Origin of the sequence: Rhodoferax potami (genome assembly GCF_032193765.1) — a bacterium.
GTDB lineage: Bacteria > Pseudomonadota > Gammaproteobacteria > Burkholderiales > Burkholderiaceae_C > Allorhodoferax > Allorhodoferax potami.
In genome coordinates this window covers 398,416-455,374 of sequence record NZ_JAVBIJ010000001.1, presented here as the reverse complement: position 1 = coordinate 455,374, position 56,959 = coordinate 398,416, and the positions used below count along the sequence as shown (strand labels likewise).

At 61.6% G+C, this 56,959-nt stretch carries 51 protein-coding genes, 5 tRNA genes and 1 pseudogene (2 of these 57 running past the window's edge); 21 read left to right on the top strand and 36 right to left on the bottom strand.

Features of this window, described 5'->3' with window-relative positions:
• The 3 genes in view from RAE21_RS02190 to RAE21_RS02180 are tightly spaced (at most 17 nt apart) and all read right to left on the bottom strand, a layout consistent with a single transcriptional unit that may run on beyond the window.
• On the bottom strand, positions 1-681 hold the start of the coding sequence (locus tag RAE21_RS02190; protein WP_428984053.1) for a 3-deoxy-D-manno-octulosonic acid transferase. Its footprint begins 702 nt before the window's first position; only the first 681 of its 1,383 coding nucleotides appear in the window; it begins with the start codon at positions 679-681; its stop codon lies off the left edge, out of view.
• A 17-nt stretch (positions 682-698) separates the two neighbouring features.
• Positions 699-1,754, bottom strand: a complete 1,056-nt coding sequence (gene waaC / locus RAE21_RS02185; protein WP_313879942.1) for a lipopolysaccharide heptosyltransferase I — start codon at positions 1,752-1,754, stop codon at positions 699-701.
• Positions 1,751-3,151: a phosphomannomutase/phosphoglucomutase gene (locus RAE21_RS02180; RefSeq protein WP_313879941.1), complete on the bottom strand. Its 1,401-nt coding sequence runs from the start codon at positions 3,149-3,151 to the stop codon at positions 1,751-1,753. Before RAE21_RS02180 ends, waaC begins: the two co-directional genes overlap by 4 nt.
• A 120-nt stretch (positions 3,152-3,271) precedes the next feature.
• Here RAE21_RS02180 and RAE21_RS02175 point away from each other — a divergent pair, with 120 nt between their 5' ends.
• The 3 genes from RAE21_RS02175 to RAE21_RS02165 are packed head-to-tail and all read left to right on the top strand — an operon-like array spanning position 3,272 to position 6,316.
• Positions 3,272-4,849 (top strand): Ada metal-binding domain-containing protein, encoded by a 1,578-nt coding sequence (locus RAE21_RS02175; protein WP_313879940.1) that lies wholly within the window; start codon positions 3,272-3,274, stop codon positions 4,847-4,849.
• A gap of 39 nt (positions 4,850-4,888) precedes the next feature.
• Positions 4,889-5,383, top strand: coding sequence for a methylated-DNA--[protein]-cysteine S-methyltransferase (locus tag RAE21_RS02170; protein ID WP_313879939.1), 495 nt, complete (start codon positions 4,889-4,891; stop codon positions 5,381-5,383).
• Positions 5,384-6,316, top strand: a complete 933-nt coding sequence (locus RAE21_RS02165) for a DMT family transporter (protein WP_313879938.1) — start codon at positions 5,384-5,386, stop codon at positions 6,314-6,316.
• Here RAE21_RS02165 and RAE21_RS02160 read toward each other — a convergent pair.
• The 12 genes from RAE21_RS02160 to folC all read right to left on the bottom strand — a co-directional run bounded on the left by RAE21_RS02160 (position 6,313) and on the right by folC (position 14,657).
• Entirely contained in the window at positions 6,313-6,972 is a 660-nt protein-coding gene (locus tag RAE21_RS02160; protein ID WP_313879937.1) for a DUF1345 domain-containing protein, read from the bottom strand. The two genes, RAE21_RS02165 and RAE21_RS02160, sit on opposite strands and share 4 nt — an antisense overlap.
• Before the next feature lie 81 nt (positions 6,973-7,053).
• A tRNA-Asp gene (locus RAE21_RS02155) sits at positions 7,054-7,130 on the bottom strand.
• A 102-nt stretch (positions 7,131-7,232) separates the two neighbouring features.
• Positions 7,233-7,308: transfer RNA gene (locus RAE21_RS02150), tRNA-Glu, on the bottom strand.
• A 60-nt stretch (positions 7,309-7,368) separates the two neighbouring features.
• Positions 7,369-7,445, bottom strand: a tRNA-Asp gene (locus RAE21_RS02145).
• 102 nt (positions 7,446-7,547) lie between these two features.
• Positions 7,548-7,623: transfer RNA gene (locus tag RAE21_RS02140), tRNA-Glu, on the bottom strand.
• A gap of 32 nt (positions 7,624-7,655) precedes the next feature.
• Positions 7,656-7,731, bottom strand: a tRNA-Ala gene (locus RAE21_RS02135).
• A gap of 75 nt (positions 7,732-7,806) precedes the next feature.
• Positions 7,807-9,207, bottom strand: coding sequence for a glutamate--tRNA ligase (gene gltX, locus RAE21_RS02130; protein WP_313879936.1), 1,401 nt, complete (start codon positions 9,205-9,207; stop codon positions 7,807-7,809).
• Between the two features lies 1 nt (position 9,208).
• Complete coding sequence (locus tag RAE21_RS02125) at positions 9,209-10,420, bottom strand: O-succinylhomoserine sulfhydrylase (protein ID WP_313879935.1); 1,212 nt, start codon at positions 10,418-10,420, stop codon at positions 9,209-9,211.
• Positions 10,421-10,424: 4 nt separating this feature from the next.
• On the bottom strand, positions 10,425-11,927 hold the full coding sequence (gene purF / locus RAE21_RS02120; protein WP_313879934.1) for an amidophosphoribosyltransferase: 1,503 nt from the start codon (positions 11,925-11,927) through the stop codon (positions 10,425-10,427).
• Between the two features lie 10 nt (positions 11,928-11,937).
• Entirely contained in the window at positions 11,938-12,426 is a 489-nt protein-coding gene (locus tag RAE21_RS02115) for a CvpA family protein (protein WP_313879933.1), read from the bottom strand.
• Between the two features lie 12 nt (positions 12,427-12,438).
• Positions 12,439-13,287, bottom strand: coding sequence for an SPOR domain-containing protein (locus tag RAE21_RS02110; protein ID WP_313879932.1), 849 nt, complete (start codon positions 13,285-13,287; stop codon positions 12,439-12,441).
• Between the two features lie 11 nt (positions 13,288-13,298).
• On the bottom strand, positions 13,299-14,657 hold the full coding sequence (gene folC / locus RAE21_RS02105) for a bifunctional tetrahydrofolate synthase/dihydrofolate synthase (protein WP_313879931.1): 1,359 nt from the start codon (positions 14,655-14,657) through the stop codon (positions 13,299-13,301).
• A 48-nt stretch (positions 14,658-14,705) separates the two neighbouring features.
• Here folC and RAE21_RS02100 point away from each other — a divergent pair, with 48 nt between their 5' ends.
• From RAE21_RS02100 to RAE21_RS02080, 5 genes are all read left to right on the top strand, one after another.
• Entirely contained in the window at positions 14,706-15,056 is a 351-nt protein-coding gene (locus tag RAE21_RS02100) for an ArsC family reductase (protein WP_313879930.1), read from the top strand.
• 74 nt (positions 15,057-15,130) lie between these two features.
• Positions 15,131-15,457: a pyrimidine/purine nucleoside phosphorylase gene (ppnP, locus tag RAE21_RS02095; RefSeq protein ID WP_087494712.1), complete on the top strand. Its 327-nt coding sequence runs from the start codon at positions 15,131-15,133 to the stop codon at positions 15,455-15,457.
• Between the two features lie 70 nt (positions 15,458-15,527).
• Positions 15,528-16,859 (top strand): argininosuccinate synthase, encoded by a 1,332-nt coding sequence (argG, locus tag RAE21_RS02090; RefSeq protein ID WP_313879929.1) that lies wholly within the window; start codon positions 15,528-15,530, stop codon positions 16,857-16,859.
• 199 nt (positions 16,860-17,058) lie between these two features.
• Positions 17,059-17,565 carry a putative pterin-binding protein gene (locus tag RAE21_RS02085; protein WP_313873796.1) on the top strand — a complete coding sequence of 169 codons (507 nt, stop codon included), beginning with the start codon at positions 17,059-17,061 and terminating at the stop codon, positions 17,563-17,565.
• A 9-nt stretch (positions 17,566-17,574) separates the two neighbouring features.
• A complete protein-coding gene (locus RAE21_RS02080) occupies positions 17,575-19,512 on the top strand; it encodes an ATP-binding protein (protein WP_313879928.1) in 1,938 nt (645 codons plus the stop codon).
• On the opposite strand, the gene RAE21_RS02075 is transcribed toward RAE21_RS02080, so the two are convergent.
• Positions 19,489-20,454, bottom strand: coding sequence for a complex I NDUFA9 subunit family protein (locus RAE21_RS02075; protein WP_313879927.1), 966 nt, complete (start codon positions 20,452-20,454; stop codon positions 19,489-19,491). The genes RAE21_RS02080 and RAE21_RS02075 overlap by 24 nt on opposite strands.
• A gap of 45 nt (positions 20,455-20,499) precedes the next feature.
• Positions 20,500-21,570 carry a UDP-N-acetylmuramate dehydrogenase gene (murB, locus tag RAE21_RS02070; protein ID WP_313879926.1) on the bottom strand — a complete coding sequence of 357 codons (1,071 nt, stop codon included), beginning with the start codon at positions 21,568-21,570 and terminating at the stop codon, positions 20,500-20,502.
• A 38-nt stretch (positions 21,571-21,608) separates the two neighbouring features.
• Between murB and RAE21_RS02065 the strand changes: the two genes are divergently transcribed.
• From RAE21_RS02065 to RAE21_RS02055, 3 genes are read left to right on the top strand one after another with little or no spacing between them, the layout of a single operon-like run.
• Positions 21,609-22,094 carry a YajQ family cyclic di-GMP-binding protein gene (locus tag RAE21_RS02065; protein WP_313879924.1) on the top strand — a complete coding sequence of 162 codons (486 nt, stop codon included), beginning with the start codon at positions 21,609-21,611 and terminating at the stop codon, positions 22,092-22,094.
• Positions 22,094-22,738 carry a retropepsin-like aspartic protease family protein gene (locus RAE21_RS02060; RefSeq protein ID WP_313879923.1) on the top strand — a complete coding sequence of 215 codons (645 nt, stop codon included), beginning with the start codon at positions 22,094-22,096 and terminating at the stop codon, positions 22,736-22,738. The genes RAE21_RS02065 and RAE21_RS02060 overlap by 1 nt, the downstream gene beginning before the upstream one ends.
• A 5-nt stretch (positions 22,739-22,743) precedes the next feature.
• The gene (locus tag RAE21_RS02055; RefSeq protein WP_313879922.1) at positions 22,744-23,706 is read left to right on the top strand and encodes an HD-GYP domain-containing protein; all 963 of its coding nucleotides are present in this window, start codon (positions 22,744-22,746) and stop codon (positions 23,704-23,706) included.
• 27 nt (positions 23,707-23,733) lie between these two features.
• On the opposite strand, the gene plsY is transcribed toward RAE21_RS02055, so the two are convergent.
• The 5 genes from plsY to RAE21_RS02030 all read right to left on the bottom strand — a co-directional run bounded on the left by plsY (position 23,734) and on the right by RAE21_RS02030 (position 29,459).
• Positions 23,734-24,375, bottom strand: a complete 642-nt coding sequence (plsY, locus tag RAE21_RS02050; RefSeq protein ID WP_313879921.1) for a glycerol-3-phosphate 1-O-acyltransferase PlsY — start codon at positions 24,373-24,375, stop codon at positions 23,734-23,736.
• 14 nt (positions 24,376-24,389) lie between these two features.
• Positions 24,390-24,881, bottom strand: coding sequence for an aminoacyl-tRNA deacylase (locus tag RAE21_RS02045; RefSeq protein ID WP_313879920.1), 492 nt, complete (start codon positions 24,879-24,881; stop codon positions 24,390-24,392).
• A gap of 840 nt (positions 24,882-25,721) precedes the next feature.
• The gene (locus RAE21_RS02040) at positions 25,722-26,789 is read right to left on the bottom strand and encodes an aldo/keto reductase (RefSeq protein ID WP_313879919.1); all 1,068 of its coding nucleotides are present in this window, start codon (positions 26,787-26,789) and stop codon (positions 25,722-25,724) included.
• Positions 26,790-26,854: 65 nt separating this feature from the next.
• Positions 26,855-27,637 carry a glycine-rich domain-containing protein gene (locus tag RAE21_RS02035; RefSeq protein WP_313879918.1) on the bottom strand — a complete coding sequence of 261 codons (783 nt, stop codon included), beginning with the start codon at positions 27,635-27,637 and terminating at the stop codon, positions 26,855-26,857.
• Between the two features lie 16 nt (positions 27,638-27,653).
• The gene (locus tag RAE21_RS02030) at positions 27,654-29,459 is read right to left on the bottom strand and encodes an acetate--CoA ligase (protein WP_313879917.1); all 1,806 of its coding nucleotides are present in this window, start codon (positions 29,457-29,459) and stop codon (positions 27,654-27,656) included.
• A 35-nt stretch (positions 29,460-29,494) separates the two neighbouring features.
• On the opposite strand from RAE21_RS02030, the gene RAE21_RS02025 reads away from it, so the two are divergent.
• Together RAE21_RS02025 and RAE21_RS02020 are read left to right on the top strand one after the other, a co-directional pair.
• Complete coding sequence (locus tag RAE21_RS02025; protein ID WP_313873808.1) at positions 29,495-30,397, top strand: alpha/beta fold hydrolase; 903 nt, start codon at positions 29,495-29,497, stop codon at positions 30,395-30,397.
• A gap of 73 nt (positions 30,398-30,470) precedes the next feature.
• Positions 30,471-31,523, top strand: a complete 1,053-nt coding sequence (locus RAE21_RS02020) for an extracellular solute-binding protein (RefSeq protein WP_428983954.1) — start codon at positions 30,471-30,473, stop codon at positions 31,521-31,523.
• Positions 31,524-31,565: 42 nt separating this feature from the next.
• Here the strand turns inward: RAE21_RS02020 and RAE21_RS02015 are convergent, their stop codons facing one another.
• A complete protein-coding gene (locus RAE21_RS02015; protein ID WP_313879916.1) occupies positions 31,566-33,218 on the bottom strand; it encodes an ABC transporter permease in 1,653 nt (550 codons plus the stop codon).
• Between the two features lie 79 nt (positions 33,219-33,297).
• Between RAE21_RS02015 and RAE21_RS02010 the strand changes: the two genes are divergently transcribed.
• The 5 genes and pseudogenes from RAE21_RS02010 (at position 33,298) to RAE21_RS01990 (ending at position 39,958) form a co-directional block, all read left to right on the top strand.
• Positions 33,298-34,383, top strand: a complete 1,086-nt coding sequence (locus RAE21_RS02010; RefSeq protein WP_313879915.1) for an ABC transporter ATP-binding protein — start codon at positions 33,298-33,300, stop codon at positions 34,381-34,383.
• A 52-nt stretch (positions 34,384-34,435) separates the two neighbouring features.
• Positions 34,436-35,540, top strand: a protein-coding gene (prfB, locus tag RAE21_RS02005; RefSeq protein ID WP_313873811.1) for a peptide chain release factor 2 whose coding sequence is annotated in 2 segments (ribosomal slippage) — positions 34,436-34,516 and positions 34,518-35,540 — 1,104 coding nt in all. Because the reading frame shifts where the segments join, the coding sequence is not laid out codon by codon here.
• Between the two features lie 3 nt (positions 35,541-35,543).
• Positions 35,544-36,218 (top strand): HAD family hydrolase, encoded by a 675-nt coding sequence (locus RAE21_RS02000; protein WP_313879914.1) that lies wholly within the window; start codon positions 35,544-35,546, stop codon positions 36,216-36,218.
• Positions 36,202-38,903, top strand: a pseudogene (gene pepN / locus RAE21_RS01995) (aminopeptidase N). The gene RAE21_RS02000 and the pseudogene pepN overlap by 17 nt, the downstream one beginning before the upstream one ends.
• Positions 38,904-38,926: 23 nt before the next feature.
• Positions 38,927-39,958 carry a class 1 fructose-bisphosphatase gene (locus RAE21_RS01990; RefSeq protein ID WP_313879913.1) on the top strand — a complete coding sequence of 344 codons (1,032 nt, stop codon included), beginning with the start codon at positions 38,927-38,929 and terminating at the stop codon, positions 39,956-39,958.
• Between the two features lie 21 nt (positions 39,959-39,979).
• On the opposite strand, the gene RAE21_RS01985 is transcribed toward RAE21_RS01990, so the two are convergent.
• The 3 genes from RAE21_RS01985 to RAE21_RS01975 are packed head-to-tail and all read right to left on the bottom strand — an operon-like array spanning position 39,980 to position 43,643.
• A complete protein-coding gene (locus RAE21_RS01985; protein WP_313879912.1) occupies positions 39,980-41,170 on the bottom strand; it encodes a hybrid sensor histidine kinase/response regulator in 1,191 nt (396 codons plus the stop codon).
• A gap of 13 nt (positions 41,171-41,183) precedes the next feature.
• On the bottom strand, positions 41,184-43,478 hold the full coding sequence (locus RAE21_RS01980; RefSeq protein WP_313879911.1) for a response regulator: 2,295 nt from the start codon (positions 43,476-43,478) through the stop codon (positions 41,184-41,186).
• A gap of 9 nt (positions 43,479-43,487) precedes the next feature.
• Positions 43,488-43,643: a hypothetical protein gene (locus RAE21_RS01975; RefSeq protein WP_313879910.1), complete on the bottom strand. Its 156-nt coding sequence runs from the start codon at positions 43,641-43,643 to the stop codon at positions 43,488-43,490.
• Positions 43,644-43,844: 201 nt separating this feature from the next.
• On the opposite strand from RAE21_RS01975, the gene RAE21_RS01970 reads away from it, so the two are divergent.
• From RAE21_RS01970 to RAE21_RS01960, 3 genes are read left to right on the top strand one after another with little or no spacing between them, the layout of a single operon-like run.
• Entirely contained in the window at positions 43,845-44,957 is a 1,113-nt protein-coding gene (locus tag RAE21_RS01970; RefSeq protein WP_313879909.1) for a sensor histidine kinase, read from the top strand.
• The gene (locus RAE21_RS01965) at positions 44,954-45,325 is read left to right on the top strand and encodes a response regulator transcription factor (RefSeq protein WP_313873817.1); all 372 of its coding nucleotides are present in this window, start codon (positions 44,954-44,956) and stop codon (positions 45,323-45,325) included. Before RAE21_RS01970 ends, RAE21_RS01965 begins: the two co-directional genes overlap by 4 nt.
• Before the next feature lie 18 nt (positions 45,326-45,343).
• A complete protein-coding gene (locus tag RAE21_RS01960; protein ID WP_313879908.1) occupies positions 45,344-47,902 on the top strand; it encodes a PAS domain S-box protein in 2,559 nt (852 codons plus the stop codon).
• 86 nt (positions 47,903-47,988) lie between these two features.
• Here the strand turns inward: RAE21_RS01960 and RAE21_RS01955 are convergent, their stop codons facing one another.
• From RAE21_RS01955 to RAE21_RS01910, 10 genes are all read right to left on the bottom strand, one after another.
• Positions 47,989-48,597 (bottom strand): response regulator, encoded by a 609-nt coding sequence (locus RAE21_RS01955; protein ID WP_313879907.1) that lies wholly within the window; start codon positions 48,595-48,597, stop codon positions 47,989-47,991.
• A 5-nt stretch (positions 48,598-48,602) separates the two neighbouring features.
• Entirely contained in the window at positions 48,603-49,733 is a 1,131-nt protein-coding gene (locus RAE21_RS01950) for a sensor histidine kinase (protein ID WP_313879906.1), read from the bottom strand.
• 54 nt (positions 49,734-49,787) lie between these two features.
• Positions 49,788-50,393 (bottom strand): response regulator, encoded by a 606-nt coding sequence (locus tag RAE21_RS01945; RefSeq protein WP_313879905.1) that lies wholly within the window; start codon positions 50,391-50,393, stop codon positions 49,788-49,790.
• A 150-nt stretch (positions 50,394-50,543) separates the two neighbouring features.
• Positions 50,544-51,314 carry a ParA family protein gene (locus RAE21_RS01940; RefSeq protein ID WP_313879904.1) on the bottom strand — a complete coding sequence of 257 codons (771 nt, stop codon included), beginning with the start codon at positions 51,312-51,314 and terminating at the stop codon, positions 50,544-50,546.
• Complete coding sequence (locus tag RAE21_RS01935; RefSeq protein WP_313879903.1) at positions 51,315-52,565, bottom strand: methyl-accepting chemotaxis protein; 1,251 nt, start codon at positions 52,563-52,565, stop codon at positions 51,315-51,317. It abuts the gene before it with no gap.
• 26 nt (positions 52,566-52,591) lie between these two features.
• Positions 52,592-52,966, bottom strand: coding sequence for a response regulator (locus RAE21_RS01930; RefSeq protein WP_313879902.1), 375 nt, complete (start codon positions 52,964-52,966; stop codon positions 52,592-52,594).
• 10 nt (positions 52,967-52,976) lie between these two features.
• Positions 52,977-53,219, bottom strand: a complete 243-nt coding sequence (locus RAE21_RS01925) for a hypothetical protein (protein ID WP_313879901.1) — start codon at positions 53,217-53,219, stop codon at positions 52,977-52,979.
• Positions 53,219-55,966, bottom strand: coding sequence for a chemotaxis protein CheA (locus RAE21_RS01920; protein WP_313879900.1), 2,748 nt, complete (start codon positions 55,964-55,966; stop codon positions 53,219-53,221). Before RAE21_RS01920 ends, RAE21_RS01925 begins: the two co-directional genes overlap by 1 nt.
• Positions 55,963-56,331, bottom strand: coding sequence for a response regulator (locus RAE21_RS01915; RefSeq protein WP_313873827.1), 369 nt, complete (start codon positions 56,329-56,331; stop codon positions 55,963-55,965). The genes RAE21_RS01920 and RAE21_RS01915 overlap by 4 nt, the downstream gene beginning before the upstream one ends.
• A gap of 5 nt (positions 56,332-56,336) precedes the next feature.
• Positions 56,337-56,959, bottom strand: partial view of a CheR family methyltransferase gene (locus RAE21_RS01910; protein ID WP_313879899.1) — the 3' portion only. It continues 214 nt past the right edge of the window; the window shows 623 of its 837 coding nt (coding positions 215-837); its start codon lies off the right edge, out of view — the gene reads right to left on this strand; the stop codon is at positions 56,337-56,339.

The following is a 56,959-nucleotide window of genomic DNA, read 5'->3' as shown; positions in this document are numbered from 1 at the left end:
CAGCGCGGCGTTGGGGGTGGCGTCGAATTTGAAATTGCCCAAGACAGCTTGCACTGGCGCACCCAAGGCGCGCAGGCGCTGGGCATCCGCTTCGCTCTGGGCCCACACCGCATGCAGGCCACGATAGGCCGGGCCGGCCAGCCAGCGCAGGCGCCGGGATTGCTGGTAGGTCTTGTCGCTCATGCGGGCGTTGACCAGGCACAGGGGCACGCCGCGCTGTGCGCAGCCGGCCACCAGGTTGGGCCAGACCTCAGTCTCCATAAGCAGGCCCACGTCAGGCCGGAAGTGCGCCAAAAAGCGGCCCACCGCTGAGGGCGTGTCCCACGGCTGCCAGACCTGCACATCGCCCGGCTGCAGCAAAGCCTTGCCAGCCTCACGGCCTGTGGCGGTGCCGTGGGTCAGCACCAGGCGCATGCCAGGCAGGCTCTCGCGCAAGCGCGCCAGCAAAGCGACAGCGGCACGGGTTTCACCCAGTGACACTGCGTGCAACCAGACCACCGGTGCACCACCCGCTGCGGCGGCAGGCCGTGGGGCGAAGTGAACCGCATCGTCGTAATGGCCGAAACGCTGCTCCACCCATTCGCCATACAGCGGCTCTACTTGGGCGCGGCGGGCCAGTTTGCGGCGCACCCAAGGCTGGGCGGCATAGGTCAACAAGGAATAGAGGGCACGCATCATCATGGTGGGTGGGCGCAGATTCAGCGGCTCAGCACGGGGGTCGCCAGCGACTCCCACGCGGACCACACGGATTCCACATCCGGGTACGGCTCTTCGAAAACGCTGCATTGCCGCGCGGGCTTACCCCGCGCATCCAGCGCTGCCGGGCCGGTGCGCCAGGCGGTGTCGAAGTTGTAGATCTGCACATGCGGCAGGTCGAGTGCGACCGCAATATGGCTCACGCCGCTGTCTACCCCGACCACGCCTGCGCAATGGGCCAAGGTGTCAGTCAGCACATCCAGCCCCACGGCGGGCAATACCCACGCAGACTCCAGCCCGGCGGCGATCGCCCGGCTGGTCTCCAGCTCGCGGGCGCCGGCATGGGGCAAGGCCACACAAAAGCCAGCGTTGTTCAACCGGCGGCCCAAGGCCACCCAGTGGTCCAGTGGCCATTCTTTGTCGGCCCGCGAGGTGCCGTGCACCAGCGCCACCAGCGGCTTGCGGGGCACAAAGGGGTTTTCAGCATGGCCCAGGTGTTTGGGCAGCGGCGCACTCAAGGCGCAATCCTTGCCCACCAGCCCGAAGCGCAGCGCCTCTGCATGGGTGTAGCCCAGTGCCTGGGCACACAGCAAGCGACCGCGCTGCACCGCATGCACATGGGGCTCCAGCGTGACGGCCGTGTCGGCCACCCAGCGGGTGGGCGCCTCGTAGCCCGAGCCTTTGGTCTGGTTGGCCATAGCGTAGCGGCGCCCTTCCGGCGTGGTGCGGGCAAGCCAAGCCACCAGTGCGGACTTGCTCAGGCCTTGCAGGTCAATCACTGCGTCATAGGCGTCTTGCTGCAGGTCCTCCTTGAAGCTGCGCCAAGCGGCACGGGTCACAGCGGCAAATGGCTTTTTGCTCCAGGCGCGGATGTCACACGGAATCACACGCGCCACGCCTTCGCAGCGCGCCACCAGCGGCGCAAAGCCGCGCTCCACCACCCAGTCAATGCGGGCCCGGGGAAATGCGGCGCGCAGGTCTTGCACTGCCGGCATCGCATGCACCACATCTCCCAAAGACGAGAGTTTGACGATCAAAATCTTTTGAGGCGCTTTCAATGGGAAGCCTCCACGAGCATGGCATCGGGTCGGATGCGGCGCACCCACTCCATCAGCAAGGCCTGAATGCGGGCCAGCGCTTCGGGCGTGCGGCCTTCGCAGCGCATCACTAGCACCGGGGTGGTGTTGGAGGCTCGCAGCAGGCCGAAGCCATCGGGCCAGTCCACGCGCAGACCGTCTACGGTGTTGAGGCGGGCATATGCACCCGGTGTGAGTGTGGCGAGTAGCTGATCCACCAAGGCATGGGCTTCGCCCTCTTGGCAGGCAATGTGCAGTTCAGGAGTAATGTAGCTATCGGGTAGCGCGTGCAGCACGGCGTTGGCGTCCGCACTGCGGCTCAGCACTTCCAGCAGGCGACAGGCGGCATAGGTGCCGTCGTCAAAGCCGAACCAGCGGTCGCCGAAAAACAAGTGGCCGCTGACCTCGCCGCCCAAAGGGGCATTTAACTCGCGCATCTTGGCTTTGATCAGCGAGTGGCCGGTGCGGTCCATCACCGGCATGCCGCCGGCGGCCTCGATCACCGGGGCCAATCCTTGGCTGCATTTGGCATCGAACACGATCGCTGCGCCGGGGTGGCGCGTCAGCACATCGGGGGCCAGCAACATCAGCTGTCGGTCGGTATGGATGGTTGCCCCATCGCGGGTGACCACCGCCACGCGGTCGCCATCGCCATCGAAGGCCAAGCCCACTTCGGCATCGCCATCGCGCAAGGCGCGCACCAGGTCCGCCAAGTTTTCAGGGCGGCTGGGGTCGGGGTGATGGTTTGGAAAGTTGCCATCCACCACGCTGTGCAGTTCCTGCACCTCGCAGCCGATAGCGCGCAACAAATCAGGCGCGCTGGCACCGGCTACGCCATTACCGCTGTCCACCACCACCTTCATGCGGCGGGCCAGCTGAATGTCTTGGACGATGCGCGCGCGGTAGGCGGGCAGCACATCAGCCATTTGCACAGGCGTGGCAGGCAAGGGCGCCACGTCAGCGACCGGGCTCGCCAGCAGCGCCTCCATGCGCTGGCGCAGGTCCTGCACCGCGTCGCCATACAAGGCCTGGCGGTGCAACACCATCTTGAAGCCGTTGTCGTTTTTGGGGTTGTGGCTGCCGGTCACCTGAATGCCGTGCTGGCACAGGGTGTGGGTTGCGAAGTACAGCTGCGGCGTAGTGCTCTGGCCGATGTCGATCACCTGCACGCCCGCATGTGACAGGCCAAGTATCAGCGCCTCTACCAACGCAGGGCTGCTCAGCCGGCCATCGCGGCCCACCGCCACCACACCGCCGCCCTGCTCGCGCACCAGCGCGCCAAAGGCACGGCCCAGCAGGTGTGCCACCTCGGGCGACAGCGTGGAGGGTACGGTACCGCGGATGTCGTAGGCTTTGAAAATTCGGGGGGACAGGAGCATGCAGCGCAAGGGTTCAGATAGGGCCAAAACCGCCTTCTGGCGGGTGGGCTGGATTGTAGGCGGCAGGCACATGTCCGGAAACGGCTACACCGGCGGGCGGCGCTGCGTATCATCAGCCGCATGCCCTCCACCCAGCCCCTTGCCAACCCTGCCCCAGAGTCGCCAGCCGACGACGCTGGCCGCTACCTGGCGCTGCAGGCGCGGGATGCCCGGTTTGACGGACGCTTTTTCACCGGGGTAACCAGCACCGGCATTTACTGCCGGCCGGTCTGTCGGGTGCGCACTCCCAAAGCAGAAAACTGCCGCTTTTTTGAGCGCGCGGCCCAAGCAGAAGCTGCAGGCTTTCGCCCCTGCCTGCGCTGCCGCCCGGAGCTGGCACCCGCGCAGAACGCGGCACTGCACTGGAGCACCCAAGACGCCAGCGCCATGCTCGCATTGCAAGCCGCAGACCTGATGGAACACCCCGCACAAGCCGATGACGCCCCGGGCATCGCATCCATCGCGGCCCGGCTGGGTATCAGCGACCGGCACTTGCGCCGCATCTTCGAGGCACATTGGGGCATTACGCCACTGCGCTACTTGCAAACCCGCCGCTTGCTGACTGCCAAGCAGCTCCTCACCGACACGAGGCTGCCCGTGGCGGACGTAGCCGTGCTCAGCGGATTTGCCAGTGTGCGCCGCTTCAACGCCGTCTTTGTTCAGCATTACCGGCTACAACCTACGGCGCTGCGCAAGTCGATACGGCCCCCCTCACACTTGTCGCCAACTTCACTGGCAAGGGTCGGCGATCCAGTGCGCGATCTGGCGTCTGAGGCCGCAGCTTTCCGTTTTCAAGCCGCTTACCGCCCGCCCTACAACGTCCAGCACCTACTGGATTTCTTTGCCAACCGCGCCATTGCCGGTGTCGAATCGGTGGACGCAGCGAAGGGATTGATCCGGCGCTCTATCAGCTTGCCCCACAAAGGCACCATGCTGCGCGGGTGGGTCGAGGCGCAGTGGGTCACGGACCAACACCGGGTTCATTTACGTATTAGTGAGTCATTGGCCAGTGCCCTGCCAGTAGTGCTGACCCGCATACGCGCCTGGCTGGACCTGGATGCGGACCCGGCTGCGATGGACCCGATGTTGTGCGCCGACTTTGCGGGGAGTGAAGGCATGCGGGTGCCCGGCACCCTGGACGGGCTGGAGCTGGCTGTGCGCGCCATCTTGGGCCAACAAATCACCGTGAAGGCCGCCCGCACCCTGACCGCACGGCTGGTGGACCATTGCGGCATTCCACTAGCCCAAGCGCCTGAAGGTTTGGCGCGTTGCTTTCCGGACGCCGCCACGCTCGCTGCGCTGTCGCCTGATGCATTAGGCCGCCTGGGCCTCGTCAAGCAACGGCAACAAGCGATTCTGTCGCTCGCCCACGCGGTGCAATCCGGCGCACTGCACCTGCAACCCGGCGGTGATGTAGCTGCCACTATGGCGCAACTGCAGTCCTTACCCGGCATAGGCGCATGGACCGCGCACTACATCGCCTTGCGGGCGCTGCGCTGGCCGGATGCGTTTCCTTCGGGCGATGTCGCGTTGCAGTCCGCACTCGGCGTGCGTGAGGCCAGCAACCCCGCTACGGCAGCTGAGGCTCTGTCACAACGCTGGCGGCCCTGGCGGGGCTATGCCACCGTACGCGCTTGGCAGTCACTATCAAAAACATAGCTATTTGCGCATATTCCATGAGCGCTAGAGGCCTATTTCATGAAAATTCCCACCACCGCACGCCTATCCCGCTGGACCAGCCCCTTGGGCTCCATGCTGCTCGCCGGCCATGATGCCGGCCTGCTCGGGGTCTGGTTTGAACAGCAAAAACACTATCCCGACTTCACTGGGCTGCCGTTCAGCGATCACCCTACGATCACCGAGGCACAAGCGCAACTGGCCGCCTACTTTGCCGGTGAGAGCAGCCAGTTTTCGCTGCCGCTTGACTTGAGCAACGGCACCGCCTTTCAGCAATCAGTCTGGCGAGCGCTCTTGGAGATTCCTTGCGGCGTTACCATCAGCTACTCGACCTTGAGCCAGCAGATCGGAAGGCCCTCCGCAGTGCGGGCAGTTGCGGCTGCCGTCGGGCGCAACCCCTTGAGCATCGTGGTGCCTTGCCACCGCGTGCTCGGCAGCAACGGCAGCCTGACCGGGTACGCCGGTGGCGTGGACCGCAAAGCCGCATTACTGAACCTCGAACAACGAAAGCCCTGAGTGAGCGCCACCACTACCCCCCCACCCTCGCCCGCAGCACCAGCGTGGGTCTTTGACTTCGTGTTGTTAGCCGCGATCTGGGGGGCCTCGTTTTTGTTCATGCGCACCAGCGGCAAGGCGTTTGGTGCGCTGCCCACCGCGGGTTTGCGCGTCTGCATTGCCAGCCTGTTTTTGCTGCCTTTGCTCGCTTTGCGTGGTCAGTTGCCTGCCCTGCGCCAGCACTGGAAGTTGTGCTTTACCGTGGGCGTTCTGAATTCTGCGATTCCATTTGCCTGCCTGTCTTGGGCGTTGTTGTCGATTTCCACTGGCCTGTCAGCCTTACTCAACGCCACCGTGCCACTCTTCGGCGCGGCTATTGCCTGGTGGTGGTTGGGCGACAAATTGCAGGGTTCACGCGTCCTCGGGCTGGTGGTTGGATTTTTGGGCGTGGCCATGTTGGCACTGAACCGTGACGCAGCTGGCGCTCCGGGGGCAGGCTCCAGCACGCTGGCCGTGATCGCTTGCTTAACAGCTTGCCTGTTCTATGGCATTTCAGCCAGCTTCACTCGCCGTTTTTTGCCGGGCGTACCGTCTTTGGTGCTCGCCACCGGCAGCCAATTGGGCGCCTCTTTAGCCCTGTTGCCGCTTGCCATCTGGACGTGGCCCGCCGAACCCGCGCCTTTGCAGGCCTGGGGAGCAGTGATTGCTCTCGGTGTGGTGTGTACTGGCTTAGCCTATGTGATTTTCTTCCGCCTGATCGAGCGCACAGGCCCGTCGCGCGCCTTGTCCGTCACCTACGCTATTCCGGTGTTCGCCATTTTGTATGGCGTGGTGCTGCTCGGGGAGTCGGTCACGCTGTGGATGGGCTTGTGCGGCGCAGTCATCATGCTGGGCACCTCGCTCTCCACGGGCTTGCTATCCTGGGGCAAGGCGCCTTTGCCACCGGGTGACTAAAGCAACCCAGCCATCACATTCACACTCAAGGCCAACACCATCATGTTGAAGGCAAAGGCCGCGAGACTGTGCAGCAGCGTCAGGTGGCGCATGGATCGGGACGTCACCACCACATCCGACACCTGGGATGTCATGCCCACCACATGGGCGTAGTACAAAAAGTCGAAATAGTCGGGCGGCAGAACGCCCGGAAACTGCAAGCCCCCACCCGCGGGGTGGCCTTTGAGCTCGGTCTGGTAGTACAGATGCGCGTAGCGAAAGGCAAAAATGCATTGCATCAGCAGCCACGAGCTCATCAGCGCCAATAGCGACACCAAAACATGGCCCACTCGGGTCATCAATGCCATGTCGCGGCTATTGGACAAGAGCATCGCAATGGCCGCCACACTCGCGAATACTGACAAAAGCAAAAGGCTGAACCAGATCACACTCGGCTGATCCTGCGATTGCGCGCGCGACCGGGTGCTGTCCGCGTTAAACACCATCGCCAACCGCCATGCCAAGACCAAATAGGTGCTGGCACCACAAATCCAGGCGATCAGCCCCTGCAGTTCGATGGGCCAAGGGCTGGGGACCATCGCTGCCACAGCCCCCACACAGGCGCCGATCACCAAGCGCTGATGTCCGGTGGTGCGAGACAGTCGATGTATCCACATAGCTTGATTGTGCAACCGTGACGGCAGGGCCAAGAGAAAACAAAAAAGCCGTTGCAAGTACATGCAACGGCTTCTTGAATTTGGCGGAGTGGACGGGACTCGAACCCGCGACCCCCGGCGTGACAGGCCGGTATTCTAACCAACTGAACTACCACTCCTGGTAGCGGTAACCATTCGCTCTGTGTCTTTCGACTCGGAGCCAAGTCGCTTCCTTGCAGAAGCTGTTACCGACTTGTTGCCGTTTACCTTGCGGTAAAACTTGGCGACCCTACGGGGATTCGAACCCCGGTACTCACCGTGAAAGGGTGATGTCCTAGGCCTCTAGACGATAGGGTCAAAACCTAGAAAACTCTTCAAGAAAAAAGCCGTTGATTTAACAACGGCTTTTTCAAAATTTGGCGGAGTGGACGGGACTCGAACCCGCGACCCCCGGCGTGACAGGCCGGTATTCTAACCAACTGAACTACCACTCCTGGTAGCGGTAACCATTCGCTCTGTGTCTTTCGACTCGGAGCCAAGTCGCTTCCTTGCAGAAGCTGTTACCGACTTGTTGCCGTTTACCTTGCGGTAAAACTTGGCGACCCTACGGGGATTCGAACCCCGGTACTCACCGTGAAAGGGTGATGTCCTAGGCCTCTAGACGATAGGGTCAAAACCTTGGAACTAATCCGTTTCAGAAGAATTGGTGGAGGTAAGCGGGATCGAACCGCTGACCTCTTGCATGCCATGCAAGCGCTCTCCCAGCTGAGCTATACCCCCAATTTCCTGATGACATTACTAATTTTTGGTTAGCTTTGTTATCAACTTCCGAGCCTCAAATTATATACAAGTTTTTCAGGCTTTAGCAAGTCGCTCCAAAACTTTTGTTTTACCGCTGAGTTCCAGTACGGCATCCAGCGAAGGCGTTTGCGCAGTGCCCATAACCAGCACGCGGACCGGCATGGCCAACTGGGGCATCTTGAGGCTGTGTGCAGCCAAGACTTCTTTGATCACCGCGGCGATCGCAGCCTTCTCCCATGCGCAATCGGCCAGCTTGGCCGCCAGGGCCGCAATGGCGGGCTTGACTGCATCGGTCACGTGTTGGGCCAGCTCTGCAGGGTCCACCTGCAAGTCCGCATAAAACTTGGCAGCCCAGGTCGCGAGCGACACGGTGGTGTCACAACGGTCTTTGAGTAAACCGCACACCAAAGGCAAATGGTTGGCAATGACATCGTCTGCCAGCTGAACGCCCTGCTTGGCCAATTGCACGGCCACCAGTGGCGCCAAGCGTGCGTTATCGGCTTGCTTGATGTAGTGCGCGTTGACCCACAGCAACTTGGCGGGGTCCCACTGCGCGGGGCTCTTGTTCAGGTGGGTGCCGTCGAACCAGCTCACCAGCTGCTCACGACTGAACAGCTCTTCGTCGCCATGGCTCCAACCCAGGCGGGCCAGGTAGTTCAACATGGCTTCGGGCAGATAGCCGCCCTCTTCGTAGGCGGTCACACTCACGGCACCGCGGCGCTTGGAGAGCTTCTGACCATCGTCACCCAGAATGACCGGGCAGTGGCCGAACTCGGGCAAAGGCGCACCGAGCGCATGAAAGATATTGATCTGCCAAGGCGTGTTGTTGATGTGCTCATCGCCACGGAACACGTGACTGATCTGCATATCCCAATCGTCCACCACCACCGCAAAGTTGTAGGTCGGAATGCCATCCGTGCGAACGATGATGAGGTCATCAATCTCGCGGTTGCTGATGGTGATGGGGCCTTTTACCAAGTCATTCCAGGTCACCTCGCCATCCGGTGGGTTGCAGAAGCGCACCACCGGTTTAACGCCTTCAGGAATGGCGGGCAAGGTTTTGCCGGGTGCGGGGCGCCAAGTGCCGTCGTACAGCGCTTTTTCACCACGGGCCTTCTTGGCCTCGCGCACCGCATCGAGTTCTTCGGGGGTGCTGTAGCAGTAATAGGCCTTCCCTTCTGCAATCAGCTGCTCCACCACGGCCTTGTAGCGCTCCAGGCGCTGCATCTGGTACACCGGGCCTTCGTCGTACTCCAGCCCCAGCCAGCGCATGGATTCCAGAATCTGGTCCACCGAGTCCTGGGTGGAGCGGGCTACGTCGGTGTCTTCAATGCGCAGCACAAACTCGCCACCGAAGTGGCGGGCATAAGCCCAGGAATACAGCGCGGTGCGGGCGGTGCCCAGGTGCAAAAAGCCGGTAGGCGAAGGGGCAATGCGAGTGCGGATTTTGCTCATGTCAGATAGTTTGCAAACCACGCGCCAGATCGGCGGTGATGTCATTGATATGGTCCAGGCCTACGGCCACGCGAATCAGGCCTTGGCCGATGCCAGCCGCCTGACGCTGCACTTCCGACAAGCGGCCGTGCGAGGTGCTGGCAGGGTGCGCCGCCAGCGTTTTGGTGTCGCCAAGATTAGTGCACAGCGAGAGCACCTGCATGCTGTCGAGCACATGGAATGCGTTTTTGCGCGCAGTATCCACATCCGGTGCCTTCACCTCAAAGGACAACACCGCGCCACCGCAGCCGGACTGCTGGCGCATGGCCAACTCGTGTTGCGGGTGGCTAGGCAAGCCGGGGTAATACACCCGGGCGACTTGCGGCTGGGCTTCCAGCCAATGGGCCAGGGCCAGCGTGGTCTCCGACTGGGCCTTCACGCGCAGAGCCAAGGTTTCCATGCCCTTGAGCAAAACCCACGCGTTAAAAGGCGCCAGCACCATGCCGCAGGTGCGGATCACGGGTAAAAACATGTCGTCACGTTGCTTCTGGGTGCAGCAAATGGCGCCTGCCATCACACGGCCTTGGCCATCCAAAAACTTGGTGCCAGAGTGGATGATGAAATCGGCGCCCATGCTGGCCGGACGCTGCAACACGGGGGTGGCGAAACAATTGTCTACCGCCAAAAAGGCGCCTCCGCTGTGGGCAATATCGGCCAAGGCCTGGATGTCGCACACCTCGGTGAGCGGGTTGGTCGGCGTCTCCGCAAACAGCAGTTTGGTGGTGGGGCGCACGGCGGCCTTCCAAGCTTCAATGTCGGTTTGCGACACGAAGGTGGTTTCCACTCCGAACTTGGCAAACTCGCGGCTGAACATCGGAATGACCGAGCCGAACACCGATTGCGAACAAATCACATGGTCGCCTGCCTTCAGCAGCGCCATGCCCAGCAACAAAATCGCCGACATGCCGGACGAGGTGGCAATAGCCGCTTCGGTGCCCTCGAGCGCCGCCAGCCGGATTTCCATGCTTGTAACGGTGGGGTTGCTTACGCGGGAATACGTGAAACCCTCTTCTTCCATCGCAAACCGCGCGGCGCTGGAGGCTGCGCTGTGTTGCACATAGCCGCTGGTCAGGTACAGACCTTCCGAGTTTTCGCCGTATTGGCTGCGCTCCAGGGCCGCACGCACCGCTAGGGTGTCGTTGTGCAGGCCTTCGGGTAAGGGAATTTGCTTCATGGTGTCAGTCAGCGTGGTTGGGCAGCGCCAAGCGGGAAGTGTCTTCCTGGCCTTCTTCAGCGCCAACACGGTTTTCGTTGAGGCGGGCAATGTCGTCCGACGAAATGTCGCCGGTCACGTACACGCCGTCAAAGCAGGAGGCATCAAAACCCGCCAAGTTTTTGCTCAAGGAGCCGATGGCTTTTTTCATGCCGTCCACGTCCTGGTATATCAGCGCGTCGCAACCGATGATTTCGCGCACTTCTTCGACGGTACGGTTGTAGGCCACCAACTCACTGCTGGTGGGCATATCGATGCCATACACATTGGGGTAACGGACAGGTGGCGCAGCGCTGGCCAGGTAGACATTGCGGGCACCGGCGTCGCGCGCCATCTGCACGATTTCTTTGCTGGTGGTACCGCGGACGATCGAGTCGTCCACCAACAGCACATTGCGACCCTTGAATTCGCTGGCAATCACGTTGAGCTTCTGGCGCACTGATTTTTTGCGCACGCCCTGCCCCGGCATGATGAAGGTGCGGCCGACGTAGCGGTTTTTCACAAAGCCTTCGCGGTAGGGCAAGCCCAACAACTGAGCCAACTGCGCGGCGCTGGGGCGGCTGGATTCGGGGATCGGGATGACCACATCGATTTCGTTCGGCGGCACGGTGGAGATCACCCGCTTGGCCAAGGTCTCGCCTAGGTTCAAACGCGCCTGGTACACCGAGATGCCGTCCATCACCGAATCGGGGCGAGCCAAGTACACAAACTCAAAAATACAAGGCATCAGCTGCGGATTCGCCGCGCACTGCTGGCTGTGCACCGTGCCGTCCAGCGGGATAAACACGGCTTCGCCGGGCTGTACGTCGCGCACAAACTGGTGGCTGGTGCCTTCCAGCACCACCGACTCGCTGGCCACCATATGGGTGCCATCCGCGCCCTTACCCAAGCACAGGGGGCGAATGCCAAACGGGTCGCGGAATGCCAGCAAGCCATGGCCGGCGATATGGCAGATCACCGCATACGAGCCCTTGATGCGCTTGTGCACCCGCGATACGGCGGTGAACAAGTCTTGGGGCTGCAAAGGCAGACCGCGGGTGGAGACTTCGATTTCGTGGGCCAGCACGTTGAGCAAGACTTCGGAGTCGCTCTCGGTGTTGATGTGGCGGTGGTCCAGGTTGAACAGCTCCGCCTTCAAGGCTTTGGCGTTGGTCAGGTTGCCGTTGTGCACCAGCACGATACCGAAAGGCGCGTTCACATAAAAAGGCTGCGCCTCTTCTTCGCTGAACGCATTGCCCGCCGTGGGGTAGCGCACCTGGCCCAGGCCGGAGTTGCCAGCCAAAGAGCGCATGTTGCGGGTGCGGAACACGTCCTTCACCATGCCCTTGGCCTTGTGCATGAAGAACTTGCGGTCCTGCTGGGTGACGATGCCGGCTGCGTCTTGGCCGCGGTGCTGCAAGAGCAACAGCGCGTCATAGATCAACTGGTTAACGGGTGCGTTGCTAACAACGCCAACAATTCCACACATAGGGTTTCACTCACTCAGGTAAATACTTGCCAAAATCTTGCGGTAGCAAAGGCTTTAAGCCTTTGAGGACCATGCCGGTCAGCTGCGGGCCGGAGGCTTCTGTCCACCAGACACTGGTGTGCAGCGGCGTCATACCCACCACCACGGTCACCGCCAACAGCAGCAGCACACCGCGCACCAGTCCAAAACCCGCCCCCAGCATGCGGTCTGCCGGGCGCAAACCCACCGCTGCTACCAATTTCTTGAGCAGAAAGGCCACCAAGCCTCCCGCAAAAATAGACGCCACAAAAACAATCACAAAGCCAGCGGCATAGCGGATCGGCTCGCCGGCCCCGGACATCGACAGGTGCGCCGCCACATCGGGCGCAAACCACTGCGCCAACACAAACGCAGCGGCCCAGCTCAGGACCGACAGCACCTCAAACACCAAGCCCCGCCAAGCGCCAACGACCAGCGAGACCAACAACACAGCCAGAAAAATCCAGTCCACAGTGGGCATGGCGGGCTCGCTTTACAGCTCCAGAATGGCAGCAGGCAGGTTCAACTTTTTAAGCTTGTCGGCGGCTTTTTGCGCATCTGCCTTGCTGGCAAACGGGCCAATCCGCACACGGGTGCGCTGGCTCTCTTTGGCGCCCACCACCTGGGTATAGGTTTTAAAGCCGGCTTTTTCGACCTTGGAGCGAGCTTCCTGCAACTTGGCAGTCTCGTTGTAGGCGCCCACTTGCACTACAAACCGGCCGGCGTCCGCAGCAGGCTTCTTGTCGCTCGGTTTTTCGGTTGCTTTCACATCGCTTGGCGCCTTGCCATCCAACAAGGCCTGGGCCTTGGCGGCCTCGGCGGCAGCTTTGTCAGCGGGCTTATCCGCTGCTTTTTCGGCGGGTTTGGCCGCTGGCTTGGGTTCGGCTTTAGGCTCGGGCTTAGGCTCTGGTTTTGCCTCAGCCTTGGGCTCCGGCTTGGGCTCTGGCTTCACAGCAGGTGGCTTGGGCTCGGGTTTGGGCTCCGGCTTGGCGACGGCTACCTTGGTCTCGGCCGCTTTGGGCGCCGGGGTGCTGGCCGCTGGCGCTGCAGGCTCCTCGCGTTCTTCGATCACCACACCGCTGGACTGGGTCGCAGCGGGTATCGCGGGGGCACCTAAGGGACGCACTTTGCCTTTGTCCGGAATCTCGATCGGAATGTCTACGGCAATCGGGCGCGGCTGGCTGTCAAACAGCAGCGGGAAGCCGACCACGCCGATCAGCACCAGCACAGCAGCACCCACCAAGCGGTGGCGTGCGCGCTTGCGCATGGCCTCTACGCTCTCTGACGCGGTGGGTGGGGTGGGCTGTTCGTCGCCACCTTTGCGAAACTTGAAAAAGGCCATGAGCGGAAGACTTAAGGGTTCAGATGTTTGGCTTGCAGGCGTGGTGTGCCCTGTTGCAGAACGCCGCCCACGGTGTAGAACGACCCAAAGACCACGATTCTATCAGCGGGGTCTGCCGCGGCTATGGCAGCGTCCAGCGCCTGCATGGGGTCTGCATGGGTGGTGGCCGATGCGTCTTTGCGGGTGTTTTGGGCTTGCCACTGGGCCTGCAGGCTGGCGCCGCTGGCGGCACGCGGGCTGGGCAGGTCGGTGAAATACCAGCGGTCAATCATGGGGCCGACCTTGGCCAGCATGGGCGCCAAGTCTTTGTCGGCCATGGCGCCAAAAATGGCGTGGGTAGTGGGGAAGAAGCCCATGGCATCCAGGTTGGCCGCCAGTGCCGCCACCGAGTGCGGGTTGTGCGCCACGTCCAGCACCAGGCTGGGCTGGCCGGGAATGATCTGGAAGCGCCCGGGCAGCTCCACAAAAGCCATCCCGTTGCGCACCGCTTGCGCGGTGACCGGCAGGCGCTCGCGCATGGCAGTCAGTGCGGCCAGCACGCCCGAGGCGTTGACCAGCTGGTTGGCGCCGCGCAGCGCCGGATAGGCCAAGCCGCTGTAGCGGCGCCCGCGTCCGGCCCAGCCCCACTGCTGCTTGTCGCCAGACACATTGAAATCCGTGCCCACCTGCCACAGGTCGGCGCCAATCTCCAGCGCGCGGTCCAACACGCTTTGTGGCGGCACCGGGTCACTAACGATCACCGGACGGCCGGTGCGCATGATGCCGGCCTTCTCGCGGCCAATGGACTCGCGGTCGGGGCCCAGCAGCTCCATGTGGTCCAAGTCGATGCTGGTGATGATGGCGCAGTCGGTGTCGATGATGTTGACCGCATCCAGCCGCCCGCCCAAGCCCACTTCCAGAATGACGGCGTCCAGCCCCTCCTGGGACAGCGCCCACAGAATGGCCAGCGTGGTGAATTCAAAATAGGTGAGCGCGATTTCAGAGCCTTTTTGGCACCTGGCGCTCTCCACCTCTGCGAAGGCAGCTACAAATTTAGTAGCAGGCGCCGCCTCTCCGAGCAGACGCATGCGCTCCTCAAAGTGCACCAGGTGGGGCGAGGTGTACACCCCCGTCTTGTACCCGGCCTGCCCGAGGATGCTTTCCAGCATGGCACAGGTGGAGCCCTTGCCGTTAGTGCCTGCTACCGTAAACACCGGGCAGTCAAACCGCAGCCCGAGGCGCTTGGCTACCTCTTGCACTTTGCCCAGCCCCAGCTCAATGCCGTTGATGCCCTTGGGGTGCATGGACTCGATGTAGGCCAGCCAGTCGGCCAGAGAAGATTGCGCGGTAGGGTGAAGCAAAGACGGGGAGGTAGCGGATGTGTGTTCCATAGCGGGCGCCATTGTCGCCCACCGGCAATGCACTGCCACAATAGAGGGATGACCATTCTTTACGGCATCCCCAACTGCGACACGGTGAAAAAGGCCCGCACCTGGCTGACCGAGCACCATGTCACCCACGAGTTTCATGACTTCAAAAAGCATGGCGTTCCCGCCGACCTGCTACCCGGCTGGATACGCGCCGTGGGCTGGGAAACGCTGGTGAACCGCAAAGGCACCACCTGGCGCAAGCTGGACGAGGCCACCCAAGCCGCCGTGGTGGACGCCACCTCGGCCGCCCAGCTCATGCTGGCCAATGCCAGCGTCATCAAGCGGCCGGTGGTGGTGTGGGCCGACGGCACCGTGACCGTGGGCTTCTCGGACGCGGCCTTTCAAAGCCGGGTGGCCTAAAATCCTGCCTTTGCCCTGCTGCGCTTTAGCGCGCGGGGCACCGCCCTCTTCTCTTTACTTTTCCACGTTTGACCATGACCACGACCCACTTTGACAACGTTTCCGTCACCACCAAAGCCAATGTGTACTTCGACGGCAAGTGCGTGAGCCACGGCTTCACCCTGGCTGACGGCACCAAAAAGTCGGTCGGCGTCATCCTGCCCGCCACCCTCACCTTCAACACCGGCGCCCCTGAAATCATGGAATGCGTGGGCGGCAGCTGCGACTACAAGCTCGACGGCTCTGACGTGTGGGTGACCAGCGGCGAAGGCGACAAGTTCAACGTGCCCGGCAACGCCAAGTTCCAGATCCGCGTGACCGAGGGCTTTGAGGCTTACCACTACATCTGCCACTTCGGTTAATCCGCAGAGCGATTTACTCCTAATTTCATAGCTGCTCGCGCATATTTCAAGCGGGCTAGAGGCCAATTTCATGTCTAACACCATCCTGCAAAACATCCCCGTCGGTCAAAAGGTCGGCATCGCTTTCTCCGGCGGCCTGGACACCAGCGCCGCCCTCTTGTGGATGAAGCAAAAGGGCGCCCTGCCCTACGCCTACACCGCCAACCTCGGCCAGCCCGACGAAGCGGACTACGACGAAATCCCCCGCAAGGCCATGGAATACGGCGCCATCAAGGCCCGCTTGATCGACTGCCGCCCCCAGCTGGCTGCTGAAGGCATTGCCGCCCTGCAGGCAGGCGCCTTCCACATCACCACCGCTGGCCAAACCTACTTCAACACCACGCCCCTGGGCCGCGCCGTGACCGGCACCATGCTGGTGACCGCCATGAAGCAGGACGACGTGAACATCTGGGGCGACGGCTCCACCTTCAAGGGCAACGACATCGAGCGCTTCTACCGCTACGGCCTGTTGACCAACCCATCCCTCAAAATCTACAAGCCCTGGTTGGACCAGCAGTTCATTGACGAGCTGGGCGGCCGCTCCGAGATGAGCGCCTTCATCACCGCCAACGGCTTTGGCTACAAAATGAGCGCCGAAAAGGCCTACTCCACCGACAGCAACATGCTGGGCGCCACCCACGAAGCCAAAGACCTGGAGTTTTTGAACTCCGGCATCAAAATCGTGAACCCCATCATGGGCGTGCCCTTCTGGCGCGACGACTGCGTGGTCAAGGCCGAAGAAGTGAGCGTGACCTTTGAAGAAGGCCGCCCCGTCGCCTTGAACGGCCAGCGCTTTGACGACCTGGTGAGCCTGATCTTCAAGGCCAACGAAATCGGCGGACGCCACGGCCTGGGCATGAGCGACCAGATCGAGAACCGCATCATCGAAGCCAAGAGCCGCGGCATCTACGAAGCCCCCGGCCTGGCGCTGCTGTTCATTGCTTACGAGCGTTTGGTCACCGGCATCCACAACGAAGACACCATCGAGCAGTACCGCGAAAACGGCCGCAAGCTGGGCCGCCTGCTGTACCAAGGCCGCTGGTTCGACAGCCAAGCCATCATGCTGCGCGAAACCGCCCAGCGCTGGGTCGCCAAGGCCGTGACCGGCACCGTGACCATGGAACTGCGCCGCGGCAACGACTACAGCCTGCTGAACACCGAGTCCCCCAACCTGACTTACGCGCCCGAGCGCCTGAGCATGGAAAAAGTGGAAGACGCGCCTTTCAGCCCGCTGGACCGCATCGGCCAACTCACCATGCGCAACCTGGACATCACCGATACCCGCGCCAAGCTGGGCATCTACAGCAACGCAGGGTTGCTGGAGCTGGGCAAGGGGGATGATTTCTTGAAGTTGGGCAACTAAACCGGCTCAACATCAAAAAAGCCCGCCAAGTGAAAGCTTGGCGGGCTTTTTTTACGGCTTCAAAACCTAAAACCCTGCTCGCATGAATCACAAACGGATGCACCACAAGTTGTAAATACAACAAAGTTGCCGATTTGATTGAAAAACATACAACTAGTGGATTACACTTCGGCCACCCATTCATACAAGGAGTTTCAGGATGACTATTGCCAGACGCCCCCTCATTGCCGCAGCTTTGGTATGGATGGCAGCCCTGCCGGCTGCTCACGCCTTGGAGCCCGCCAAGGGCAAGGTGATCTTGACCATCACCGGCAAAGTGGCTGACAAGAACAGTGCAGAAGGCGCCGCCTTCGACTTGGCCATGCTGGAAAAGCTGCCCCAGCAGACCTTCAGCACCAAAACGCCTTGGGACAAAAACCCGATCAAATTCAAAGGCCCCCTGCTGCGCGACGTGCTGGCTGCGGCCAAAGCCAGCGGCACCACACTCAAAGCCGCGGCGCTGAACGACTACCAGACCAGTATTCCATTTGACGACGCCGCCAAGTTTGACGTGATCGTGGCCCACCAGATGAACGACCAAGCCATCCCGGTGCGCACGAAGGGACCGCTGTTCATCGTCTACCCGTTTGACACCAAGGCAGAGCTGCGCTCCAACGTGTATTACGAGCGCTCGGCTTGGCAATTGAAGTCAATTGCAGTGGATTAAGGGCACCCGTTGAACGGCTCCGGCAAAAACAAACGCTACCTGCTGTGGCTTGCTGTCGGCACGGGTGTGCTGGCGGTGGCCATGGCTGTTTTGCTGGGTCTGCAGATTACCCAGAAGCGGGCCATTGAGCGGGCCAACGACCTGCGAGCAGACTCGGTGACCGCGCTGGTGTTCCAGTTTGAACGGGAGTTTTTGCGCTTCCGCCAGACGCTAGAGGCCAGCGTAATCCGCCCCGGCGCCCCGGATGCCGACAACCTGACCCTGCGCTATGACCTGTTTTTGAGCCGCCTGAGCCTGCTGCGCGAAAACCCGACGACCGAGCTGATCACCCACCGGGCCGAATACCAGGCCGCCATGCCCCACCTGGACGACCTGATTGCGCAGGCGGACCAAGTGATGGCAGCCAACCCGCTGAACAAAAAAGACCTGGCGACCCTGCTGGTGGCGTTCAATACCATCGGGGTGGATGTGCAGGCTTTGAGCCTTGCGGCCAACTCTGAAGTGGCGGCATTGCTGGAGAGCCAGGACAAGACGATGCTGCAGCAAAACGACGAGATCATCCGTCTCACGTTGGCCCAGCTACTGTTTTTGCTGGTGGCCGCAGGCGCACTGGCCTTGCGCCAACGCCGCCAGGAACAAGAGCGCCAAGCCCTGGAAGACCTGACCCACGAGCTGCGCGAAGCGCATTTCCGCGCGGAAGCCGCCAACCGCGGCAAAAGCCAGTTCCTGGCCAATATGAGCCACGAGCTGCGCACCCCCTTTAATGGGATGCTGGGCATGATGAGCCTGCTGGAGAGCACCCCACTCACCCCTGTGCAGGTGGACTACATCAAGACCGCCAAGGGGTCCGCTAACCACTTGCTGACGCTGCTGAACGATATTTTGGATGTCTCCGCGCTGGAAGCCGGCAAGATGACGGTGAACCCCGAGCCTGTGCACCTGGCCGCACTGTTGAGCGAAGTGAATGCGCTCATGAACCCGCTGGCGGTAGAAAAGCAACTGAAGTTCTCTATCGTGGTGCAAGCAGACCTGCCCCCTTGGGTGCTGGCTGACGCCACCCGCCTGAAGCAGATTTTGTTCAACCTGGTTAGCAACGCACTCAAGTTCACCGAGCATGGCGGTGTGACGCTGACCATCGTGCCCCGCCCGCGCACCGACGGCAACACAGGCTTGGCCTTTCTGGTGGAAGACACCGGCATCGGCATGGACGACCATGTGCTTTCACGCCTGTTTCAGCGCTTTTACCAGGTGGACGGCGGGCTGGCCCGCAAGTTCGGGGGCACAGGCCTGGGGCTAGAGATTTCGCAGACGCTGGCCCGCATGATGGGCGGCGCCATTGAGGTAGAGAGCACCCCGGGCAAAGGCTCGGTGTTCACCTTGCACCTGCCATTCACCACCTGCCCGGCCCCGCCCAACGCAGGCATGTCAGTAGCCATTCAGACGCTTTTCAAGCCCCTGCCTGCCACTACGGCTACCCATGCACCTGCCACTGGCGCACCGGCAGCTGCGTCGGGCACTGCTGCGCCCCTGGAAGCGCTGCGGGTGCTGGTGGCTGAAGATCACCCGGTGAACCGCAAGTTTGTGGGCATCCTGCTCGACAAAATGGGCTGCAAGGCCACCTTTTGCGAGAACGGCCAGATTGCCGTGGACGCGGCGCAGCGCGAGGTCTTTGACCTGGTGCTGATGGATGTGCACATGCCCGTGATGGACGGGCTGACCGCCACCCGCATCATCCGCGCGATGCCGGGCCCGATGGGGCAGGTGCCCATCATTGTGCTGACAGCAGACGTGATGAACGACGCCAAAGAACAAGCCATGGCCGCCGGCGTGAATGACTTTGTGACCAAGCCGGTGCAAATCGGCCAGCTGCAAGCAGCCATGCAGAAATGCCTCGCTGTCGCCCCGCCAGCCCTGCCAGCCGCCTCAGACCCTGCGGCGCAAGCCTAGCAGGCCGTGGCCCGGCAGGCCGCGCTGCAGGTAGTCCATGGCAATGGGCTCGAGCGCAGCGGCTTGAATACCCAGATCGGCCAAACCTGCCTCCAGGCCGCTGGCCACGTTGTCCACCTTCATCGAGTCGAGGTTGTCGCCGCTCATGAGCGGCTCGCCGGGGGCAAGCTGCATCATGGCGGCTTGCAGGCGCCCCGCCCATTCGGGTAGCGGAATCACCGGGCGGCCACGCCCCTCCGCAATGCCGGCCCACACGCCAGCGCCCTGCACCAGTGCGCCCAAGGTGTAGACCTGTGGGCCACAGGCCTCCCACACGCCAGTCACCCCTGCTGCTGCGCGGGCCTGTACCAGGCGCACCACGGCAGTGGCGACGTCTTCCACCCACACTGGCTGAAAGCGCGCATGGGCACCCGCCAGCGGCATGAAGGGGAACACTTGCTGCAGCTTGGCAAACATGTTCAAGAACTTGTCTTCCGCCCCAAAGATGACACTGGGCCGCAGCACCGACACGGCCAAGGCCGGGTGGCTTAGGGCCAACTCGCCCCGCGACTTGCTGCGCAGGTAGCGAGAAGGCGCAGCCTCCGGCTGCTGCGGGTTGGCGCCCAGCGCGCTGATGTGCACCACGCGAGGCACACCAGCCGCCACTGCGGCACGGGCCAAGCTGGCGGGCAAGTCCACATGCACCTTTTGGAAAGCGGCCTCGGTGCCATGCAAGATGGCCACCAGGTTCACCACCGCATCGTGCCCGGCCAGCGCCTGCTGCAAGGCTGCCGGGTTGTGCACATTGAGCTCAGCCACCGTGACAGTGGGCAGGGTTTGCAGCTCGCGCGCGTTGGCGGCGCGCCGTGTGGCCACCGTGACGGTGTACCCCTGTTTGACCAGTTTCTGGACCACGTGGCGCCCGACAAAGCCGGTGCCACCGAGAACAAATATGTTTTTCATGCAGACAGGGTAGCCCCTAAGCGCTCCTGACTGCAAGACAGGGGTTTAGATCACCACCGGCTCCGGCTCCAGCATGATGCCGAAACGCTCGTACACACTGGTCTGAATGGCTTTGGCCAGGGTCATGACTTCGCCGCCAGTGGCGCCGTTGCCGTCCACCCCGGCGCCGCGGTTCACCAGCACCAGCGCCTGCTTTTCGTACACACCCGCTTGGCCTACCGATTTGCCCTTCCAGCCGCAGGAGTCGATCAGCCAGCCGGCGGCCAGCTTGACCGAGCCGTTGTCCAGCCGGTAGTGCACGACCTTGGGGTCGCGGGCGATGATGTCTTCACACTGTTCGGCGGTGACCGTGGGGTTTTTGAAGAAACTGCCGGCGTTGCCGATGACGGCAGGGTCCGGCAGCTTGGCGCGGCGCACCTCGCACACCCAGTCGTAGATCTGGCGGGCGGTGGGCTCGGTAACACCGTGTTCAGCCATCTTGCGCTCGATATCGGCATAGCCCAGCACCGGCTTCCAGGCCTTGGGCAGAGCAAAGCGCACCCGTAAGATCAAGGCCCGGTCTTTCAGACCCAGGGGTAAGTGCAGGTCGGCCTCGCCGCTGCTGGCGTGTTTGAACACCGAGTCGCGGTAGCCAAATGCGCATTGCGCGGCGTTCAGGGTGAATACCTGGCCGGTCAGCAGGTCGATGGCGTCCAGCGAGTCAAAGCGGTCTTGCAGCTCCACACCATAAGCGCCCACGTTTTGCACTGGCGAGGCGCCCACGGTGCCGGGGATCAGGGCCATGTTTTCCATGCCCGGCAGGTTCTGGTCCAGCGTCCAGGTCACGAAGTCGTGCCAGTTTTCGCCAGCACCGGCCTCCACGATGACGGACTTGGCCGTTTCGCCCACGACCTTGAGCCCGCGGACCTCGACTTTCAGCACCAGGGGCTTGACGTCGCCGGTCAGCACAATGTTGCTGCCGCCCCCCAGCACAAACTTGGGCACAGCGGTCCACTCAGGATCGGCCAACAGTTGGTGCACGTCGGCTTCACTGGTGATTCGGGCCAGCGCCTGGGCCTTGGCCACAATGCGGAAGGTGTTGAACGCCTGCAGGGGAATGTTTTTCTCGACTAACATCCTCAGATTGTCTCATTGCATTTTTTAGAGCGAGCCCCATGCCCTCATTTGATACCGTATGCGAAGCCGACTTGGTCAAGGTCAAGAACGGCGTAGAAAACACAGCCAAAGAAATCGGCACCCGCTTTGACTTCAAAGGCACAGCCGCCAAGATCGAGATCAAGGACAAGGAAATCACCCTGATAGGGGATGCCGAGTTCCAGCTCGACCAGATCGAAGACGTGTTGCGCAACAAACTCACCAAGCAGGAAGTCGATGTGCGCTTCCTGGACCGTGGCGATGTCCAGAAAATGGGCGGCGACAAGGTCAAGGTGATGATCAAGGTGCGTAACGGCATCGAATCCGAACTGGCCAAGAAGATCCAGCGCCTGATGAAGGACAGCAAACTGAAGGTGCAAGCCGCCATTCAGGAAGAAAAAGTGCGCATTACCGGCGCTAAGCGGGATGACCTGCAAGCCGCCATGGCGCTGATCCGCAAAGATGTGACCGATATCCCCCTGACCTTCGACAACTTCCGCGACTGATGCGCACCGCCGCCCGCTTTTTGTTTGCCCTGTTGCTGGCCCCCGCTGTCTGGGGCCAGACGGTCGCTATTAACGGAACGCTGGGCGACAAGGCGCTGCTGATTGTGGATGGCGGCTTTCCCAAAAGTGTGGCCTTGGGGGCCACCCACATGGGCGTCAAAGTGGTGTCCATGCAGGGCGACACGGTCGTGGTCGAGGTTGCCGGCAAAAAAATGTCCCTGCGGGTTGGCGATGCGCCCGCGAATGTGGGCACCGGGGCAGGCCAGCCGGCGAGCGGCAACCGGGTTGTGTTGGCGGTGGGGCCGGGTGGTCACTTTATGTCGGATGGCCAGATCAATGGACGTATCGTGCGGTTCATGGTGGATACCGGCGCTACCGCTGTGTCTATCAGCGCGGCCGAAGCCGACCGTATCGGGCTCAAGTACCAAAACGGTGACCGTGTGCAGATGAACACTGCCAATGGCGTGGTGCCCGGTTGGCGCATGACACTGAACAACGTCCGCTTGGGCGATGTGTCAGTCAGCGGAGTAGATGCTGTCATCACGCCGGCTTCGATGCCCTATGTGTTGCTGGGCAATAGCTTTTTGGGCCGTTTCCAGATGAACCGGACCAACGATCAGATGATTCTAGACAGGCGTTTTTGAACCGGATGGCAGTCGTGCGAGACGAAAACGCTTACGAAGACTTGTTGGGCCAGTGGTCTGACCTGGAGTCCGGCTTGGGCGTCATTTTGGGCAGCCCCGCAACCACACAGCAGTTTGCCTACCGGGTGGTGCAATACGACCGGTGGATGCAAGGCCTGCTGCAGCGCGACCCGGATGTGGGCCTGTATCTGCTGTTTCAGCTGGCCAGTAATTCCCCGGTGGGGTACAGCGCCTCGCACGCGCTGGTCTGTGCGGTTTTGTGCCACATGGTGGGCACCGAGCTGAAGCTGCCGCCGGCTGAGCGCAATAGCCTGGTCCACGCGGCGCTCACCATGAATGTGGCCATGACTGCCTTGCAAGACCAGTTGGCTACCCAAACCGAGCGGCCCAACCAGGCCCAGCAAGACGCCATTCGGGCGCACCCGATCAAGGGCGCCATGATGTTGGCGAATTTGGGGGTGTCGGACGACGCGTGGCTGGAAATCGTGTCCAGCCACCATGACGACGCAGTAGACCGCAATACCGGCGACGAAACTCACCGCACCCTGCTCTTAACCCGGATTTTGAAGGTCGTGGACCGATATGCGGCCATGATCAGCCCGCGCGCGTCTCGTACCGGGCGCAGCGCGATTGAATCTGCCCGTTCGGTGATGGCGCGGGCGACTGCTGGGGTCGACGAAATCGGGCAGGCGCTGGTCCGCTCGGTAGGCCTGTGCCCGCCCGGCACCTATGTGCGCCTAGAGAACGATGAACTTGCGGTAGTGGTGCGGCGCAGCGGTAAAACCAATGAGCCTTTTGTGGTGGTCATCGGCAAGCCCAGTGGCGAGTTTCATACGGTCCCGCGACTGCACGCCACAGGCAATGCGCCGCCACGAATCCGCTCTGCCCTGCCATCGGTGGCGGTGCGCACACCGCTGAACCACTTCTATTTGTTGCAGCTCGGCAGCCAAGCCCTCAGCTTGGCGTGAGGCTGCCGTCGGCAGCCCCCTGTCGACCTACTTGCCTGCTTCTTTTTTCTTGCCCAGCTTGGACTCTGTGCCCTTGACCAAGCGGGAAATGTTCTCTGAATGGCGCCAGATCAGGAACATGGACATCACCGCCGTTGACAGCAGCAAGTTGCGATCGGTGATCCAGGCGACACCGTCACCAAAGGCGTAATACGCCGGTGCGAACAAGGCGGCCACCAAAGACGCCAAAGACGAGTAGCGGAAGGCATACGCCACGATCAGCCAGGTGAGGCCCGTGGCCAACGCCAACCAGCCGCTGGTCGCGACCAACACGCCCATCGCCGTGGCAACGCCCTTGCCGCCCACAAACTTGAAGAACACCGGATACAGGTGACCGATAAAGGCCGCAAAACCGGCCAGCGCCATGGTGCCCTCGCCCAGGCCATAAGGCTGGCCCCACCACTGGATGGCAGCGACCGGCAGCCAGCCTTTGACGGCATCAAGCAGCAGCGTAACCACTGCGGCAGCCTTGGAGCCGGAGCGCAGCACATTGGTGGCGCCGGGGTTTTTGCTGCCGTAGGTGCGCGGATCGTTCAGGCCCATGACGCGGCTCACGATGACGGCAAACGACAAAGACCCGATCAGGTAGGCGGCTACGGTGGCCAGCAAGGGATACAACACAGAATTCAAAACAGGTTCTCCAATCACTCTTCCAGCGCGCACTGTACAGGCTTGGCGCCCAGTAACTCCAAACACACTTGGGGATCAATCCCTACAAGGTACCCACGCCGGCCGCCATTGATGCAGATGCGGGGCAACTCGAGAATGGTGGATTCGATGAACACCGGCATGGTTTTGCGGGTGCCAAAAGGCGAGGTGCCACCGACCAGGTAGCCGCTGTGCTTGTTGGCAACTTCGGGGGCGCAAGGCTCGACCGATTTGACACCGATCTGCCGCGCCAGATTTTTGGTGGACACCTTGCGATTGCCGTGCATCAGCACCACCAGCGGCTTGGCATCGTGGTCTTGCATGATCAGAGTTTTGACCACGGTGAACGGGTCAAACCCGAGCACCGCCGCGCTGTGCTGCGCACCGCCATGCTCCAGGTACTCGTATGGGTGCTCGGTGAACGCCACCTTGCTCGCTTTGAGCAGCTGGGTGGCAGGGGTTTCAGAGACGTGGTCTTTTTTGGCCATAGGAGCGTATTTTCATACGCTTTGACAGGACTGAAAAAGGCTGTTAGCTGACTCTGCCATCGCTCGGAAGCAGTCACTCAAATGGCACGTTAACGTCGAATTTCAGGGGCGCACCGCTTGTGGCGCGTCCCCTGAAGCGGTGGGTTGGGCATCCGCACTGTCTGACCACCATTTAAAACCCACGGATATCGAGCACATGCTGCCACTAGCAGTTAATTCAGCACTGCCGAGCCGTAGGCCTATAACGTGTGGCATTACGAGTGCCTGTACGTTGCCCAGCGCATCAACCTGCAGGTTTCCTGTGCCCCTTTCATTTTCGGAGACTGAATAAAAACGAACGGTCTCGTTGGGCTGAAATCCAGAGTAAGAGAACACAACGGTTGAACGATTAGCGAATATCGAAGTCATTGAGACTGTGCAATTGCCATCGCCCCTAAACCGAATTGTGTCATCTCCAAGGGGTGACGCAAAACTGGTTGCTGCCCCCAGCATCAGCGCCGAGGTTATCGCACCAAGAAGGGAAAAAGGGCTTATATGTATGCTCAGCATAATGTATGACGCAAAACCTGCGAGATATCCCGGAAGCTGCGGCATAAACTGGGCGCCAATTGCACGGGAAAGTCTTTCGCTGGCTCAATTTCCGAAATATTCATATGCGTTTGTAGAGATATAAAGAGTACCGACAAACCTCGCACTTTGTAAGTAACGGAGTGAGCCACTAATTTCACAATTTTTACTCCTCGAAACCAGATTGAATATCCCCGATCGGGTGTTTTTGTGAAGGGCTGCTTCCGCTGCAAAGCAGACCTCGGCAGAGCAATTAAATTGCCCAGCCAATGCTCACACCGCCGGATCGCGGATTTCCCAGCGGACTTCGTCGATCTTTTTGAGCAGCTCTTCGGGTAGCACGGTGCCCCAGGCGTCGATGTTTTCATCGAGTTGCTCCAGGGTGCGCACACCGATGATGGTGCTGGCGACTTGCCACTTGGTGTAGCAGAAGGCCAAAGCCATCTGGCTGGGTGTGAAGCCGTATTCGCGGGCCAAGGCGTTGTATTTGCGCGCGGCCTTCAAGGCGTCAGGGCGGCCCCAGCGTTGCTTGCGGGTGGACTCGAACTTGCGCAGCCGCACATCGGGCGACACGTTCTCGCCCAGCAGGCCTTCGTCGTCGTATTTGCCGGTGAGCAGGCCAAAGGCCAAGGGCGAATACGGCAGTAGCGACACGCCCAGGCGGTGCATGGTTTCATCCAAGCCGTTTTCTACCGTGCGGGCCAGCAGGCCGTAGTTGTTTTGCACGGTCGCAATACGGGGTAGGCCGTGCTGCTCGGCCAGGCGCACAAACTCGTGCACGCCGTAAGAGGTTTCGTTCGACAAACCGATGGCGCGCACCTTGCCGGCCTTGACCAGCGTGTCCATGGCGCGCAGCTGCTCTTCAATGGCGCTGCCACCCACGTTTTCATTGGCGGGGTTGTAGTACATGCCGCCGAACATGGGCACATGGCGCACCGGCCAGTGAATCTGGTAAAGGTCGATGACGTCGATTTTCATCCGCTGCAGGCTGCCCTCTGCTGCGGCAATGATGTCTTCTGCGGTGAGGTTGCTGCTGCCATTGCGCACCCAGGGCATGCCGCGGGAGGGGCCGGCTACTTTGGTGGCGATCACCAGTTTTTCGCGGGCACCTGGGTTGGCCTTCAGCCAGTTGCCGATGATTTTTTCGGTCAGGTTAAAGGTCTCAGCGCGCGGAGGCACCGAGTACATCTCGGCCGTGTCGATGAAGTTGACCCCCCGCTCCAGCGAGCGGCTCAGAATGGCGTGGGAGGTAGGTTCGTCCACCTGCTCACCGAAGGTCATGGTGCCGAGGCAGATGGGGGTAACGCGCAGATCGCTGCGACCGAGTTGGATGGTGTTCATGGGTTCAGGGAAGAAAAGTGTTGGAGACAGGCGCTTGCGAAGGATGTTAGCGTGATCGCAAAGACCTAGTCGCCACCACCACCGCAGCCGCTATCACCACCGCCGTCACCCCCCGAACTGCTGCTATCAGCCCCACCGAAGCTTCCCGCATCACCGGGCGCACCGCAATCGCTGCCGCCGTCACCAAAACTAGTGCCGCAATACGCATCCGCGTTTTGCCGGTTCATAGCGCCACAGTCCGCCACATAGGTAAAGCCACCAGCGATGCCAAATTTTTTATCTAAGGCAAACAACAGCGGCAAGCGGCTGGGCTGGCGGGGGTCAATGCTTTCCTCTTTGCAGGCCCAAAACCACACCCGGCGCAAGCCGTCGTTGCGGCGGGCATCACGCCCCAGCACTTCGGCCGGGCTGTGGTGCAGCAGACTGCCAAATGCGGCATGGCACCACTGCTGGTAGCCGCGCGTGTGCAGAATGAACTCGTGCCAGGCCGCATCCACTACCTTGGATGGCATCGCAACAAACTGGCGATTGCTGCGCAAGTGCGCCATGAAAAACTGGCGCAGGCCGTGCAGCACCAGCTCGGTGTCGCGCGCGCTGAGCTGCGAGTACTGCGCCATGAGCTTGGCGCCCAAAAAGCGCGGCAGCGGTGCCTCCCGAACAAACTGGCGGCGCAGGCTAAGCTCCCAGGCCCGCAGAGAAAAGAAGAAAAATACGGACAGCGCAGCGCTGAGCACCAGGGTCATAAAAAACATGCTGCGCCAAGGGCTGGCGACGTACTGCATGAGAGTGAACAAGGGCACCGCCAGCCACTTGCTCCAGCTCAACCACCCAATGCGCCTAGACAGCATTGGCCGAAGAGCGCTGCTAAGCGCGGGCAGCTGCATAACGCGCCTCCTCTTGCAGGCGCAGCACCCGGCGCTGCACTTTGCCGGTGGTGGTCATGGGCAAGGCGTCTACAAACTCGATTTCTTTGGGGTACTCGTAAGGGGCCAGCTGGCCCTTCACATGGGCTTGCAGCTCTACCGTGAGTTGGGCATGAAATTGGGCTGTAGCGCTCGAATTACCTGCGCAAGCCGCTACAAAATCAGGAGCAATCACCACATAGGCCTTGACCAGTGCGCCACGCTCGGCGTCGGGCTTGGGCACCACCGCGGCGTTGATCACGGCGGGGTGTTTGACCAGGCAGTTCTCGATTTCGCCGGGGCCAATGCGGTAGCCCGCGGCCTTGAACACATCGTCGCTGCGGCCTTGGTACCAGAGGTAGCCATCGGCATCGCGCACCGCGAGGTCGCCGGTGCGGCACCAGTCGCCGGTGAACTTGGCGTCGGTGGCTTTTGGGTTCTTCCAGTAGCCCAAAAAGAAAATCGGGTCGGGCTGGCCGTGCACATCGAAGCGGTTCAGCGCCACATCGCCGGGCACGCCCACCGGGCATTCGTTGCCGGCCTCGTCAATCACCGCCACCCGGTGACCGGGGTAGCCCATGCCCATGCTGCCGGGCTTGGACGGGTAGCGCAAATTGCAGTTACCCACGATGTAGTTCATCTCGGTCTGGCCGAACATTTCGTTAGGCTTAACGCCCAGCTGCTTTTCGCAGTACCCGAACACCGCGTCGCCCACCGCCTCGCCCGCACTCATGATGGCGTCCAGCTTGAGCTTGAACTGCTGGCGCACTGTCTTGCCCTTTGCACCGCCCGCGCCGGGATAGGCCTTCATCATCGCCTTCAGCGCAGTGGGGAACAAAAACGTGTGGGTCACCCCGCAGTCGCGCATCAGCTCCAGCGCGGTTTGCGGGCTGAAGCGGCCGTGGTAGGCCACGATAGGGCGGCCGAAATACAGCGTGGGCAACAGTGCGTCCATGAGCCCGCCGGTCCAGGCCCAGTCTGCGGGGGACCAAAACACCGCGTTAGAGCGCTGGTTGGTTTTGCCGTCAAACCCGAACCAGTTCTGGCTGGCCACAAAGCCGCTCAGGTTACCGATGAGCGCCCGGTGCGGGATCAGCGCGCCTTTGGGGTTGCCGGTGGTGCCACTGGTGTAAATCAGCACGGCGGGCTCTTCGGCCAGGGTGTTCACCGGCTCAAAAGTGTCAGGGCTCGCGCGCAAGGCGGCTTCCCAGGCGGCGTCCAGCGGGCCGCTCAGCAAGGTTGCGTCTGCAGCCGCCAGGCCGACGCCCACCACCGCCCGCAGCTGCGGGCAGGTGTGGCGCACGCCGGCCAGCGCAGGCAGTGAGCCGGCATCGCAAATGGCGACCACCGCTTCACTGTCTTGCAGCCGGAACTCCAGCGCCTCGGGGCCGAACAACATCGACAGGGGCATAGCCACAGCCCCCATTTGCATCACGGCCATGTAGGCCACAGCGGTCTCAAAGCGCTGGGGCAGCACAATGCCGACCCGGTCGCCCCGCTGCACGCCCCGCGCGGCCAACACATGGGAGAGGCGGTTGGCCTGCTCCTGCAGCTGCGAATAAGAGTAAAAAGTGCTCTCAGCGCTTTTGGAATATGCGCGTATAGCTATTCTTTTTGTAGCGCCCGGTGCCTCCGCCCAGCGGCGGCTGCACGCTTGGGCCATGTTGAAATGCTCGGGCACCTGCCAGCGGAAGCTGCTGTGCAGGGCTGCATAGCCCGCGGGAAGTGTGCTCGTGCCAGATGTGTCTCTGCCTTGACTGGTGGCCATGCCTTGTCTCCTGATCTGTCCTTATGATTTGCACAATGTACCAAGTCAGACGCCCCCACCAAAGCCAATTCGTTTCTATCCGCAACCTCGATTACCACGTGCAAGTCTGGGGCGAGCCCGGCCCGGGCAAGGTGCCCCTGGTCATGGTGCACGGCTGGATGGATGTGGCCGCGAGCTACCAGTTTGTGGTGGATGCGTTCAGCGAAGACCACTACATCATTGCCCCCGACTGGCGCGGTTACGGCCGGACCCGCGCCCCGTTGGCCGACAACTACTGGTTCCCGGACTACCTGGCAGACCTCGACTTTCTGCTGGACCACTATGCCCCCGGACAGCAGGTCAACCTCGTGGGCCACAGCATGGGTGGCAATGTGGTCATGCTGTACGGCGGGGTGCGCCCCGAGCGCATCCGCCGGCTGGTGAATCTGGAAGGGTTCGGCATGCCCGCCACGATTCCGGCCCAGGCACCCGGCCGCTTTGCCACCTGGATGGACGAACTCAAAAAACTCCACGCCGGTGAGATGGACCTCAAGGCCTATGACAGCGCCGACGGCGTAGCCCGCCGCCTCATGAAAACCAACCCGCGCCTGAGCCAGGAAAAAGCCGATTGGCTGGCCCGCCATTGGGCCGCTGAAAACGCCGATGGCAGCTGGTCTATCCTGGGCGAGCCCGCCCACAAGGTGACCAACGCCCAGCTCTACCGGGTCGAAGAGGTCATGGCCATTTACCAGCGGCTGACCATGCCGGTGCTGGCGGTGGAGGCCTCGGACAACAGCCTCGATATGTGGTGGAAAGGCCAGTACACCCTGGCCGAGTACCACGAGCGCCTGAAAGTGGTCCCGCAAGTCGAAGTGGCCCGCATTGAAGACGCCGGCCACATGATGCACCATGACCAACCCGGCGTGCTGGCGGAGCGGATTGAGCGCTTTATCCGTTGACTTTACAGGGCCGGGATACGACATATAGAATGAGAACGTCTCTCATTTTGATTTGCAACCACCCTCGCCCTCTATGAAGAATCTGACTCCCCGCCTTGTTGCCTTGACCGTCGCCCTGATGGGTGCCTGCCTGCCTGCTGTTCAGGCGCAGGATAAGGTGCTGAATGTGTACTCTGCCCGCCATTACCCCGGTGATGCGCAGCTGTACTCTGCCTTCACACAGGCCACCGGCATCCAGATTAAGCGGGTAGATGCGGACGATGCCGGCATCCTGCAGCGCCTCAAGGCGGAAGGTACTGCCTCCCCTGCAGATGTGATTTTGTTGGTAGACGCCTCGCGCCTCTGGCGTGCCGAGGTGGACGGCTTGTTCGCCCCGGTCAAATCCAAAGTGCTGGACGACGCGATCCCCGCCCAGTTGCGCGGCAAGACCAGCGCCGAAGGCACTTCGTGGTTTGGCTTCAGCACCCGCGCACGGGTGGTGGTCTACAACAAGGCCCGCGTGTCCAAAGACAATGTGGACACCTACGAAGAATTGGCCGACCCCAAAAACAAGGGTCTGCTGTGCACCCGCAGTGGCTCACACCCCTACAACCTGAGCCTGTTCGGCGCGATGAACGAGCACTTGGGCAGCGCCAACACGGAAGTCTGGCTCAAAGGCCTGGTGAGCAACATGGCCCGCAACCCCGTGGGTGGCGATACCGACCAGATCAAGGCAACCGCCTCCGGCGAGTGCGGCGTGGCGCTCACCAACACCTATTACCTGGCCCGCCTGATGCGCAGCGACAAGCCCGAAGACCGCGCGGTCATGGACAAGGTTGGCGTAGTGTTCCCCAACCAAAGCAGCTGGGGCACGCACGTCAACATTGCCGGCGGTGCAGTAGCGAAAAACTCCAAGAACATGGCGTTTGCCCAGCAGTTCCTCGAGTTTCTGGCCAGCGCACAGGCACAAGACTACTTTGCCAATGGCAACAACGAATGGCCCGTGGCCAAAGGCATCAAGATCAGCAACCCCGCACTGGAGAGCATGAGCGGCGGCAGCTACAAGGCGGAGACGATTCCTGTCAGCGTTGTGGGCATGAACCAAGTGAAGGTGCAGCAGATGCTGGACCGCGTCGGCTACAAATAAGCGCGCGGCGCCCCAAACCAACGGCTTGACTGCGTGATGCGGTCAGGCCGTTTTTTTATTGAGGGTGCGGCTCAACAGAATCACAGGAACCAAGCCCACCAGCACCAAGACCAGGGCCGGCAAGGCCGCCTCGCCCAAGCGCTCGTCTTTGGCGAGTTGAAAGGCCACCACCGCCAAGGTATCGTGGTCGAAAGGGCGTAATACGAGGGTGGCGGGCAGCTCTTTCATCACATCCACGAACACCAGCAAGCCCGCAACCAGGCTGCTGCGCACCAGCAGTGGCCGGTGCACCCGCCACCACAGGCCCCAACCGCTTACACCCAGCATGCGGGCGGTTTCGTCCAACGACGCCGGCACCTGGTTGTAGCCGCTTTGCACTGTGTGCAGGGCCACGGCGGTAAAGCGCACAAGATAGGCCCATACGACGCCCAACACGGTGGTGCTGATCCAGAAGCCCACCTGCCAATCCGGGCGCGCCGCTTGGAGCCAGCCCACCGGAATCAGCAAGCCCACCACAATTACCGCGCCGGGCACTGCGTAGCCCATGCCGGCCAAACTGACCACAGTGCGAGTGAGCCGAGTGGGTGTGCGGCGCGCCGCAAAGGCCAGCGCCAGGGCAATCGCGGCGGCCAGCACCGCAGTGCACGCCGCCAGCTTGAAACTGTTCAGGCTCCAGCCTATGAAGCTGCCCCACGGCAGCGGGGTATCTTCGGCGCCCCAAGCCTGCCAGAGCGGGCGCAACATAAACAGCACTGGCAGCACAAAGCCCAGCAATACCGGCAGCGCACATACCCCCGTGGCCAACACCGCGCGCACACCGGTCAGCGCCACCGGCTGGGCCGCAGCGCGCCGGCCTTTGACGCTCGCATAGCGCATGCGTTGCCGGGCGTGGAGCTCCAGGCGCAACAGCAGCGCCATCAATACCAGCAACGCAGTCGCCAGCTGGGCAGCGGCAATACGGCTGTCCAGCACCAACCAAGCCTTGTAAATGCCAGCCGTGAAGGTTTGGATGCCAAAGTAGCTCGACACCCCGTAGTCCGCCAGCGTCTCCATCAGCGCCAGCGCCACACCGGCCATGATGGAGGGCCGTGCCAACGGCACCGCAATCGTGGCCACCCGCCGCCCCAGCGAGGCGCCCATCAGCCGAGCTGCATCCATCAAATGCGCGGCGCGCTCCAGCAAAGCCACCCGCACCAGCAGATACACATAGGGGTAGAGGGTGCACACAAACACCAGCGCGGCCCCGCCGAGGCTGCGCACCTCCGGCAACACCCGCCCCTCCAGCCCGAACGCAGAGCGCAGCCAGGTTTGGGCAGGCCCGCTGAACTGCAGATAGTCGGTATAGGCATAGGCCACCACATAGGCGGGCATTGCCAGGGGCAGGAGCAAGGCCCACTCCCACTGCTTGCGCCCCCGGAAGTCGAACAGGGTCACGGCGCAGGCACAGGCGGTGCCCACCATGGCCACCCCCAGTGACACCACCACGCTCAGCACGACCGTGGTGAACGCATACCCGCCCAGCACCGAGCCCGCCATTTCGCGCAGCAGCGCCGCGCTCTGGGCATCCCACTGCAGCACGGCGACCACTAAAGCCAGAATCGGCAAGGACACCAGCCCCCCGATCAACCACAGCGCCAGATGGGCAGGCAATGCTCGGATACCGGACGCGAAAGAGGGCAAAAAGCGGGGAGGCACAGGCGATTGGGTCGGGTTAAGGCGCTCCGGGGGACCCCCTAGCGCGAAATGAGAATTGTAAGTATCTACAATTTTGAGTATGTACCTTGAACTCCAAGACCTCAGCGTCCGCTATCTAGCCTCCCGCCCCCTGGCGGTGGACAGTGTGAGCTTCGGCTTGCGCGCCGGTGAAATCGGTGTCTTGATCGGCCCTTCGGGCTGCGGCAAGACCACCTTGCTGCGGGCGATTGCGGGACTGGAGGCCACCGATGCGGGCAAGATTTCGCTGGGGGGCGTCACCGTCAGCGGCGAGGGGCATGCCCTCCCCCCTGAACACCGGCAGATGGGCATGGTGTTTCAGGACTACGCGCTCTTTCCCCACATGGATGTGAGCAAAAACATCGCCTTTGGCATCCACAGCCTGCCTGCAGGGGAGCGCCAAGCGCGGGTGCAAGACGTGTTGCGCCTGGTCGGGCTGGCCGAGCACGCCCACCGCTACCCGCACGAACTCTCCGGCGGGCAGCAGCAGCGGGTGGCGCTGGCACGCGCACTGGCACCGCAACCCAAGTTGCTGCTGCTGGATGAACCGTTTTCCAACCTGGACGTCGATTTGCGTGAACGGCTGGCCCAAGAACTCCGCACGATCTTGAAAGCCGCCGGCGCCACCGCCCTGTTTGTGACCCATGACCAGCTCGAGGCCTTTGCCATCGGCGACCTGATCGGGGTGATGCACCAAGGCCAACTCCACCAATGGGCCGACGCCTACACCCTCTACCACCGGCCGGCCACGCGCTTTGTGGCCGACTTCATCGGGCACGGGGTGTTTACGGCGGCCCGCGTGGAGCTGCACGACGAGGACGGTGTAACGCACAAACATGTGGTGACCCCGCTGGGTGAACTGCACGGTATCCATCAGCACGAGCAGGACCGCCTGAGCTTGGGCCCTTGCGACATCCTGCTGCGGGCGGACGACATCGTGCACGACGATGCCTCCGAGGTGCAGGCCCGGATTGTGAACAAGGCGTTCCGCGGTAACGAGTTCCTCTACACCCTCGAATTGCGCACTGGCGAGACGGTCATGGCCCATGTGCCCAGCCACCATGACCACCGGATCGGCGAGTGGATCGGCATCCGCCCGGAGGTAGACCACGTGGTCACCTTCGCCAGCGAAACTCCCAAGGGGTGATGGCAACTAAAATAGCGGGTTAACCATATACACAGCAAGCAGGACCCGCATCATGGAAGCAGAACGCATCAACCTCATCGGCACCACACTGGCAGACCTGACAAGCAGGACCCAGGAACTCAGGGGGTATCTTTGACTACGATGCCAAAGCCGAGCGCCTGCGCACTGTCAATGCCTCGCTAGAGGACCCAGCGGTCTGGAATGACCCCAAAAAAGCCCAAGAATTGGGCAAAGAGAAGAAGCTGCTCGACGGCGTAGTTGTTACGCTGGATGATTTGAGTGGCAACCTCTCCGACAACACCGAATTGTTCGAGATGAGCAAAGAGGACGGTGATGAGGCCGGCCTACTCACGATCGAGGCCGAAACCACCAAGTTGGCAGAAACCATCGAAGGCTTGGAATTCCGCCGCATGTTTAACAACCCGGCCGATCCCCTGCCCTGCTTCCTGGACATCCAGGCCGGCGCCGGTGGTACCGAGGCATGCGACTGGGCCAGCATGTTGCTGCGCCAGTACTTGAAATACGCGGAACGCAAAGGCTTCACCGCCACGGTGGAAGACATCACCGACGGCGACACCGCCGGCATCAAGGGCGCCACCATCAAGATCGAAGGTGAATACGCTTTTGGCCACCTGCGCACCGAAACTGGTGTGCACCGCTTGGTGCGCAAATCGCCGTTCGACAGCTCGGGCGGCCGCCACACCTCGTTTGCATCGGTGTTTGTGTACCCCGAGATTGACGACTCGATCGAGATCGAAATCAACCCCAGCGACGTGCGCACCGACACCTTCCGCGCCTCCGGCGCCGGTGGTCAGCACATCAACAAGACCGACTCTGCGGTGCGTTTGACCCACATTCCCACCGGTATCGTGGTGCAGTGCCAGGACGGCCGTAGCCAGCACAGCAACCGTGACGTGGCCTGGAAGCGCCTGCGCAGCCGCTTGTATGACTTCGAGTTGCGCAAGCAACAAGAAGCCCAGCAAAAGCTGGAAGACACCAAGACCGATGTGGGCTGGGGCCACCAGATCCGCTCTTACGTGCTGGACAACAGCCGCATCAAGGACTTGCGCACCAACGTCGAAGTGTCTGCCACCCAGAAGGTGCTGGACGGCGATCTGGATGTGTTCATCCAGGCTTCGTTAAAACAAGGGATCTGATCCATGGTGCACGCGCTCATCTTTGACATGGACGGCACCATGATCGACTCCATGCCCTCGCACAAACGCAGCTGGGCAGAGTTCGCTCAGCGCCAGGGGCTGGAGGTCGATATCAGCGACGTCATGCGCCGCACCACCGGACGCACCGGCATCGAATGCATGCGCATTCTGTTTGGCCGGCCCGAGATGGGCGAAGACGAAGCCATGGCCCATGTGCATGTCAAAGAAGCGGTGTACCGTGAATTGTTCTCGCCGATATTTGCCGAGGTCGCAGGCTTCAAGACCTTTTTTGACCACGCCCACGCCCGCGGCCTCAAGCTGGGTGTCGGCACGGCGGGCGACCGCCAGAACCAGGCCTTTGCCTACCAGCACCTGCAAATGAAAGTAGCACCGCTCACCACCGTGGGCGGCGACGAGGGTTTGCCGGGCAAGCCCGAACCCGCCATCTTTCTGGAGGCTGCGCGCCGCATGGGTGTAGAGCCCGAGCGCTGTATCGTGTTTGAAGATGCCCCCCTGGGCATCGAAGCCGCCCGCCGCGCCGGCATGCGCGCCGTGGGCATTGCCAGCAGCCACCATCCTGATGAACTGACGGGCCCGCACGTGCTGGCTGTCGTTCCTGATTACCACGCTTTGATCGCATCCCGTTTTTTGGAGACACACCATGTCGTATCTTCGTGAGGCCTCGGGCCCTGCCGCCGTGATTCACCGCGGCGACTACACCGCCCCTGCATTCTGGATCGATACCGTCGACCTCAGCTTTGACCTGGACCCGTCCAAAACGCGGGTGCTCAACAAGATGACCCTGCGTCGCAACCCCGACGTGCAGGCCCAGCCGCTGCGTCTGGACGGCGAGGAGCTGAACCTGGCGCGGGTGCTGGTCAACGGCCAAGGCACCAGCTTCAAGATGGACGGCAACCAGCTGGTGCTGGAAAACCTGCCCGAAGGCACCGAGCCCTTTGCGCTGGAGATTTTCACCACCTGCGTGCCGGTGAAGAACACCAAGCTCATGGGCCTGTATGTGAGCAACGACTCCTTCTTCACCCAGTGTGAAGCGGAGGGCTTTCGCCGCATCACCTATTTCCTGACCGCCCCGATGTGATGGCCATGTACACCGTGACCTTGCGTGCCGACAAGGCCAAGTTCCCGGTGCTGCTCTCCAACGGCAACTTGGTGGATAGTGGCGACCTGGAAGACGGCCGCCATTTCGCCAAGTGGGTCGACCCGCACAAGAAGCCCTCGTATCTGTTTGCCCTGGTGGCCGGCCAGCTGGTGGCGCGCGAACAGCGCATCACCAGCCGCGCCGGCAAAGACCATTTGCTGCAAGTGTTTGTGCGCCCCGGCGACCTCGACAAAACCGAACACGCCATGAACAGCCTGATGGCATCCGTGGCTTGGGACGAAGCCCGCTTCGGCCTGCCGCTGGACCTGGAGCGCTTCATGATCGTGGCGACTTCCGACTTCAACATGGGCGCCATGGAGAACAAGGGCCTGAACATCTTCAACACCAAATACGTGTTGGCGAACCAGGCCACTGCCACCGATGTGGACTACGCCAATATCGAGAGCGTGGTGGGGCATGAGTACTTCCACAACTGGACCGGCAACCGCATCACCTGCCGCGACTGGTTCCAGCTGAGCCTGAAGGAAGGCCTGACCGTGTTCCGCGACCAGGAATTCAGCCAAGACCTGTGCGCTGAGCCCAGCGCCCGTGCGGTCAAGCGCATTGAAGACGTGCGCGTGCTGCGCACCGCCCAATTCCCTGAAGATGCGGGCCCCATGGCCCACCCGGTGCGGCCCGACAGCTACCTGGAAATCAACAACTTCTACACCGTCACCATTTACGAAAAAGGTGCCGAGCTGGTGCGCATGATGCAAACGCTCACCAGCCGGGCCGGTTTCGCCAAGGGCATGACGCTGTACTTCGAGCGCTTTGATGGCCAGGCGGTCACCTGTGACGACTTCGCCCAAGCGATTGCCGACGCCAACCCCGGCTCTGCACTGGCCGCCCTGCTGCCCCAGTTCAAGCGCTGGTACAGCCAGGCTGGCACCCCACGCGTGGCGGCCCGCGGCGAGTACGATGCTGCAGCCCAAACCTACACCCTGCATTTCAGCCAGAGCTGCGCGGCGACGCCGGGCCAGCCGGTGAAAGAGCCGTTTGTGATTCCAGTGAGCCTCGGCCTGATCGGCGCCGCCAGCGGAGCCGCCTTGCCGCTCTCCGTGGACGGCCAGGCGGTGGGTGGCAGCCACTTGCTGGTGCTGACCGAGGCCCACCAGAGCATCACCTTCCAGAACGTGGTGGAAGCGCCTGTGCCCTCCATCCTGCGCGGCTTCTCCGCACCGGTGGTGCTGGACTTTGACTACAGCGATGCGCAGTTGCTCGCCCTGCTGGCGAACGACACCGATGCCTTCAACCGCTGGGAAGCCGGTCAACGCCTCGCCCTGCGCAGCGCTATCAATTCCATAGCTGCTTCCGCAGATTCCACGGGCGCTAACCCGCTAAATGACGCCTATATTGCCGCCATGCGCGCGGTGCTGCGTCATCCGACGCTGGATGCCGCATTCAAAGAGTTGGTGCTGACACTGCCATCCGAAACCTACATCGCCGAGCAGCTGGATGTGGTGGATCCGCAGCGCATCCATGCGGTGCGCGAAGCCATGCGCCTACAACTGGCCACCGCCCTTCACGCCGATTGGGAATGGGCCTTTGCGGTGCACGAGAACAATGGCGGCTACCGCCCCGACCCCGTCTCCAGCGGCCGCCGCGCTCTGGCCGGCATGGCGCTCAATTTCTTGTGCCTCGCAGCGACCCAGAACGGCGACAGTGTCTGGCCCGGCAAGACCTTGCAGCGTTTCAAAGACGCCGGCAATATGACCGACCGCTTCAACGCCCTACAAGCCCTGGTCAATAGCGGGCACGCGCTGGCGGGCCAAGCGCTGGCCCGCTTCCACGCCCTGTTCAAGGACGAAGCACTGGTGCTGGACAAATGGTTTGCCCTGCAGGCCGGCACGAGCGACCGTGGTGGCCAGGTGCTGCCGGCCGTGCGCCAGCTGATGGCCCACCCCGACTTCAACCTCAAAAACCCCAATCGTGCCCGCAGCGTGATCTTCAGCTTCTGCAGTGCCAACCCCGGTGGCTTCCACCGCGCGGATGCGGCCGGCTATGTGTTCTGGGCTGACCGTGTGATCGAGCTGGACGCCATCAACCCGCAAGTCGCTGCCCGCCTGGCGCGAGCGCTGGACCGCTGGAAGAAGCTGGCCGAGCCCTACCGCTCGGCGGCCCGCGAGGCACTGGCCCGCGTCGCTGCCAAGGCCGACTTGAGCAACGATGTGCGTGAAGTCGTGGACCGCGCGCTGGCTGATTGATTTTTTAAACTTAGGGACTTCACATGACACAACGCATTTCGCTCACGCGCTACCTCATCGAGAAACAGCGCGGCAGCCAAGACGCCGGCGGCCAGGGCACGATTCCGCCCCAACTGCGCTTGCTGCTGGAGGTGGTGGCACGGGCTTGCAAGAGCATCAGCCTGGCGGTGACCAAGGGCGCCTTGGGTGGTGTGCTGGGCGCTGCCGAGAGCGAAAATGTGCAGGGCGAAATCCAGAAGAAGCTCGACATCATCGCCAACGAAGTGCTGATCGAAGCCAACGAATGGGGCGGCCACCTGGCGGCCATGGCCAGCGAGGAAATGGAAGGCATCTACGTGGTGCCCAACCGCTATCCGCAGGGCGAATACCTGTTGATGTTCGACCCGCTGGATGGCTCGAGCAACATCGATGTGAACGTCAGCATCGGCACCATTTTCAGCGTGCTGGTCAAACAGCCCGAAGGCCCCGGCGTGAGCGAGCAAGACTTTTTGCAAGCCGGCCACCAGCAAGTCGCTGCCGGCTATTGCATTTACGGCCCGCAGACCACACTGGTACTGACCGTGGGCGAAGGCGTGGCCATGTTCACCCTGGACCGCGAGCAAGGCTCGTTTGTGCTGACCCAGGAAAACGTGCGCGTGCCGGAAGACACCCAGGAATTCGCCGTCAACATGAGCAACATGCGCCACTGGGCGGCGCCGGTGAAGCGCTACATCGACGAATGCCTGGAGGGCAAAGACGGCCCGCGCGGCAAAGACTTCAACATGCGCTGGATTGCCAGCATGGTGGCCGATGTGCATCGCATCCTGACCCGCGGCGGCATCTTCATGTACCCGTGGGACAAGCGTGAACCCGGCAAGCCGGGCAAGTTGCGCCTGATGTACGAAGCCAACCCCATGGGCTGGTTGATCGAACAGGCTGGAGGCGCTGCATCCACTGGTACCGAACGCATTCTGGACATCCAGCCCACCCAGTTGCACCAGCGCGTGAGCGTGGTGCTGGGCTCGAAAAACGAAGTGGAACGCGTGATGCGTTACCACGCAGAGCACCAGGGCTGACCCCGCGGGACAGCCACCCTGCTACAGCAGGGCGCTTTGCTCGGGCTCGGCGCTGTGCTGCAGGAAGGTCAGGCGCACCACCGTGGGCAAGCCGTCAAAGCGGGTGACATGCAGCGTTGCGCCATTGCGCCGCGCTGCGAGCTGGCCGATAGCTAACCCTAACCCCATGCCTTGCTGCTCATGCACCTCACGGTCCGCCTGAGACAGGGCACCGATTTGAGAAATGAACTTTTCCGGCATGGCCACGCCGAGATTGGCGATTTCGAGCTGGTACCTGCCGTGCAGCAAGGCCTTGCCGGTCACGCCCACCGGCCGGCCCGGCTTCGAGAAACGCAGGGCATTGACCAGCAACTCGGTCATGATTTTGTGGAAATCCGGGCTCCAGCACTGCAAGTGACACGGCTCCACACGGACCTGCACCGGATGGCCGGCAAACACGCCTGACACCGTCTCTGGCGGTACTTTCAGGACCGCCTGCAACTCTTTCGCAAAAGCGGTGCTGCCCAAAACCTCAGCCATGGCCTGCGCCACATCCAGCCGATAGGCCATGGAGCGGGTTTCGCGGTGGACCTGCGCGGCACTGAGCTCCGCCCAGTCCATCATGCGGCTGATGGTTCGCCCCAGTGCCAAGGCACTGCGGTGCACATCCTCCAACATGCCCTGCACCCGCTCCGGCGTGTAACGATCACGCCGTGTGAGTAACAGCTCCGTCGACCCGAGGATGCTGACCATGGGAGTGCGCAGCTCGTGAGGAATGGTGGCCAATACCGCAGAGCGCAACTGCTCTTGCGCCCGCTCTGCATCGGCTCTGTGGCGACTGGCTTTTTCGAGCAGCGACGCGACGGCAGAAATCAGTTCGTTTTGCGTCCACGGCTTGGTCAGGTAGTCATCGGCACCGGCGGCCATGGCCCGGCGCACGCTGACGCGGTCGTTATCCGAGGTCAGCATCAAAATCGGGGTGGTACCCAGCGACTCACTCGAGCGTGCCTCGCGCACCACGTCCCATCCATCCAGGATCGGCATATGGATATCGCACAAGATCACATCAGGTTGCTCGCGCAATGCGGTATCCAGCCCCTCGCGGCCGTCTCCAGCCTCCAGCACGTCATAGCCTTGGCGACGCAGCACACTGACAGTGAGCTGGCGCACGGCCAAGCTGTCATCCACCACCAGAATCGTAGGGGCGCGCGCGCCTGAAAGAACTGTACTCACCGGGACCGCACTTTCAGGACGAAACAATCAGCCCCATGCGAGCACAAATCGCATAGGTGGTGTTCCAGCATTCACGCAAGCTCTCGGCCTGCCGATGGCATTCATCGGCAGAAAAGCTGTGGCCTTGTTTTTCAATCGTGAGCGCCATGCGCGACAAGGCGGCCAGACCCAAGCTCGCCGCCACCCCTTTGAATGAGTGGCCCAGCTCCAGGAGTTTGTCGGTCTCTCCGGCCTCCAGGGCGGCCAAGACCTCGGCGTAGCAGTGGGCGTCTGTGCGCATCGCGCCATCCAACAAAGACTGGTAGCCCTGCAGCGTTACGCCGACACACAAGTCCCCGATCATGGCCATGTTCAAGTGCTCGGCGACATCGCCAGGGCGGAAGCGGCGCCGCGGCTGCCGGGCTGGAGGTGCTTCGGGCGCCGGGGCAGCCACCTTGGCAGGCGCTGGCGCAACGGGTGCCGCTTGCGAGGCCCCACGCAAACCAAACTTGCGCACCAGCATCTTTTCCAGCTCATGCACATTGACGGGTTTGGACAAAAAGCCATCCATACCGGCGGCGTGTACCCGGTCTTTAGACTCTTCAAACACATCCGCCGTTAGCGCAATGATGGGCAGACTGCCATACGGTGCCGGCAAACGGCGGATCGCCTCGGTGGCCTGCAAGCCATCGACCTCGGGCATGTGAAGATCCATCAACACCAAGTCCGGCAACTCTTTTTGCACCTCTTGAATCGCCAGGCCGCCATGCTCTGCAAACCGGACGGTGTGGCCCATATTGCGCAGCAAGGCCTCCATGTATTTGCGGTTGATGGCGTTGTCTTCGGCGACCACCAGATTCAGGCCGGGGCTGCCCGCTTCGCGCCGTGCGACCATGGCATCCGAAGTTTGCTCAGTGGGCGGAGTGCTCAGGGGCAGGCACAGGGTTGCGGTGAAAACACTGCCTTTGCCTTCGACGCTGCTGGCCTCAATGTCGCCGTCCATGCGACGCGCGAGGTTGCGTGAAATCTCAAGCCCCAGACCGCTCCCGCCATGCCGCCGCACGCTGCTGGCGTCGCCTTGTTCAAAGCGCTGAAACAACTTCGCCAGGACGGCGGCCGACATGCCCATGCCCTCGTCCGTGACACGTATTCCAATCCGTGCCGCGGTATCCGGCGCACCCGGCTCTGACTCCAGGGGCCACACCTCGAGCAGCACCGTGCCTTGCTCACTGAACTTGAGCGCGTTCGACACCAGGTTGAGCATGATTTGCTTGACCCGGGTACCGTCAGCCATCACCCAGCGGGGCAACGCCGGGTCTTGGCGGACATTGAGTACCAATCGCTTCTCGAGCGCGACCGGGCGCATGAGCGCGTGGACATCTGTCACCAGCGCTGGAAGAAAGGTGCTCTCGGGTTTGAGCGTCATCTTGCCGGCCTCTAAGGCCGAGGCATCCAGAATGTCGTTGAGCAAACTCAGCAAATGCTTGGCAGAGCGATTCGCAGTTTGGATGTAGTCGTCCTGCTGAGCGTTCACCGGTGTGGCTTCGAGCAAACTCAGCATTCCCAGCATGCCGTTCAAAGGCGTGCGCAATTCGTGGCTCATATTCGCCAAGAACTGCGTTTTACCGGCGTTGGCCGCATCGGCTTTTGCGTGGGCCTCCAGCATGCGTTCGTGCTCAAGCTCTTGCCGTATGCGCTCCCGCTCGACTTGCGTTTGGCGTGCACCGATCGCGAAGGATGAAGCCAAGAGCAAAACCATCAAAGCGCCCATCCAGCCCAGTTTGGCCAACGCATCCTCGACTTGGTGATTCAGCAAGCCCTGCTGCTCTTCGGTCATCAGGGTCGATGCCCGCAAGGTCATGGCACTCATCGCCGGGGCCATGTTTTGCAACTCCCGCCACAAGCCCGCCTGATCGACCGGCGAAGTGGTCGCTTGCGCCAATGTGGCCTCCAGTCGCGGGAGCAGCAGCACCAACAAGGTATCCACGCGCTTGAACTCGTCGGTTTGACGCAGGTTCGCAGCCACTGCAGCGGTGCTCACCCCTTGGTGCTGAGCGCGCAAACTGTTCAACGCGCGTTTCGACTGCGCAGGATCCAAGGCCTTGCCGCTGTGAATGCTGGCGTCGAGTTGTTGCGAGAGCTGGAGGTATTCCCGCTCCAGCTGATAGGCGGAATATGCGGAGGACTGGCTGAATGCGACCTGCCTGCGCTGCGCCTCACGCAGCTCGGCATAGGCCTGCTGCATGAGCACACCCACGATCGACACGCACACCACGGTCGCCAGCCAGAGCAGCAAGCGTCGTAACAGTGTGGGGGTCAGGTGAAACATACGATTTCTCTAAAAGAGCTCGTGATCCTGCAAGGCGCCGGGCGACGCAGTGCCCGTTGTTCCGAGCTTGCGTGTTTGTGCAGCGCCAACCATGATGGACGAAATCATTTGACCTGCAGCCGACTCCGCTGAAAACTCCACATCACAGGGCATCACACAACGCATGAGATCACTCCTCGAAATCACAACACCCCAATAATACGCCAAATATCTTTTATTTGTTGAAAATATTCAATTCAATCAAAATAAACAACTAGGACTCAGTGTGCCAAATCATCAAAAAAGTAACAACGAATGTTTTTCTTGCTTTTTTTGATAAATTTGATACATTGACGAAAAACAAGACGCTTATTCGGAAACCACACCATGGCAACCAACTTCCATCAACCTTCGGTTCATGCGCTCTTCGACGCAATGCCCACTGCGTTGATCACTTTCGGTGTCAACGGAGTTGCGACCTACGCCAACCGCGCTGCGCGCCTCCACCCGGACAAACCGGTTGAGGCCATGAGTGGCCGGATCGTGATCAAGAACCTGGCGCAAGCCATCGCCTTGGGCAAGGTCAAGCTGCCCTACCCAGCTGAGGTGGGGGTTGCAGACGGTAAAAAACTCAAGGGCATGTTCATGGCCGGCCCTTCGGGCCTTGACATTGCATTTGTCGCCTTGCCTGAAGAAAAAGAGTCGACCACGGCCGGCCCTGGCATCCAGAGCCGGATGGGTCTCGAACAGATCATTGAACTGCTGCAAGACGAAGTCGGCCCCCCCATGCGCAAGCTCACCAGCATGTTGGGCTCCCTGCCCGAGAGCGAAGCTGGGAACCGCATCGAAATGGCGGCCGACGAGCTCAAAGAGCGGCTGCGCCGGCTGGCGGACTTGCTGGCGGTCTTTGGCGAAGAGGCCATGCAAATGGACGATCGCATGGACCTGGGGGCCCTGGTCACCCAAACCCTGGAAGACCTCCGCCCGAAAGCGGTGCAGTCCAGAGTGCGATTTGAAGTCCGCCCGCCTAACAACACGCTCCCCCCTATTTATGGCAATGCCCGCCTGATCAAGCGCGCTTTGACCGAGTGTTTTGACAATGCACTCACGCACTCGCGCCGTGAAGTCAAAGGCGGCGTGGACTGTGCGGTGCAAATCAGTTACACGCTGACCGGCGAACACATCTTGGTGAGTGTGCGTAACCAAGGGGCCGTGGCCCCGGAAGACAAGGGCATTGAAACGCGCGATTTGTTCGCTGCGCGCAGCCCCAACCAGGCGAACGGCCGCCTGGGCTTGCCCCTGGTGAACCGCATCATCGGTTTGCATGGCGGCAACATGCGGATGTCCATCGTGGATGGTGAAGACACCCGCGTGATGATTGAATTTCCCACCGGCGCGCCGCAGCGCGGCCAAGCCAATTTGGATATGGAACAGGCCCAGCGCTACGCCGCGGATCTGGCCCAGTTAATGCAACGTCGCAAGAAGGAAGACGCATCATGAAACGCAAAGCACTCATCGTCGACGACCAGCCGGACATCCGCAAGCTGATCATGATGACCATGGAATGTGAAGACTTCGACCTCCACGAGGCCGACAACGGGGAGGACGCTTGGCTCGTCGCCCAAAAGTTGCGCCCCCAGCTCATCTTGCTCGACGTGATGATGCCAGGCTCGCTGGACGGCTACCAGGTCTGCGAGAAGGTCAAGGCGGACCCGATGCTGGGCTCCATGACCAAGGTGATCTTGCTGACCGCCAGAGGCCAAAAAGCCGATGTGGAGCGTGGCCATGAAGCCGGTTGCGACGCCTATCTGGTCAAGCCCTTCAGCCCGATCGAGCTACTGGATACCGTCGACCGCTTGGTCCCCTGAACCACACCCGCTGCTGCTATGCAATCCCTGCAAGGCCTCACGTTCATCAGCCGCCGCCGGTGGGCTCCGCCCTACCGGATCGGCAGCCTGATCATGGGTGGAACACTCGCCGTCATGCTGATCCTGTCAGCACTGTATGGCGTGTATGCCTACCAACGCATCAGCGCTGAAACACTGCGACTTGCCCACACCCATGCCACGTCGGTGGCCCGCATGGTGGCAAGCAGCAGCTCTGCAGCGCTGGTGACGGACCGGCAGCAAAACTTGCAAGCCAATGCCATTGATGCGATTCAGCTGCCCGGCATTGAGCGCATCAGCGTGTACCGCCCTGACGGCATCAACCTGCTCGAAGCCACGCGCTCGCCCGACGGCGTGCATGTCAACACCGGCAAACCATTAACCGGCTCGCAACTCACCCAAGAGCTACCCGCGAGCGGCCCTGCAGGCGACTATTACACCGCCTGGCAGCAGGTCGACAAAGACAATACCTTCAACAACGTGTGGGTGCGGGTGGACTACAGCTTGCACGAGCGCACCCAAGAACTGCAACGCCTGTGGCTGCAGTCGGTGTGGGTGGCTTTGGGCTTGATGGGTTTGGTGATGCTGTGCCTGCGGGTGATCATTGCCCGGGCACTGGCACCGGTGCGCGAGCTCACCGAATTTGCAGCCCAAATTCCGCTGCGCATGGGGGAAGAAATCGCGCTCGAGCGCTCCAGCGTCGAGGTCAGCCAACTGCAATCCGCCATCAACCAGGCCAGCCGCGGTATGGCAGCACAGGTCAACCGGGTGCAGGCGATTGTGAACACCGCGGCAGAGGCCATCATCGGGCTGGACGAATACGGAAGAGTCACCACCACCAACCCGGCAGCGACCAGTATTTTCGGTCGCTCGGAGGAAGAAATTTTGGGCAGCTCTATCGAGTGTTGTGTGCCCGGCCTCAATGCCGATGCGCTGCACGAGATGTTCGGCCAAGGCATGGAGCATGTGCTGAGCATCAGCCGCGTGACCCGCCATGACTTCATGGGAACCCGGGCGGACGGCACGCCCTTCCCGGTAGAAATTTGCCTGGGCGAAGTCAAAAACGACAAGACCCTGCGCTATGCCTGCATCGTGCGCGACCTGACCGACGAGCGCGCGGCGCAAGAAACCTCCGAGCTGTATGAGCGCGCACTGGCCAGTAGCCACAACGCCGTCTTCATCACCAACGGCAAGATGGAACACCAACCCATTGTGTACATCAACAATGCGTTCCAGAAATTCGTGGATTTGCCACGCTGGGACATTCTGGGTGAGAGCCTGGCACTGCTGCGGGGCAAGAATGCCGACGATCCGGGCGTGCGGGAGCTCACCGAGGCAGTGCGCGAACACCGCAACGCGAATGTCACCATCCACCGCGAACTCGAAAACGGCGAGATCCAGATTGCTGAAGTCTCCTTGTCGCCGGTGATGTCGGACAAAGGCACCTTGACGCACTTTGTCGGCATCGTGTCGGACATCACGGCGCGTGTACGGGCCGAGGAAGCAATGGCCGAACGACGCGCGCAATTGGATGCGATCTTCAGCCTGAGCCCGGATGGCTTTGTGATGTTTGACGCGCAGGATCAGTTGGTGTTTGCCAACCCGGCGTTCGAGCGCATGACCGGCTTGGGCAAACATGGCTCTGCACCAGTCAGCCTTTCGCAGTTCGAGCATCAGCTGCTGGCCTTGTGTGACGAAAACAAGCCATTGCCGGCCATGCGGGGCGACCAGCCCGATGCATCGTGGGAAGAAAAACTCCAACTCGCACGCCCCCAGCGGCGCGTGGTGCAGGCCCGCTCACGGCGCAACGAGGCCGGGCGCCGCGAAACGATTCTCTACTTCCGCGATGTCACCCATGAAGACGAGGTGGACCGCATGAAGAGCGAGTTTTTGACCGCTGCCGCGCACGAGTTGCGGACACCGATGGTCAGCATTTTTGGCTTCTCCGAGCTGCTGACACGGCGCAAGTTCAATGAAGAGCGCCAGAACGACATGCTGCGCACCATCCACAAGCAATCGGGTCTGCTGGTGAAAATGCTCAACGAGCTGCTGGACCTGGCCCGTATCGAATCGCGCGGCGGCTTGGACATGCAAATCACGCCCCATCCCCTGGTCGATATGGTGCAAGGCTGCATTCAGGGGCTGATGCTCAAGGACACGGACCGACCTGTCTTGCTGGCCCCCCTGCCGGAGCTGCAAGTGTTGATGGACCCGGAAAAGATGCAGCAGGCCCTGACCAATCTGTTGGCCAACGCATTCAAATACTCACCACAAGGCGGCGACGTCACCCTCGACGTGCGCACCGAAGTGGCACAGGGTGTGGAGTATGCCGTCATCAACGTGCGGGACCAGGGCATCGGTATGAGCCCCGACCAGTTGGAGCGGGCTTTTGAGCGCTTCTACCGCGCTGATGCTTCGGGCAACATTCCGGGCACCGGGCTGGGACTCAGCTTGGTCAAAGAAATCGCCGAGCTGCACAAAGGCCGCGCCGTGTTGCAAAGCGCGTTGGGACACGGAACAACGGCGAGCCTGTGGATACCTTTGGCTGTGGACCTGTAAACCCCGCAGGGCATTTGCAGCACAAGCCTCGGCAAGTGCGCCAGCAGATGCCCTGAAAAGCCTTCTGGCGGATGCCCTGAAAGGGCTTAGAGGGACAGCTGCCGGTTGCGGGCGAGCAGCTCGATCGCCGCAAAATCGACCGGCTTTTGGAACAGCGCTGTGCCTTCGGGCAGGCCACCGCGGTCCGCCACGTCGCCCGGGCTCAGGGCCGTCACCGCCACCACCTGGAGCCCGGCGAAGCTGACGCCGCCGGCGCGCAGGGAGCGCACCATTTCAAAACCATTCATGCCCGGCATGTTGAGGTCGGTGACCACCATGTCTGGCATCCACTGCCCGATGCGAACCAGGCCTTGGAATCCATCACTCGCGGTACTGAGCTCCACTGGGAAGGACCAGCCCTCCACCACCATGGAGAAGAGCTGTCGCAGGTCGGCATCGTCTTCCACCACCAACAGCCGTAAAGGGCGGTCGCCGGCAGCAGGCTGGCCATGCACCACCGGAACCAGCATGTCCGAGCGCTCACGGGTCAGGCGCTCGACCGCACTGCGGGCAATACGACGGTGCCCACCGGCTGTACGCCATGCCGGCAATACGCCCGACTCCACCCACAGCTGCACCGTGCGCACCGCCACGCCCAGCACTTCGCCCACCTCGCGGGTGGTCATGAGTTCGCTGTTGCTGTCGATCTTGCGCATGGCGTTCAGTGCATTCCGGAGGGTTCTTGCAAGGGAAGCCACAAAGTGACTTCGGTGCCCACACCCTCCACGCTGTCCAACTCGGCATCGCCACCTTGGAGCTGCATGATTTCTTTCACGAGGCTCAAACCCAAGCCGGTACCCGGGATGTCCCCTAGCGGGTGGGCGCGGTAAAAACGCTCAAAGGCCCGTGCGGATTGCGCGGGCGTCATACCGATGCCTTGGTCCGTGACGCGCACGCCCACTTGCTGCTGCTCGCCCACGCGGCGCAGGCAGGAGTCCAACAGCACGCGGCCACCTTTGGGGGAATATTTCACGGCGTTGGACAGCACATTGAGTAGCGCCTGGCGGGTCTTTTCAAGGTCGGCCTGCACCACGCAACAGCCATGCGGAAGCTCGCACACCAGGGCATGCTGGTCGGCCTTGTAGTGCCAGCCAGCAAGGGTTCCGTCGACCAGTGCAGCCACACTGCAGGAGGCGATCCGCAGGTCTTTACCCCGCCTAGCCTCGATGCGCGAAAGGTCGAGCAACTCATTGATCAGGTCGATCAAAGAGCGGGACTGCCGGTGAATCGTGCCCAGCAGCTCCTGCTGTTTGTCGGGGTGAAGCTGCCGGACCAGCATCAATTCGGTGAAACCAAAAATGCTAGCCAAGGGTGTGCGCAACTCATGGGCGGCTGCCGAGAGAAACTCTGATTTCATCCGGTCAATGTCGTGGGCCTCGGTCACGTCGCGCAGATACAGCCGGTGACCGCTTACTACGCCGGTGTCTTGAGCTACGCACCGGACCTGCAACACCTTGCGGCCGCCGGAAAGCCACTCCACGCGGCACTCGGCCGAGCTACCCGGCGTATGCGGCAGGTCCATGACCCATGCCGTCAAGCCGGCGCGCTCTGCCATGTCTGCCTGCTCCCACCACTGCATGGCACGCGCGTTCAGTGGCTCGGGCTCTGTACTGGGGTGCCAGATGAAAACCGCCTCGTCCGAACCCTCCAGAGCGCTTTGCATTTCCTGCAGTTGGCGGCGCAAACTGTCGGCCTCGGCATGCACCTCCGGCTGTGCGCACAACAGAGCGTCCGGGTCGATCCACATCGCGCCCGACTCGGCGCCACACTGCAGATGGTAGTTTTTCATCATAAATGGCTGCTGCTCAGGTAGATATCGCGCACCATGCTCTTATTTTTATAGCGCCTAGCGACCGTCCACTGATGCGCGCCCGAGCAGGTGCACCGTGAGTGCATCCAGATAGCCGCACAACCGGTCCGCGCTCAAAGGTTTCTGGTAGCGCACCACCTGTTGCGGTAGCCGGGTGTCCCCCTCCATCTCCTGCGGAGACATGGCAGACAGCGCGATGATGTTGAGCCCCTTCAGGTCCGGCTCTTGGGCCAATGCCTGGATCAGGGTAAAGCCGTCCATCGGCTCCATCACCAGATCGGTGACCACCAGATCGGGAATCATGGCGCGCACATGGGTCAGAGCCTGGTTGGCTTCGTTAACGATGGTCAGCTGGACCGTATGCCCTATGCGTGCCAGCAGCGATTTGAAGAACGCGATTTGCACCGCGTCATCCTCGACAAGCAGGATCCGCAAAGGCCGCGCGCTGGTCACTCCGGCCAGGCCGACATTGCGCGCGTTGAGCAGTTGCTCCACGCTGCTGCGAAATATCCGGCGATGCCCTCCGGGGGTGATCCAGGCATCCAACTCCCCGTTGATCACCATTTTTTGCACCGAGGTGGTGGAGAGCCCCAACAACTTCGCCGCCTGTTGGGTGGTTAAAACGTCGCGTTCAGCGTTCATATCAACTTTCTCCGGTTGCATTTTTCATGACCTACATGCAATTCGCACAAATATAAAAAGAAATATTGATTAAATTCAATTAAATCATTTTTACATAAATAAGCTGGAAGATCAATTGAAATTCGATCAATTAATGAAAAACAAACAAATTTAAACAGGGGTCCACAAACGCTCAATCGCATCGGCCACAACGGCATAGTCTTGAGCCGCCCTGCTGTGCGCGGCGTGCTGCCGCACCGGCTTGCCACGGCCGAACGCCTCGGCCACCCGGATATCCACCCGGATGCCGGGCAGCAGACGGTTCCGCCCGAATTGCTGGCCCAAGTCCTCGCAGACCTCACGGTGCAAGCCAATACGCGCATCAAGCATCACCGGCACAAAACCCAGCACTTTCAAGTTGTCGTTCATGCCGCGGCCGGCGACCCGGAAGATCACACGCGCCAACTGCCGGATCCCCTCGCCGGACAAAAAATGGGGCACAAAGGGGACCAACACCCGGTCGGCAGCGCACAAGGCGTTAAGCAACAAGCCATCCAGCGAAGGCGGTGTGTCCAGCACAATCAAGTCGTAGTCCGCCAGCAAACCCTCGGCGGCCAGCGCCAAACCCAGCGCGTTCGAGGTATCCCCCGACCCCCCGTGGTTGAACAAAGGGTCTGCCGGGACCAGATCCAGGCCCGGCACCGGACAAGGGCGCAGCGCCTGCCGCAAGGTGTTGTGCCCCGCCAGAAACCCTTGGGCGGAAGCGGCACCCCGCACTTGCGGAACCCCGAGGCCTATCGCACAGTGGCTCTGGCTATCGAGGTCGATGAGCAAGACCCGGCGGCCCCGGGCGGCATATTCGCTGGCCAGGTTGACCGCCATCGAGGTCTTGCCGGTACCGCCTTTGCGGTTGGTGATCACGAGTACGCGGGCTTGTTGCATTTAGAAGAGCTCGATCTTGGGCAAACCGTCGTTACTGACCTGCGCTTCACCACCAGTGGCGGTTTTGTGCGCGAGGTGCTGGCTGGCCATCACATAGCGGGACACCTGTTGCTCCAGCTGCTGGGTGAGGGACACCATGCCCTCGCGGTCCCAAGGCTTGTCGTGCATCTGATCGGCCACGCTCTGCAAATGGCTGTTGAGCTCATGCATGGCGCCCTGCACTTGCTCGATACGCTGGCGGATCACATCGTGGAACTGGATCTGACCCAGCGCCTCCGAGAGCTTGTGCACGATCTCCATATGGCCGCTGCGCACACCCTCCACGATTTCCAGCAAACTCGCCGAGCCCTCTGCAAAGCGCGCTTGCATCGCGTTGATGTCGTCCAGCACCTTGCGCATGTTGCCGGCTGAGGAATGCCGGTCTGTATGGCTCTCCACGCTTTCCAGCTCTTGATCGATCCCGTCGGTGGCAGAGCTGATGCGGCGTGCAATGTCCACCGCAACCTCGGCGGTCCGGTTGGATAGCACCCGGATTTCGGCTGCCACCACCGCAAAACCACGGCCGCTTTCGCCGGCACGGGCGGCCTCGATAGCAGCGTTGATGGCCAGGAAGTTGGTTTGCCGAGCGACGTTGGAAATCACATCCACCAAGGGCGTCAAAGCCTTCACCTCTTGCAGGCGCTTGAGCCGTCCGAGGTTGGTTTCAATGTCGCGCTGCTGATCCTGGACGAACATTTCCAGAATCGCACCGAGTTGCTGGTCGACCTGGATCTTTTCGCGCACCACCTCTGACAGCTCGGCCCCGTTGGCTTCAGACGCCTGTATCCGCTCGAGCTGTTGGCCCGAGACCTGATACACCGAATCCACAATTTTGATGACGTTCATGACGCCTTCTTCGGTGTCACTCACCGAGCCATCGAGCTGCTGGGCCAGTACCTCCAGGTAGGGCGCCACGTGGCGCAGCTCGGCAGCGGCCGTGTCCGGCGGCATCCGGGATTGGGCTCCCACGCCCCGGCTGGTACTGCGGGCGTGCTGCCATGCCCGGTGTACCACCAGGTTCAAGCCACCGGCCAAGGCGATGGCCAGCAGCGATACGGCTAAATACTCCCAAGGTTTGGAGCCACCCAAAACCGTTGCAGTGTGGGCGAGGCCCCAAGGGGCCAGCCAGTACATGGCCACACCGACACTGCCCCACACGAGGCCGGTCATCCACAGGCGGTGAAGCCAAGGTATGTCAAAAGCTTGCAACATGGTGTCTCCTGCACGAGCAACCGGGCTCAGGCGCCAGGCACGACCTGCTTGACCACGCGGACCAGATCAGGGCCGGACACCGGCTTGACCAACCAGCCGGTGGCCCCCAGTTTCTTGCCCTCATCGCGCTTGCTGGCGTCGCTCTCCGTGGTCAGCGTCAGGATGGGGATGAAACGGTAGCCCGGCAGGGTTTTGACCTGGCGAATCAGCTCCAAGCCCCCCATGTTCGGCATGTTGATGTCGGTAATGATCAGGTCCGGCTTCAACCCGCCCTTCAGCTTGGTCAGCGCCTGCACACCGTCGGCGGCGGTCTGCACCACAAAACCGTTCATCTCCAGACTGCTTTTGACACTCATGGTCATCGTGAGCGAGTCGTCCACGATCAAAATTGTTTTTGCCATCACTCTCTCCTTACGAACCGGCTGAAAACACGCTGCGCAAGGCACTCTCCAGTGGCGCAGCGACAGGCCAAACGGCCACCTGCACACCGGCGGCCATCAGCACTTGAATATTGGCGGGGTGCATGTGTGTGCACGCAGAAAAATCGGCTTGCACCGGGCTGCGCTCCTGCAGCCAGGCCAGAAGCACTTCGGCGTCTTCCACACCGACGATCTCGGCAAACACCACCTCGGTGTCACGGTATTCGATAGTCATCAGAGCATCTCCTTGGTGTTGAGCACCATCAGGACGGAGCCGTCTCCCATCAAGGCCGAGCCGGAGTACGCCCGCAATCCGCTAAGCACCCCGGAGAGCGGCTTGAGGATGATGTCGGCTGTCTCATGGAAGTCATCCACCACCAGCCCCAGCGACTCGTCGCCTACGCGGACAACCAGCACGGCATATTCGTCGCTGTCGTTGGTCACTGGCGGTGCGGCCAGGCCCAACACGGCGTTCAGGTCACGCAAGGGGACCACCCGCCCACGCAACAGTGTTGCCTTGCGTTGCTTAATGGTGCGCACCGAAGCGCGCGGCACCCGCACGGTCTCGACCACCGCATCCATCGGAATACCGAACATCTGCTGGTTCGACTCCACGGTCATCACATTCGTCACGGCCATCGACAGCGGCAGCGACAGGCGGATGCGGGTGCCCTGCCCTTTGGTGCTCTCCAACACGATATTGCCGTGCACCTGCTCGATGGCAGTGCGCACCACATCCATGCCGACACCGCGGCCCGACAAATCCGAGATCACCTCGCTGGTCGAAAAGCCAGGAATGAACACCAGGTTGACCGCCTCCTGGTCGCTGATGCGGTCCATCGTGGCCTCGTCAATCAGCCCTTTTTGGTAGGCCTTGAGCTTGATGGCCTGGGCGTCGATGCCTTTGCCGTCATCGGTGATTTCAATCACCACCCGGTCAGCCTCCTGGCGGGCGGCAATACGCAAGGTACCGGCAGCCGGCTTGCCTGCTGCGGTGCGCACCTCGGGCATTTCAAAGCCGTGGTCAAGGCTGTTACGCACGATATGGACCAAGGGGTCGCCCAAAGACTCGATGATGTTTTTGTCAGCCGCTGTTTCCTGGCCCTCGAGCTCCAGGTTCACCTGCTTGCCCAAACGGCGCGAGATATCTCGCACCAGGCGCGGAAAGCGCTGGAACACAAAAGACACCGGCATCATGCGGATCTGCATGATGGCGTCTTGCATTTCTTCCGAAATCCGGTTGATCGTGGCGTACTGCCCCTTGATTTCCCGGGCCAGCTCGCGCACGCCAAACACGGTTTCCGCGCGATTGGCCAAGTAAGGCATCGCGTTTTTAGCCACCACCATCTCGCCGATCAGGTTCATCAGGCGATCGATCTTGACCTGGTCCACCTTGAGGCTCTTCGGGCTCGCCTCTTCGGGGCGACGCCCCACTCGCACATCCGCCTCTTGCAATTCGGGCTCTGCGGGCTCCGGCTCCATCGCAGGTGCCGCCACGGCAGCCACCACAGGCGCAGGGGCCGCCGGCACTGGTGCGCTGACCTTCATGGCGGGAGCGACCGTAGCAGGTGCTACCGCTACAGGGGCCACAGGAGCTGCAGGCACGTCGGCCACTGCGGCCTCTTCCGGAAAAGTCTGGTCCAGCCAAGCGGCCAAGGGGGCTGCGGTTTGTGTTGCCAGTGCAGTGGCAGCCAAGGCCTCCAGCGCCGGCACTTCGCCCTGCCGGCCAAAGGCTTTTAAGCAACCGCTGAGGGACGCCACGGCAGCCTTGATGCGTCCGGGCAGCCACGCGGCATCGTCGGGCAGCGCCAGCACCTCGCGCTGCACATCGATCACATTTTTCAGCGCCATCGCATGCACATTGTTGTGAATCGGCGATTGCGCAAGCGCCGCGGGTTTGGCGGGTGCCACCGGATCGGCAGCTGGCTCGGTCCAGTCCGGGTTCTCGAAGGTGTTCACGGCCGAGACCAATCGGCGCAACGCGGCGGTATCAGGCTGTGCGGCGGTCAACAAAAGCTGCATCCACCGCAACGCAGACGACAACCACAGGCTGCTGCTCGACAGCTGGATCATGGTGTCCACCGCGCGCTTGAAGCCTGTCAGGTCCTGGTGGTCGATCAGCGCGAGCGCGTCTTCCACAAAATCTTCGTACACCGGCCCGCCGTTGGAGTCGCCTTGCGGTATCAGCAAACACAGTGCAGGCACCTCCACGATGTGCACCTGGTCCTGCACATAGCGATAGTGCGCATCGACCTCGCCACGATCAGCGGCCACCAGCACATCAAAATCGAGCATGCACCGGTAGGCATCCAACTCCGCCAATGCGGGCCAGGCGGCCCGGGCCGACATGCCGGTCCACAGCCAGCCAGGGGTTTGGTTGGCCTGGTGCAGAGGGTCATCCCCCTGATAAAAGCACTCTTCGGACGGTACATAGCGCACCCACAACAGGGGCGCACCATCCCGTGCTTGGGCCCACGCCTGCATCCGTGCGGCCTCAGGCACCCGGGCCAATTGCTCGGCCAGGGGGAAGGCGGGCGCCACGCTGCCGCTTTGCACTGCACCCGCCTCGCTCACCGCCGGCGCGGATGTTTCTGCATCCGGGCTGATCAGTGCGCGCAGGGCTTTGGCTTGGCGCACGGCCTCGGCGGCCATGTCAGCAGAGACCGGCTTGTCGGATTCAATGCCATCACACAACAAGCCCACAAAGTCCATGGCGTCCAGCAGGCGGTCTGCCAGCGTTTGCGAGTAGCGCACCTCTCCGTGGCGCACCGCATCCATCAGGTCTTCGCCGGCATGGAGCACCCGGCTCATTTCCGGAAAATCAAACAAGCCGCTGTTGCCCTTGAGGGTGTGCACCACCCGGAAAAGCTGGGTCATCAACTCTTCGTCGTCGGGTGCCCGCTCCAGCTCCATGAGCTTGCCGCCGATGCCTTCCAACGCATCGCGCGCTTCGGACAAAAACTGTGCAAGCAACTCATTCATAGCGCATCCCCTTGCAGCAAGGCCACGTGTGCCACCAACTGATCAGGCCGTGTGGGCTTGACGAGGTACAGGTTGGCTCCCGCTGCATAGGCCCGGCGCCGGTCGGCAGAGGCGGACTCGGTCGACACCATGATGGCGGGCACTTGCGGCATGTCCTGGCGGCGGAGTTCGCGCAAAAAGCCGTAGCCGTCCAGCTTGGGCATATTGACGTCGACCAGGTACAGGTCAAACGCGGTTTGCATGGCTTTCTCAAGGGCCTCAATTCCGTTGATCGCCTCTTGCACTTCGTAGCCGGCACTCTCCAGGATATTGCGGTGGTACATGCGCACCGTAGCGGCATCATCAATTACCAGTATTTTTTTCATGGGGTTTACTCCGTTGGCTTCTGGTAAACAATCGCTTCGGGGAACTTGCGCACCTTGTAGAGCGAAGAAATCCGGCTCATGGATTCGGAATGTCCGAGGCAGATAAATCCCCCCGGTTTAAGGGCGTCGTAAAAGGTTTCCGCAGCCGCCTTGCGGGACACATCGTCAAAATAGATCAGCAGGTTGCGGCAGAACACCACATCAAAATTGCGGTAGGCACGCGTGTCCGCCCGGTCCGACAAGTTGACCCGGGTGTACTCCACGGCGCCACGCAAGTCGTCGCAGATCTGAAAGTCTTCCCCCATCTGCCGGAAGTACTTTTGCCGGTATGCCGTGGGCAACTGCCCTACCGACCTCGGCGAATACAAACCACGGCGGGCCTGCTCGAGGATCCGGGTGTCGATATCCGACGCCACGATTTCCACATCAAAATTGTGGATGCCGGCCCAGCGCTCCAGCAGGTAGATCGCAATCGAATAGGGTTCTTCTCCGCTAGAGGAAGGCAATACCCAGATCCGCAGCGGACCATCGTCTTTCTTGCGCGACACCAAGTCCGGCAACAAGGAGTTCACCAGGCACTTGAACTGGTACTCCTCGCGGAAAAAGTAGGTCTCGTTCACCGTCATGG

Coding starts and splice junctions, on each gene's coding strand:
- RAE21_RS02180 (WP_313879941.1), bottom strand. CDS start 3,151: ATGCTCCTGTCCCCCCGAATTTTCAAAGCCTACGACATCCGCGGTACC.
- RAE21_RS02175 (WP_313879940.1), top strand. CDS start 3,272: ATGCCCTCCACCCAGCCCCTTGCCAACCCTGCCCCAGAGTCGCCAGCC.
- RAE21_RS02170 (WP_313879939.1), top strand. CDS start 4,889: ATGAAAATTCCCACCACCGCACGCCTATCCCGCTGGACCAGCCCCTTG.
- RAE21_RS02160 (WP_313879937.1), bottom strand. CDS start 6,972: ATGTGGATACATCGACTGTCTCGCACCACCGGACATCAGCGCTTGGTG.
- gltX (WP_313879936.1), bottom strand. CDS start 9,207: ATGAGCAAAATCCGCACTCGCATTGCCCCTTCGCCTACCGGCTTTTTG.
- RAE21_RS02125 (WP_313879935.1), bottom strand. CDS start 10,420: ATGAAGCAAATTCCCTTACCCGAAGGCCTGCACAACGACACCCTAGCG.
- purF (WP_313879934.1), bottom strand. CDS start 11,927: ATGTGTGGAATTGTTGGCGTTGTTAGCAACGCACCCGTTAACCAGTTG.
- RAE21_RS02115 (WP_313879933.1), bottom strand. CDS start 12,426: ATGCCCACTGTGGACTGGATTTTTCTGGCTGTGTTGTTGGTCTCGCTG.
- RAE21_RS02110 (WP_313879932.1), bottom strand. CDS start 13,287: ATGGCCTTTTTCAAGTTTCGCAAAGGTGGCGACGAACAGCCCACCCCA.
- folC (WP_313879931.1), bottom strand. CDS start 14,657: ATGGAACACACATCCGCTACCTCCCCGTCTTTGCTTCACCCTACCGCG.
- RAE21_RS02100 (WP_313879930.1), top strand. CDS start 14,706: ATGACCATTCTTTACGGCATCCCCAACTGCGACACGGTGAAAAAGGCC.
- ppnP (WP_087494712.1), top strand. CDS start 15,131: ATGACCACGACCCACTTTGACAACGTTTCCGTCACCACCAAAGCCAAT.
- argG (WP_313879929.1), top strand. CDS start 15,528: ATGTCTAACACCATCCTGCAAAACATCCCCGTCGGTCAAAAGGTCGGC.
- RAE21_RS02085 (WP_313873796.1), top strand. CDS start 17,059: ATGACTATTGCCAGACGCCCCCTCATTGCCGCAGCTTTGGTATGGATG.
- RAE21_RS02075 (WP_313879927.1), bottom strand. CDS start 20,454: ATGAAAAACATATTTGTTCTCGGTGGCACCGGCTTTGTCGGGCGCCAC.
- murB (WP_313879926.1), bottom strand. CDS start 21,570: ATGTTAGTCGAGAAAAACATTCCCCTGCAGGCGTTCAACACCTTCCGC.
- RAE21_RS02065 (WP_313879924.1), top strand. CDS start 21,609: ATGCCCTCATTTGATACCGTATGCGAAGCCGACTTGGTCAAGGTCAAG.
- RAE21_RS02060 (WP_313879923.1), top strand. CDS start 22,094: ATGCGCACCGCCGCCCGCTTTTTGTTTGCCCTGTTGCTGGCCCCCGCT.
- RAE21_RS02055 (WP_313879922.1), top strand. CDS start 22,744: ATGGCAGTCGTGCGAGACGAAAACGCTTACGAAGACTTGTTGGGCCAG.
- RAE21_RS02045 (WP_313879920.1), bottom strand. CDS start 24,881: ATGGCCAAAAAAGACCACGTCTCTGAAACCCCTGCCACCCAGCTGCTC.
- RAE21_RS02040 (WP_313879919.1), bottom strand. CDS start 26,789: ATGAACACCATCCAACTCGGTCGCAGCGATCTGCGCGTTACCCCCATC.
- RAE21_RS02035 (WP_313879918.1), bottom strand. CDS start 27,637: ATGCTGTCTAGGCGCATTGGGTGGTTGAGCTGGAGCAAGTGGCTGGCG.
- RAE21_RS02030 (WP_313879917.1), bottom strand. CDS start 29,459: ATGGCCACCAGTCAAGGCAGAGACACATCTGGCACGAGCACACTTCCC.
- RAE21_RS02025 (WP_313873808.1), top strand. CDS start 29,495: ATGTACCAAGTCAGACGCCCCCACCAAAGCCAATTCGTTTCTATCCGC.
- RAE21_RS02020 (WP_428983954.1), top strand. CDS start 30,471: ATGAAGAATCTGACTCCCCGCCTTGTTGCCTTGACCGTCGCCCTGATG.
- RAE21_RS02010 (WP_313879915.1), top strand. CDS start 33,298: ATGTACCTTGAACTCCAAGACCTCAGCGTCCGCTATCTAGCCTCCCGC.
- RAE21_RS02000 (WP_313879914.1), top strand. CDS start 35,544: ATGGTGCACGCGCTCATCTTTGACATGGACGGCACCATGATCGACTCC.
- RAE21_RS01990 (WP_313879913.1), top strand. CDS start 38,927: ATGACACAACGCATTTCGCTCACGCGCTACCTCATCGAGAAACAGCGC.
- RAE21_RS01980 (WP_313879911.1), bottom strand. CDS start 43,478: ATGTTTCACCTGACCCCCACACTGTTACGACGCTTGCTGCTCTGGCTG.
- RAE21_RS01975 (WP_313879910.1), bottom strand. CDS start 43,643: ATGCGTTGTGTGATGCCCTGTGATGTGGAGTTTTCAGCGGAGTCGGCT.
- RAE21_RS01970 (WP_313879909.1), top strand. CDS start 43,845: ATGGCAACCAACTTCCATCAACCTTCGGTTCATGCGCTCTTCGACGCA.
- RAE21_RS01965 (WP_313873817.1), top strand. CDS start 44,954: ATGAAACGCAAAGCACTCATCGTCGACGACCAGCCGGACATCCGCAAG.
- RAE21_RS01960 (WP_313879908.1), top strand. CDS start 45,344: ATGCAATCCCTGCAAGGCCTCACGTTCATCAGCCGCCGCCGGTGGGCT.
- RAE21_RS01955 (WP_313879907.1), bottom strand. CDS start 48,597: ATGCGCAAGATCGACAGCAACAGCGAACTCATGACCACCCGCGAGGTG.
- RAE21_RS01950 (WP_313879906.1), bottom strand. CDS start 49,733: ATGATGAAAAACTACCATCTGCAGTGTGGCGCCGAGTCGGGCGCGATG.
- RAE21_RS01945 (WP_313879905.1), bottom strand. CDS start 50,393: ATGAACGCTGAACGCGACGTTTTAACCACCCAACAGGCGGCGAAGTTG.
- RAE21_RS01940 (WP_313879904.1), bottom strand. CDS start 51,314: ATGCAACAAGCCCGCGTACTCGTGATCACCAACCGCAAAGGCGGTACC.
- RAE21_RS01935 (WP_313879903.1), bottom strand. CDS start 52,565: ATGTTGCAAGCTTTTGACATACCTTGGCTTCACCGCCTGTGGATGACC.
- RAE21_RS01930 (WP_313879902.1), bottom strand. CDS start 52,966: ATGGCAAAAACAATTTTGATCGTGGACGACTCGCTCACGATGACCATG.
- RAE21_RS01925 (WP_313879901.1), bottom strand. CDS start 53,219: ATGACTATCGAATACCGTGACACCGAGGTGGTGTTTGCCGAGATCGTC.
- RAE21_RS01920 (WP_313879900.1), bottom strand. CDS start 55,966: ATGAATGAGTTGCTTGCACAGTTTTTGTCCGAAGCGCGCGATGCGTTG.
- RAE21_RS01915 (WP_313873827.1), bottom strand. CDS start 56,331: ATGAAAAAAATACTGGTAATTGATGATGCCGCTACGGTGCGCATGTAC.